General features: G+C 61.1%; 50 protein-coding genes, 3 tRNA genes, 3 rRNA genes and 1 pseudogene (1 of these 57 only partly in view). 14 read left to right on the forward strand and 43 right to left on the reverse strand.

Annotated elements, in window-relative coordinates; genetic code table 11:
* Nucleotides 1-17: 17 nt before the first annotated feature.
* The 6 genes from rrf to B0G77_RS21370 form a co-directional block, all read right to left on the reverse strand.
* Nucleotides 18-131, reverse strand: a 5S ribosomal RNA gene (gene rrf, locus B0G77_RS21345).
* Between the two features lie 214 nt (nt 132-345).
* A 23S ribosomal RNA gene (locus B0G77_RS21350) occupies nt 346-3331 on the reverse strand.
* 323 nt (nt 3332-3654) lie between these two features.
* A tRNA-Ala gene (locus B0G77_RS21355) sits at nt 3655-3730 on the reverse strand.
* Between the two features lie 68 nt (nt 3731-3798).
* A tRNA-Ile gene (locus tag B0G77_RS21360) sits at nt 3799-3875 on the reverse strand.
* A 65-nt stretch (nt 3876-3940) separates the two neighbouring features.
* Nucleotides 3941-5471 (reverse strand): 16S ribosomal RNA (locus B0G77_RS21365).
* Together the 16S, 23S and 5S rRNA genes with 2 tRNA genes alongside form the textbook arrangement of a ribosomal RNA operon.
* A 474-nt stretch (nt 5472-5945) precedes the next feature.
* Complete coding sequence (locus B0G77_RS21370; protein ID WP_133663889.1) at nt 5946-7067, reverse strand: AI-2E family transporter; 1122 nt, start codon at nt 7065-7067, stop codon at nt 5946-5948.
* 266 nt (nt 7068-7333) lie between these two features.
* On the opposite strand from B0G77_RS21370, the gene B0G77_RS21375 reads away from it, so the two are divergent.
* The 4 genes from B0G77_RS21375 (at nt 7334) to B0G77_RS21390 (ending at nt 11243) form a co-directional block, all read left to right on the forward strand.
* On the forward strand, nt 7334-8548 hold the full coding sequence (locus B0G77_RS21375) for a DUF2863 family protein (protein ID WP_133663890.1): 1215 nt from the start codon (nt 7334-7336) through the stop codon (nt 8546-8548).
* A 195-nt stretch (nt 8549-8743) separates the two neighbouring features.
* On the forward strand, nt 8744-9598 hold the full coding sequence (locus tag B0G77_RS21380; protein WP_133663891.1) for a response regulator transcription factor: 855 nt from the start codon (nt 8744-8746) through the stop codon (nt 9596-9598).
* An 88-nt stretch (nt 9599-9686) separates the two neighbouring features.
* Nucleotides 9687-10361 (forward strand): energy-coupling factor ABC transporter permease, encoded by a 675-nt coding sequence (locus B0G77_RS21385; protein WP_133663892.1) that lies wholly within the window; start codon nt 9687-9689, stop codon nt 10359-10361.
* A gap of 264 nt (nt 10362-10625) precedes the next feature.
* Entirely contained in the window at nt 10626-11243 is a 618-nt protein-coding gene (locus B0G77_RS21390) for a hypothetical protein (protein ID WP_133663893.1), read from the forward strand.
* Between the two features lie 119 nt (nt 11244-11362).
* Here the strand turns inward: B0G77_RS21390 and B0G77_RS21395 are convergent, their stop codons facing one another.
* Both B0G77_RS21395 and yaaA read right to left on the reverse strand, forming a co-directional pair.
* Nucleotides 11363-12529 carry a M14-type cytosolic carboxypeptidase gene (locus B0G77_RS21395; RefSeq protein ID WP_133663894.1) on the reverse strand — a complete coding sequence of 389 codons (1167 nt, stop codon included), beginning with the start codon at nt 12527-12529 and terminating at the stop codon, nt 11363-11365.
* 37 nt (nt 12530-12566) lie between these two features.
* Nucleotides 12567-13349, reverse strand: a complete 783-nt coding sequence (gene yaaA / locus B0G77_RS21400; RefSeq protein ID WP_133663895.1) for a peroxide stress protein YaaA — start codon at nt 13347-13349, stop codon at nt 12567-12569.
* 57 nt (nt 13350-13406) lie between these two features.
* On the opposite strand from yaaA, the gene B0G77_RS21405 reads away from it, so the two are divergent.
* Together B0G77_RS21405 and B0G77_RS21410 are read left to right on the forward strand one after the other, a co-directional pair.
* Complete coding sequence (locus tag B0G77_RS21405) at nt 13407-13907, forward strand: putative toxin-antitoxin system toxin component, PIN family (protein WP_133663896.1); 501 nt, start codon at nt 13407-13409, stop codon at nt 13905-13907.
* 102 nt (nt 13908-14009) lie between these two features.
* On the forward strand, nt 14010-15182 hold the full coding sequence (locus B0G77_RS21410; RefSeq protein WP_133663897.1) for a pyridoxal phosphate-dependent aminotransferase: 1173 nt from the start codon (nt 14010-14012) through the stop codon (nt 15180-15182).
* 109 nt (nt 15183-15291) lie between these two features.
* Here B0G77_RS21410 and B0G77_RS21415 read toward each other — a convergent pair whose 3' ends face one another.
* A complete protein-coding gene (locus tag B0G77_RS21415) occupies nt 15292-15945 on the reverse strand; it encodes a glutathione S-transferase (protein ID WP_133663898.1) in 654 nt (217 codons plus the stop codon).
* A 135-nt stretch (nt 15946-16080) separates the two neighbouring features.
* Between B0G77_RS21415 and B0G77_RS21420 the strand changes: the two genes are divergently transcribed.
* The 6 genes from B0G77_RS21420 (at nt 16081) to B0G77_RS21445 (ending at nt 22426) form a co-directional block, all read left to right on the forward strand.
* Nucleotides 16081-17637 carry a 3-hydroxyacyl-CoA dehydrogenase gene (locus tag B0G77_RS21420; protein ID WP_133663899.1) on the forward strand — a complete coding sequence of 519 codons (1557 nt, stop codon included), beginning with the start codon at nt 16081-16083 and terminating at the stop codon, nt 17635-17637.
* Nucleotides 17634-18422, forward strand: coding sequence for an enoyl-CoA hydratase (locus B0G77_RS21425; protein ID WP_133663900.1), 789 nt, complete (start codon nt 17634-17636; stop codon nt 18420-18422). Before B0G77_RS21420 ends, B0G77_RS21425 begins: the two co-directional genes overlap by 4 nt.
* Nucleotides 18419-19150: a histidine phosphatase family protein gene (locus B0G77_RS21430; protein ID WP_133663901.1), complete on the forward strand. Its 732-nt coding sequence runs from the start codon at nt 18419-18421 to the stop codon at nt 19148-19150. The genes B0G77_RS21425 and B0G77_RS21430 overlap by 4 nt, the downstream gene beginning before the upstream one ends.
* A 19-nt stretch (nt 19151-19169) precedes the next feature.
* Nucleotides 19170-20276: a phosphotransferase gene (locus tag B0G77_RS21435; protein WP_133663902.1), complete on the forward strand. Its 1107-nt coding sequence runs from the start codon at nt 19170-19172 to the stop codon at nt 20274-20276.
* A 63-nt stretch (nt 20277-20339) separates the two neighbouring features.
* Nucleotides 20340-21581, forward strand: a complete 1242-nt coding sequence (locus B0G77_RS21440; RefSeq protein ID WP_133663903.1) for an acyl-CoA dehydrogenase family protein — start codon at nt 20340-20342, stop codon at nt 21579-21581.
* Between the two features lie 143 nt (nt 21582-21724).
* Nucleotides 21725-22426, forward strand: a complete 702-nt coding sequence (locus B0G77_RS21445) for a glutathione binding-like protein (protein WP_133663904.1) — start codon at nt 21725-21727, stop codon at nt 22424-22426.
* A 62-nt stretch (nt 22427-22488) separates the two neighbouring features.
* On the opposite strand, the gene B0G77_RS21450 is transcribed toward B0G77_RS21445, so the two are convergent.
* From B0G77_RS21450 to B0G77_RS21585, 28 genes are all read right to left on the reverse strand, one after another.
* A complete protein-coding gene (locus B0G77_RS21450; RefSeq protein ID WP_133663905.1) occupies nt 22489-22953 on the reverse strand; it encodes a MaoC family dehydratase in 465 nt (154 codons plus the stop codon).
* Nucleotides 22950-23408, reverse strand: a complete 459-nt coding sequence (locus B0G77_RS21455) for a MaoC family dehydratase (protein WP_133663906.1) — start codon at nt 23406-23408, stop codon at nt 22950-22952. Before B0G77_RS21455 ends, B0G77_RS21450 begins: the two co-directional genes overlap by 4 nt.
* Nucleotides 23409-23441: 33 nt before the next feature.
* A complete protein-coding gene (locus B0G77_RS21460; RefSeq protein ID WP_133663907.1) occupies nt 23442-24569 on the reverse strand; it encodes an acyl-CoA dehydrogenase family protein in 1128 nt (375 codons plus the stop codon).
* A gap of 10 nt (nt 24570-24579) precedes the next feature.
* Nucleotides 24580-25776: an acyl-CoA dehydrogenase family protein gene (locus B0G77_RS21465; protein ID WP_133663908.1), complete on the reverse strand. Its 1197-nt coding sequence runs from the start codon at nt 25774-25776 to the stop codon at nt 24580-24582.
* Between the two features lie 56 nt (nt 25777-25832).
* Entirely contained in the window at nt 25833-26258 is a 426-nt protein-coding gene (locus B0G77_RS21470; protein ID WP_133663909.1) for a DUF1178 family protein, read from the reverse strand.
* A 239-nt stretch (nt 26259-26497) separates the two neighbouring features.
* The gene (locus tag B0G77_RS21475) at nt 26498-27091 is read right to left on the reverse strand and encodes an NUDIX hydrolase (RefSeq protein ID WP_133663910.1); all 594 of its coding nucleotides are present in this window, start codon (nt 27089-27091) and stop codon (nt 26498-26500) included.
* Nucleotides 27092-27134: 43 nt separating this feature from the next.
* Nucleotides 27135-27431, reverse strand: a complete 297-nt coding sequence (locus tag B0G77_RS21480; RefSeq protein WP_133663911.1) for a DUF2818 family protein — start codon at nt 27429-27431, stop codon at nt 27135-27137.
* Nucleotides 27431-28903 (reverse strand): NADH-quinone oxidoreductase subunit NuoN, encoded by a 1473-nt coding sequence (gene nuoN / locus B0G77_RS21485; protein WP_133663912.1) that lies wholly within the window; start codon nt 28901-28903, stop codon nt 27431-27433. The genes B0G77_RS21480 and nuoN overlap by 1 nt, the downstream gene beginning before the upstream one ends.
* A 25-nt stretch (nt 28904-28928) precedes the next feature.
* Nucleotides 28929-30419 carry an NADH-quinone oxidoreductase subunit M gene (locus tag B0G77_RS21490; RefSeq protein WP_133663913.1) on the reverse strand — a complete coding sequence of 497 codons (1491 nt, stop codon included), beginning with the start codon at nt 30417-30419 and terminating at the stop codon, nt 28929-28931.
* Between the two features lie 14 nt (nt 30420-30433).
* A complete protein-coding gene (gene nuoL / locus B0G77_RS21495) occupies nt 30434-32485 on the reverse strand; it encodes an NADH-quinone oxidoreductase subunit L (RefSeq protein ID WP_133663914.1) in 2052 nt (683 codons plus the stop codon).
* 17 nt (nt 32486-32502) lie between these two features.
* Nucleotides 32503-32808: an NADH-quinone oxidoreductase subunit NuoK gene (gene nuoK / locus B0G77_RS21500; RefSeq protein ID WP_006052894.1), complete on the reverse strand. Its 306-nt coding sequence runs from the start codon at nt 32806-32808 to the stop codon at nt 32503-32505.
* 20 nt (nt 32809-32828) lie between these two features.
* Nucleotides 32829-33515: an NADH-quinone oxidoreductase subunit J gene (locus tag B0G77_RS21505; protein ID WP_133663915.1), complete on the reverse strand. Its 687-nt coding sequence runs from the start codon at nt 33513-33515 to the stop codon at nt 32829-32831.
* 161 nt (nt 33516-33676) lie between these two features.
* Nucleotides 33677-34165: an NADH-quinone oxidoreductase subunit NuoI gene (nuoI, locus tag B0G77_RS21510; RefSeq protein ID WP_063495298.1), complete on the reverse strand. Its 489-nt coding sequence runs from the start codon at nt 34163-34165 to the stop codon at nt 33677-33679.
* Between the two features lie 15 nt (nt 34166-34180).
* Entirely contained in the window at nt 34181-35245 is a 1065-nt protein-coding gene (gene nuoH, locus B0G77_RS21515; RefSeq protein WP_133663916.1) for an NADH-quinone oxidoreductase subunit NuoH, read from the reverse strand.
* Nucleotides 35246-37579 (reverse strand): NADH-quinone oxidoreductase subunit NuoG, encoded by a 2334-nt coding sequence (gene nuoG, locus B0G77_RS21520; RefSeq protein ID WP_133663917.1) that lies wholly within the window; start codon nt 37577-37579, stop codon nt 35246-35248.
* 137 nt (nt 37580-37716) lie between these two features.
* Nucleotides 37717-39045, reverse strand: a complete 1329-nt coding sequence (nuoF, locus tag B0G77_RS21525) for an NADH-quinone oxidoreductase subunit NuoF (RefSeq protein WP_133663918.1) — start codon at nt 39043-39045, stop codon at nt 37717-37719.
* On the reverse strand, nt 39042-39527 hold the full coding sequence (nuoE, locus tag B0G77_RS21530; protein WP_133663919.1) for an NADH-quinone oxidoreductase subunit NuoE: 486 nt from the start codon (nt 39525-39527) through the stop codon (nt 39042-39044). Before nuoE ends, nuoF begins: the two co-directional genes overlap by 4 nt.
* Nucleotides 39528-39651: 124 nt before the next feature.
* Nucleotides 39652-40905, reverse strand: coding sequence for an NADH-quinone oxidoreductase subunit D (locus B0G77_RS21535; RefSeq protein ID WP_133663920.1), 1254 nt, complete (start codon nt 40903-40905; stop codon nt 39652-39654).
* Nucleotides 40906-40914: 9 nt separating this feature from the next.
* Entirely contained in the window at nt 40915-41517 is a 603-nt protein-coding gene (locus tag B0G77_RS21540; protein WP_133663921.1) for an NADH-quinone oxidoreductase subunit C, read from the reverse strand.
* 22 nt (nt 41518-41539) lie between these two features.
* Nucleotides 41540-42019, reverse strand: coding sequence for an NADH-quinone oxidoreductase subunit B (locus B0G77_RS21545; protein WP_006052903.1), 480 nt, complete (start codon nt 42017-42019; stop codon nt 41540-41542).
* Between the two features lie 62 nt (nt 42020-42081).
* The gene (locus tag B0G77_RS21550) at nt 42082-42441 is read right to left on the reverse strand and encodes an NADH-quinone oxidoreductase subunit A (RefSeq protein ID WP_090531360.1); all 360 of its coding nucleotides are present in this window, start codon (nt 42439-42441) and stop codon (nt 42082-42084) included.
* Between the two features lie 161 nt (nt 42442-42602).
* Nucleotides 42603-42687: transfer RNA gene (locus B0G77_RS21555), tRNA-Leu, on the reverse strand.
* A 115-nt stretch (nt 42688-42802) separates the two neighbouring features.
* On the reverse strand, nt 42803-43180 hold the full coding sequence (gene secG / locus B0G77_RS21560) for a preprotein translocase subunit SecG (RefSeq protein WP_133663922.1): 378 nt from the start codon (nt 43178-43180) through the stop codon (nt 42803-42805).
* Between the two features lie 94 nt (nt 43181-43274).
* Complete coding sequence (gene tpiA / locus B0G77_RS21565; RefSeq protein ID WP_208116477.1) at nt 43275-44105, reverse strand: triose-phosphate isomerase; 831 nt, start codon at nt 44103-44105, stop codon at nt 43275-43277.
* Between the two features lie 98 nt (nt 44106-44203).
* Nucleotides 44204-45238, reverse strand: a complete 1035-nt coding sequence (locus B0G77_RS21570) for an NAD(P)H-quinone oxidoreductase (RefSeq protein WP_133663924.1) — start codon at nt 45236-45238, stop codon at nt 44204-44206.
* 131 nt (nt 45239-45369) lie between these two features.
* A complete protein-coding gene (gene pnp / locus B0G77_RS21575; protein ID WP_133663925.1) occupies nt 45370-47520 on the reverse strand; it encodes a polyribonucleotide nucleotidyltransferase in 2151 nt (716 codons plus the stop codon).
* 307 nt (nt 47521-47827) lie between these two features.
* Nucleotides 47828-48100 carry a 30S ribosomal protein S15 gene (gene rpsO / locus B0G77_RS21580; RefSeq protein ID WP_133663926.1) on the reverse strand — a complete coding sequence of 91 codons (273 nt, stop codon included), beginning with the start codon at nt 48098-48100 and terminating at the stop codon, nt 47828-47830.
* 132 nt (nt 48101-48232) lie between these two features.
* Entirely contained in the window at nt 48233-49453 is a 1221-nt protein-coding gene (locus tag B0G77_RS21585) for a branched-chain amino acid ABC transporter substrate-binding protein (RefSeq protein WP_243751153.1), read from the reverse strand.
* A 209-nt stretch (nt 49454-49662) separates the two neighbouring features.
* Between B0G77_RS21585 and B0G77_RS21590 the strand changes: the two genes are divergently transcribed.
* Together B0G77_RS21590 and B0G77_RS21595 are read left to right on the forward strand one after the other, a co-directional pair.
* Nucleotides 49663-50223 (forward strand): hypothetical protein, encoded by a 561-nt coding sequence (locus tag B0G77_RS21590; protein ID WP_133663928.1) that lies wholly within the window; start codon nt 49663-49665, stop codon nt 50221-50223.
* Nucleotides 50224-50482: 259 nt separating this feature from the next.
* Nucleotides 50483-51140: pseudogene (locus tag B0G77_RS21595) on the forward strand (carbonic anhydrase).
* Nucleotides 51141-51375: 235 nt separating this feature from the next.
* Here the strand turns inward: B0G77_RS21595 and B0G77_RS21600 are convergent.
* From B0G77_RS21600 to B0G77_RS21625, 6 genes are all read right to left on the reverse strand, one after another.
* On the reverse strand, nt 51376-52920 hold the full coding sequence (locus tag B0G77_RS21600) for a 2-isopropylmalate synthase (RefSeq protein ID WP_133663929.1): 1545 nt from the start codon (nt 52918-52920) through the stop codon (nt 51376-51378).
* Between the two features lie 320 nt (nt 52921-53240).
* A complete protein-coding gene (gene pssA / locus B0G77_RS21605; RefSeq protein ID WP_133663930.1) occupies nt 53241-54107 on the reverse strand; it encodes a CDP-diacylglycerol--serine O-phosphatidyltransferase in 867 nt (288 codons plus the stop codon).
* Nucleotides 54108-54127: 20 nt separating this feature from the next.
* Nucleotides 54128-54766 carry a phosphatidylserine decarboxylase gene (locus B0G77_RS21610; RefSeq protein WP_133663931.1) on the reverse strand — a complete coding sequence of 213 codons (639 nt, stop codon included), beginning with the start codon at nt 54764-54766 and terminating at the stop codon, nt 54128-54130.
* A gap of 141 nt (nt 54767-54907) precedes the next feature.
* Complete coding sequence (gene ilvC / locus B0G77_RS21615) at nt 54908-55924, reverse strand: ketol-acid reductoisomerase (RefSeq protein WP_133663932.1); 1017 nt, start codon at nt 55922-55924, stop codon at nt 54908-54910.
* Between the two features lie 110 nt (nt 55925-56034).
* Entirely contained in the window at nt 56035-56526 is a 492-nt protein-coding gene (gene ilvN, locus B0G77_RS21620; RefSeq protein WP_074301882.1) for an acetolactate synthase small subunit, read from the reverse strand.
* A 110-nt stretch (nt 56527-56636) separates the two neighbouring features.
* Nucleotides 56637-57671, reverse strand: partial view of an acetolactate synthase 3 catalytic subunit gene (locus B0G77_RS21625; protein WP_133663933.1) — the 3' portion only. It continues 729 nt past the right edge of the window; only the last 1035 of its 1764 coding nucleotides appear in the window; its start codon lies beyond the right edge, outside the window; the stop codon is at nt 56637-56639.

The following is a 57671-nucleotide window of genomic DNA, read 5'->3' on the forward strand; positions in this document are numbered from 1 at the left end:
TCTGGTGCTGCAGGGGAGCCTGACGATTACCTACTTTCACACGGGCAATCCGCACTATCATCGGCGTGGAGTCGTTTCACGGTCCTGTTCGGGATGGGAAGGGGTGGTACCGACACGCTATGGTCATCAGGCATGACTTGTTGTCGCGCTGCGGGGGTTCTGGGCCCGGGGCAGCACAACCAATCGGGAAGAAGTAGTTGCCGATGATGGCTCATCAGCGGGATGCGGGCTGTGATGTGTCGGGCACAACACCGGTCTCAACCTGAGCGCGTTACCCCCTTCGGGGGTGGGATCACTGTAAGCGCTGAAGCGCTAACATTGATCGACACAAAACACACTGGTTATAGGATCAAGCCTTACGGGCAATTAGTATCAGTTAGCTTAACGCATTACTGCGCTTCCACACCTGACCTATCAACGTCCTGGTCTTGAACGACCCTTCAAGGGGCTCGAAGCCCCGGGGATATCTCATCTTAAGGCGAGTTTCCCGCTTAGATGCTTTCAGCGGTTATCTCTTCCGAACATAGCTACCCGGCGATGCCACTGGCGTGACAACCGGTACACCAGAGGTTCGTCCACTCCGGTCCTCTCGTACTAGGAGCAGCCCCCTTCAAATATCCAGCGCCCACGGCAGATAGGGACCAAACTGTCTCACGACGTTTTAAACCCAGCTCACGTACCTCTTTAAATGGCGAACAGCCATACCCTTGGGACCGGCTACAGCCCCAGGATGAGATGAGCCGACATCGAGGTGCCAAACACCGCCGTCGATATGAACTCTTGGGCGGTATCAGCCTGTTATCCCCAGAGTACCTTTTATCCGTTGAGCGATGGCCCTTCCATACAGAACCACCGGATCACTATGACCTGCTTTCGCACCTGCTCGACTTGTCGGTCTCGCAGTTAAGCACGCTTATGCCATTGCACTATCAGCACGATTTCCGACCGTACCTAGCGTACCTTCGTACTCCTCCGTTACACTTTGGGAGGAGACCGCCCCAGTCAAACTGCCTACCATGCACTGTCCCCGACCCGGATCACGGGCCAAGGTTAGAACCTCAAACAAGCCAGGGTGGTATTTCAAGGACGGCTCCACGCAAACTGGCGTTCACGCTTCATAGCCTCCCACCTATCCTACACAGACCGGTTCAAAGTCCAATGCAAAGCTGCAGTAAAGGTTCATGGGGTCTTTCCGTCTAGCCGCGGGGAGATTGCATCATCACAAACACTTCAACTTCGCTGAGTCTCGGGAGGAGACAGTGTGGCCATCGTTACGCCATTCGTGCAGGTCGGAACTTACCCGACAAGGAATTTCGCTACCTTAGGACCGTTATAGTTACGGCCGCCGTTTACCGGGACTTCAATCAAGAGCTTGCACCCCATCATTTAATCTTCCGGCACCGGGCAGGCGTCACACCCTATACGTCCACTTTCGTGTTTGCAGAGTGCTGTGTTTTTATTAAACAGTCGCAGCCACCAGTTTATTGCAACCCCTTCACCCTTCTGGCGCAGGCCAGTCAAGCTACCGGGGCGTACCTTATCCCGAAGTTACGGTACCAATTTGCCGAGTTCCTTCTCCCGAGTTCTCTCAAGCGCCTTAGAATACTCATCTCGCCCACCTGTGTCGGTTTGCGGTACGGTCATCGTGAAACTGAAGCTTAGAGGCTTTTCCTGGAACCCCTTCCAGTTGCTTCGCCGCCTAAGCGGCTCGTCCCATGCCCTTGAATTACGCGCCCGGATTTGCCAAAGCGCCTTCTCCAACACAGGAACCGGGACTTCCAACACCCGGACAACCTTCCGCGATCCGTCCCCCCATCGCATTTCACAATGGTGCAGAAATATTAATCTGCTTCCCATCAGCTACGCATTTCTGCCTCGCCTTAGGGGCCGACTCACCCTACGCCGATGAACGTTGCGTAGGAAACCTTGGGCTTACGGCGAGGGGGCCTTTCACCCCCTTTATCGCTACTCATGTCAGCATTCGCACTTCCGATACCTCCAGCACACTTTCCAGTGCACCTTCGCAGGCTTACGGAACGCTCTCCTACCATGCACATTGCTGTGCATCCGCAGCTTCGGTATATTGCTTAGCCCCGTTACATCTTCCGCGCAGGACGACTCGATCAGTGAGCTATTACGCTTTCTTTAAAGGGTGGCTGCTTCTAAGCCAACCTCCTGACTGTTTTAGCCTTCCCACTTCGTTTCCCACTTAGCAATATTTGGGGACCTTAGCTGGCGGTCTGGGTTGTTTCCCTCTTGACACCGGACGTTAGCACCCGATGTCTGTCTCCCGTGATTGCACTCTTCGGTATTCGGAGTTTGCTATGGCGAAGTAATCCGCAATGGACCCTTCAACCATGACAGTGCTCTACCCCCGAAGGTGATACACGAGGCACTACCTAAATAGTTTTCGGAGAGAACCAGCTATTTCCAGGTTTGTTTAGCCTTTCACCCCTATCCACAGCTCATCCCCTAACTTTTCAACGTTAGTGGGTTCGGACCTCCAGTACGTGTTACCGCACCTTCATCCTGGCCATGGATAGATCACCTGGTTTCGGGTCTACACCCAGCGACTGAACGCCCTGTTCGGACTCGCTTTCGCTACGCCTGCCCTAATCGGTTAAGCTTGCCACTGAATGTAAGTCGCTGACCCATTATACAAAAGGTACGCCGTCACCCCGCTTTAAGCGCTCTCGCGCTTAAATCCGCCCTAAGCGCGCAGCTGTCCTGTTTCAGACTCGATGTCTTTTGACGCACTCACTTCGTGAGCGCGCCCAAAGCGCTTAAAGCGGGGCTCCGACTGTTTGTATGCATGCGGTTTCAGGATCTGTTTCACTCCCCTCCCGGGGTTCTTTTCGCCTTTCCCTCACGGTACTGGTTCACTATCGGTCGATCACGAGTATTTAGCCTTGGAGGATGGTCCCCCCATCTTCAGACAGGATTTCACGTGTCCCGCCCTACTTCTCGTACACCCAGTTCTTCCTCGCTGTTTTCGCCTACAGGGCTATCACCTGCTATGGCCGCACTTTCCAGAGCGTTCGGCTAACAACAAAGATAAAGAGTACAGGCTGCTCCCATTTCGCTCGCCACTACTCTGGGAATCTCGGTTGATTTCTTTTCCTGCGGTTACTTAGATGTTTCAGTTCACCGCGTTCGCTTCACATGGCCTATGTATTCAGCCATGGATACCTCAAAAGAGGTGGGTTTCCCCATTCGGACATCTTCGGATCAAAGCTCGTTTGCCAGCTCCCCGAAGCTTTTCGCAGGCTACCGCGTCCTTCATCGCCTGTGATCGCCAAGGCATCCACCACATGCACTTGTTCGCTTGACCCTATAACGAGTGTGTCTTCCCGGGCCCCGACGGGGACCGTGTCCTCACACACATTACAGGTTGAGTATTCGTGTTGCGCCGTATTCCAAAGCAATCTTTCGATCACCTTTAAAATACATCGATACAATCACAACCCTGATTCACCTACTCGGACACCCATCTCGAGGCACCCTTTCGTGAATCTCTTTACTACTTCTTCCTGATTGTTAAAGAACGACAGCCGATAGCATGATCACCGATCACCTATCACTCTGACTGGCTCAATCGCCAATGCAAAACGCTCTGCACCGCATACCGCCGGCAGAACACTGCGCATTGAGGATTGGTGGAGGATGACGGGATCGAACCGACGACCCCCTGCTTGCAAAGCAGGTGCTCTCCCAGCTGAGCTAATCCCCCAGTCATGCACGCACACCGCTGTGCGCATCCGCTACCCCAGGGGTGCACCGATCAGCCACCGCAGACAATGGTGGGTCTGGATGGATTCGAACCATCGACCCCCGCCTTATCAAGACGGTGCTCTAACCGACTGAGCTACAGACCCCTGAGTCTGTCTTTTTCACAGCCGATAAGCGTGAGCGCTCAACGTTGAACACGTGTTGGCTCGAGAAAGGAGGTGATCCAGCCGCACCTTCCGATACGGCTACCTTGTTACGACTTCACCCCAGTCATGAATCCTACCGTGGTGACCGTCCTCCTTGCGGTTAGACTAGCCACTTCTGGTAAAACCCACTCCCATGGTGTGACGGGCGGTGTGTACAAGACCCGGGAACGTATTCACCGCGGCATGCTGATCCGCGATTACTAGCGATTCCAGCTTCACGCAGTCGAGTTGCAGACTGCGATCCGGACTACGATCGGTTTTCTGGGATTGGCTCCCCCTCACGGGTTGGCAGCCCTCTGTTCCGACCATTGTATGACGTGTGAAGCCCTACCCATAAGGGCCATGAGGACTTGACGTCATCCCCACCTTCCTCCGGTTTGTCACCGGCAGTCTCCCTAGAGTGCTCTTGCGTAGCAACTAGGGACAAGGGTTGCGCTCGTTGCGGGACTTAACCCAACATCTCACGACACGAGCTGACGACAGCCATGCAGCACCTGTGCGACGGTTCTCTTTCGAGCACCCCGGCCTTTCAGCCAGGCTCCGTCCATGTCAAGGGTAGGTAAGGTTTTTCGCGTTGCATCGAATTAATCCACATCATCCACCGCTTGTGCGGGTCCCCGTCAATTCCTTTGAGTTTTAATCTTGCGACCGTACTCCCCAGGCGGTCAACTTCACGCGTTAGCTACGTTACCAAGTCAATGAAGACCCGACAACTAGTTGACATCGTTTAGGGCGTGGACTACCAGGGTATCTAATCCTGTTTGCTCCCCACGCTTTCGTGCATGAGCGTCAGTATTGGCCCAGGGGGCTGCCTTCGCCATCGGTATTCCTCCACATCTCTACGCATTTCACTGCTACACGTGGAATTCTACCCCCCTCTGCCATACTCTAGCCCGCCAGTCACAAATGCAGTTCCCAGGTTAAGCCCGGGGATTTCACATCTGTCTTAACGAACCGCCTGCGCACGCTTTACGCCCAGTAATTCCGATTAACGCTCGCACCCTACGTATTACCGCGGCTGCTGGCACGTAGTTAGCCGGTGCTTATTCTTCCGGTACCGTCATCCCCCCGCCGTATTAGGGCTGAGGTTTTCTTTCCGGACAAAAGTGCTTTACAACCCGAAGGCCTTCTTCACACACGCGGCATTGCTGGATCAGGGTTGCCCCCATTGTCCAAAATTCCCCACTGCTGCCTCCCGTAGGAGTCTGGGCCGTGTCTCAGTCCCAGTGTGGCTGGTCGTCCTCTCAGACCAGCTACAGATCGTCGCCTTGGTAGGCCTTTACCCCACCAACCAGCTAATCTGCCATCGGCCGCCCCTTGAGCGCGAGGTCTTGCGATCCCCCGCTTTCCTCCTCAGAGCGTATGCGGTATTAATCCGGCTTTCGCCGGGCTATCCCCCACTCCAGGACACGTTCCGATGTATTACTCACCCGTTCGCCACTCGCCACCAGGGTTGCCCCCGTGCTGCCGTTCGACTTGCATGTGTAAGGCATGCCGCCAGCGTTCAATCTGAGCCAGGATCAAACTCTTCAGTTCAAACCTGTTACTGTTTTTCGGTTGTTTTACCAACCGGTCGCTCACTCAACGTACTGACGAATGATCCAGCCGTCTCGCGACGGCCAAACCTTCCTTTCATTACTGTGTGAGACTTGATACCTTCGCCTGTCCTGACCGGCCCCGAAGGACCCGCCAGCGCGTCGCCATCAAGCGCCCACACTTATCGGCTGTTAGTTTTTAAAGATCGATCCGCGTCGCGCGCCGCACCGGTCAGACCACCCTCCGGTACCGCCTCGCCCTGCGTCGCTGCATCAGCAGCAGAGAAACGAGATTATGAAGAACTTCCGCTATGTCGTCAACAGGTTTCTTTAACCACCCCAGCCCGCCAACCACCTCGCAAAGCCTTGCCAACCCTGGCTTCCCGCTTCCCCGCGCCTTCTTCCGAAAGCACGAAAGACCGGAATTCTAGCCAGCCTCCCGCACCCTTGCAAGCACTAGGCTGAATTATTTTTTTCAGGGTGCTTTTTCGACGCGCCGCGACTCCTCAGTCGATCCAGATTCCGGTTTCATTCCGGAAGCCAGTGCACTGGCCGCAGGCGAGCCGATCGTCCAGTCATGCAATACGGTATAGGCCACGGCTAGCAGCGTCGGCCCGATAAAAACACCAAGGAAGCCAAACGCGAACGCGCCGCCAAGGATGCCGAGCATGACGAGAATCAACGGCATGTCGCTACTCTTGCCGATGAGGATCGGCTTGATCACGTTATCCGACATGCCTACTGCCACCACACCCCACACCACAAGGAAGATTGCCCAGCCCGTCTCGCCCCCGTGATAAAGCCAGATCGCCGCGGGCAGCCAGACGATCACCGGGCCGCCCGGCACCACAGACAGAAAGAAAGTCGCGAGACCGAGCAGCGCCGGCGCCGGGACACCCGCGATCCAGCATCCGAAGCCGGCCAGAATGCCCTGCACGAGCGCCGTCCCGAGAATGCCATACACGACACCCTTTACCGTATTGCCAGCGAGCGCCAGCAGATAATCGGCACGCTCGCCGGCAATTCGTCGCATCCCGGCGGTCAGCCACGCCGCCGCGCCCTCGCCGCCGGTGTAGAAGAAAAACGCGAGGATAATACTGAGCGCAAGCAGTCCGACCCCGTGCGTCACTACAACGGCCGCTGCAAGGATCCACTTGCCGGCAGGCGCGGCCAGCGTCCGCACCTGCGCGAGCATTTCAGAATCGCTGCTGGTCACGCGCTCCCAGAACGACTCGATATTCGAACCGACGAGCGGTATCTGCGCCACCCATGCCGGCAAGTCCGGCAGGCCCGAATCGAAAAGCTTCTCCACCAGCGCCACGATGTCTTGCACGTGCGCACCGAACGCGAATCCGGCATAAACGAACGGTCCAAGCAATACGATCAGGATGATGAACACGATCAGGGTGGCCGCCCACTTGCGTCGGCCGCCCAGCGCCGCTGCCAGCTTCCGGTACAGCCCCCACGAGCTGTAGCTCAGAATCGCGCCCCACAACAATGCCGTCGTAAACGGCGCCAACACCAGCAGCGAACCACCCACGAGTATGAGCAGCGCGAACACAGCGGCAAGCCGCTCGATCAGTTGGTCCAGCTTCATTGTGAGCCCCCGGTTATGCCAGACTGCGGCCACAAAGGCGCACACACCCGGCCCGGGCGGCGCCCATCGCTGGAAGTATAGGAACCCTGGGTGCCGCGCATGAAACGACAGTTCGAGGCGACGCAGCAACAATGCCATCCGGGCAACTTCGAACACCCGGTCTTCCAGGGCGAGCAGCCTATGCCGTCCGGCTTGCCCCTTCAAAAGATATAAAGGCACAGAAAAGACTAGAATATACGGTTCTGTGCACCCAAAACTCTGGATTTATGCGCTCGCGAATCGCCAAACGTCTCCCTCCTGACGCCGACAAGCTTGTCGGTCTCTCGCTCGCGCTCTTCGCGTCGGGCAGCCGCACCGAAGATCGCTTCTGGGAAGCGAAACTCGACGCGCTGCTGGCGAAAATCGTCCGCAATGGCAACCAGACCACGCTGGATGCTGCTCTCGATCATCTGCAACAGAATCACCCGGACGCGTACGGCGCCCTCGCAGACATGGCCGAAACGCACAGCGAATCGTTCCAGATCGACTACAACGGCGTACTCCACGAGGCCCTGTTGATCGCTGCCCCGGTGCTCGCCTGGACCCGCTACGCGATTCCGTCCGGCCCGCTCAAGGGCGACGCGGCCGATGCACTCCGCGCCCACCTGCAGGCACATGTGCTGGCAGCGGACACGCGCGTCGCCATGGCGCCGTTCCTCTACAGCATCGACCAGTTGCCGCGCCACCACGTCGAAACGTGGCGGGTTGCACAGCAACTTGCGCAAACAGCAGTCGGCGGCCACAGCGCGAAGATCAACTTCGGCGAACTGCCGGAAACGTCGCCGATCCTGGCCGACCCGCGCTTTCTGCTCGCTGTCGTCGCGGCACCGGTCGGCGCCCCCGTCTTCCGCTGGCAGGAAGAGGAACACGGTAGCCGCATCGAACGCGGCCAGTGCCTCGAACAGTGGGCGACGCAGGGCGGCGCCAATCTGTCGGTGGTACTCCCGGGTTGCGAGTTCGAATGTCTGCTCCCCGACGCCTACTACTCCGCGTGCCGCGACGCCGATGAACGCGTGCGCCCGCATACCGTCCGGACGGCCGTGCGCTATCTGTTCGACACGATCGGCGCTGCGCCACAGGAATTGCGCGCTGTGGTCGCAGGATTCGGCGAAAGGCACATCGACGAATATCGCATCGGCTTTACGCGTCGCGGCAGCAATGAGGTGATCTATGGTGTCGTTTGGCCGCTCTACGGACGCGAAAACGGCGAACCCGGTATCGACGAGGAACCGCAGGAAACGTCCCCTGCCGACGGCCCGCTCGAAGAAATCGTCGCGCTGCTGAAGGAAACCGGCGTCACCGAAGTCCGCCGCCACGCGGGCCGCTTCGAACCCGAATATTGTGACGACTGCGGCGTACCGCTCTACGCGGATCCGCTTGGTGAAATCGTGCATGCCGAAATGCCGGAAGACGCAGAACCAGCGCAACCTCATTTTCACTGACAAACACGCCGCCAGATTCTGACAGCCCCGCCACCTGCGGGGCTTTTTTCTTAGTGCTCTCCCTATGCCTTTCGGACAGGCAGTCCTGCGCCCAGGAATTTGTCATCATTGGGCCGGTGACGCATCACGAGGCGTCCGGCACTGCCCGGCTCCTTCACATCGCGTCATCCCGACCGACTCATCAGGAGGCAAGGCATGCGATTCTCGGTTCTCAACTCGGAAGCCGAAAGGCGCGAAGGACTCAAGGCTCTGTTACGACAGATCGATCGCCAGGCGCGTTTCAGCGAAGCGCAGGACTGGCGTCAGGCAGACCGGACATTACGCCGGCTCAGACCCGATCTGCTCGTGATCGACTGGGAAGACTGGATGCGCATCAGCGACGCCCGCGCGTTGTTCGCGGCGCATCCCGCGTTACCCGTCGCGGTACTCACAGACGACGCATCGCCCGCCACGGTGCGCGGCCTGATCGACGAAGGCGTGCTCGGCGTGATTCCGCGTGGAACCAATCCTGACGTGATCGTCCGGGCGTTCGAAATGGCTCTGCTAGGCAGTCACTATGTGCCGGCGGGCGCGCTGGCGCTCGAGTCGCCGCCTGCGCCCGGCGTCCCCGCCCGCAGACCCAATACCGGCAATCAGAAGCCACCACGGCGGACAAGGCTCACAGGTGGGTTGTCGCCGCGGCAGGAGCAGATCATGCGCTGCGTGCATATGGGTAGCACCAACAAGATGATTGCCCGCACTCTCGGCATCAGCGAAGGCACGGTCAAAATTCATCTCGCCAGTATTTTCCAGCAGCTCGGCGCACCAAACCGCGCTGCTGCGGTTGCGATCTACAACGGCTGGCTCGCCTCCCAACTCGAAGTGTTGCGCTCTGGCGAAGAATGCACGCCGCGACCTGCACTCGGTCAGACTGGCGCTGTTCCACTACGCCTCCGCGCGAATCGCCGCTTCAAATATCCGTTGCCGGCAAACGACGCCGGCGGCGCCGTCGCTACCGCGGCGGAACCCACGACACCGTTCGGCGAACCACCTCCCTGGTCGGCGCAATGACCGTCCACAGCACTTGCCAGCGAATCTCGAGCACGGCTGGCACGGATTCCGCTCACACCTTTTTCTGTCCAACGAGTAATATGAGTACATGGGTTTCCTCTACACACCGCTTCCGCTCTGGGTCGCTGTCGGTGGCTGGATCGCCACTGCGATGCTGCTTGCGCTCGCGCTGTGGAAGAACCCTTTCAAACGTCTTCAGGATGCCACGCTGCAGCACGTCTGGCTCTCGCTTATCGTCGCGATGTCAGTGCTGTGGGCGAGTAATGCATGGCTCGAGGACGGCACCGTCATGCACCTGCTTGGCGCGACGCTTGTAGTGACGCTCTTCGACTGGGCGCTCGCGCTGATCGCAATGGCAGCGGTCACGGGCATGGCCGCCGTGATCTTCGATGCACCCTGGCAAGGTATCGCACTCACTTTCCTGATTTTTGGCGCATTGCCGGTGGCTGTATCGACGCTTCTGCAACGGGCGATCATCAAATGGTTGCCACACAATCTGTTCGTCTTCATTGTCGGCCAGGGTTTCCTGTCCCCGGCTATTGCGGTGACGGTAACAGCTTTGGCGGCGGTCGCCTCGCACGTTGCCCTGACGGGCGGATCGATGACAGTGGTGCCCGTGGCCTACGCCTTCAGCATCTTCCTTCTGGCCTCCGGCGAAGCGTGGTTTACCGGCATGTCGACGGCATTGATTGCCGTTTACCGGCCGGCCTGGGTGACCACATACGACGTGCGGCGCTATCGGCTCGGCGGCCCGCGAATCTGAGAATCCGCGACACCCGTCATTACGCTGTTTAGATGGCGTCGTGAAACCTGGGACTATCCCGCACAAGCTTTTTATCGATGCAGCGTGTGCCTGGCTCAACGCAATGCAGCGTGCTGCGCCAGCACAATTTGGAGAATCATTTCCGGCACGCCGCGTCTGTCGAGCTCGCCCACCAGGACGCCTCAGAAAATGTGTGTCAGGATTGAACTACTTCTCGTCATCGGGCATCTTACGTGCCTGATGTCTCACTAAACACTTTGATAGATGGATCGCACCAACGCACCCCGCCGATTGCTGCGGTTGGTCGGCCGGCTAGGGGCAATTGCCGCGAGTATCTCGCTCGTGTGCATTGCTCCGGCGTTCGCCGATCAACTCGAACAGCACAACGAACTCGCCAGTAAATTCATCACTGAAATGCACGCCGATCCGCTGGTTGCGGACTGCGCCGCGCATGCCAACTTCGTGGCGAGTACCTCAACCGCATTCGATCACGTCGAATTCCCTCCCAGCTCTTTCGACAGCGCACACGCTTCCATCACGCCATGGAACGATTCGTTTAACGAAGGCAAGCAGCGCGTCAAGGTCGACAACATTGTCACCGTCGAAGGTCTCGGCGTACCGCAGAGCGGCAATGGCTCGCCAATGGATCTGAAATTCCGCTGCGGCTATGTCGGTAGCCAGATGCTTGCCTTTAGCTGGAACGATCCGGTGCCGCCCGCAAAGGCGCATAGCGGCGCGTCGTCGAGCAAGAAGAAAGGCGCCAAGGGCAAGCATGGGGCGGGCGGCAAAGCGTCGAAAAAGTCGACCTCGTCAAAATCGAGCAGCAAGCCTTCGCGCAATACCAGTTCGTCGAAATCAGCCGCGCAGAAGAAGTCGCACTGACAGAGCCGTCTCTTGCGCCGCAGTGGGGAATACGCAATGACCCGCTGCAGTATGCAAACAAAAAGCGGGGAGTGCGCGTCTAGCGCACTCCCCGCTTTTCCGCATCCGGCTACGCGCTGCTACGCAAAGACTTCGACGTGTCGCAGGATCGCCTGGAGCATCGCCGCACCCAGCGATGCGCTTCGCTCGCCATTCCAGCCCACGCGCTCATCGGGTAGATTCGCGTTGTCCTTGAACGGCATCTCCAGCGTGAGCGAAAGACAACCGAACTCGTTCCCCACGTACTTCGACGCAAGCTTCAACGCGTCCTGCCGGTATTTGCCCGACTCGTAGCCGTACTTGTCCTGGAAATCCGGACTTGCCAGCCTGAAGGCCTCGATGAAGGCCTTCTGCTCCTGCGCCTGCCGTTCCGTGAAACCCGGCAACATCTCCGAGCCCGCGACAAACACATACGGCAACACTTCATCGCCGTGAATGTCGAAGAACAGATCGCAACCGATCGCGTGAATCGCATCGCGCACGAGCAGCACTTCGGGACTGCGCACCGCGTCCGGTTCCATCCACTCGCGGTTCAGATTCGCGCCCGCTGCATTGGTGCGCAGGTTGCCATGCACGCTGCCGTCGGGATTCATGTTCGGCACAATATGAAACACGGCATGCTCGTAGAGCTTGCGTGCAACCGGATCGCCCGCCCAGTCGCCCCAACCGGCGAGGCGCTTCACCAGCCCCTCGACAAACCACTCCGCCATCGTCTCGCCTGGATGCTGGCGCGCAATGATCCAGATTTTCTTCTTTGGGGTGGGCGTTCCGTCTTCGCCGATGTCGGGGGCGCCAAGCGTGAGCAGCGACATCGGCCGGCCTTCAACGGTGCGCCCCAGTTCCGTCAGCGTTGCCTGCGGCATCTGCTGGACCGCGCCGAGAAATTCCGAGTGGCGCTCTTCGCTGTAGGGCTCGAAGTACGCGTAGTAGATGCGGTCGAAGTCTGGAGTGTGATCGATCGTCAGCACGTGGCCATCGTAAGAAGTCGGCACGCGGAACCAGTTCACGCGGTCGTAGCTCGCCATCGCGTGATAGCCGTGCCAGCCCTCGGCGAAGGCGCACTCGTGGGCGTTCTCAAAGGTCATCACGCAGCGCTCGCCAGCCGCGCCTGACAGACGGAAGTAGAACCACTGCGCAAATTCGGCGTGGCTGTCGCGGCGCACGCGCAGGCGGATGTCGCTGGCCTCTGCGCAGGACAGGACTTCGATTGCGCCTGCATCGAAGTTACTGGTGATCGAAAGCGTCATGATGATATTCCCTGCCTGTGTGCCTCGCGTCGTCCGCTTATTCAGCGACGCGGCGGCGAAAAACGTAGGTGGAATCGTTCGAGGCGTCCGCATCGAACGCGTAGCCTTCGGCGTCGAAACCCTTCAGCGCTCCCGGCGCGTGGAGACGGTTTTCCACCGCGTAGCGTGCCATCAGGCCGCGCGCGCGCTTCGCGTGAAAGCTGATGATCTTGTAACGGCCGCCCTTCCAGTCCTCGAAGACCGGCGTGATCACCGGCGCGTCCAGCAGCTTCGGCTTGACGGACTTGAAGTACTCGTTCGACGCGCAGTTGACCAGTACCTGCGCCGCCTGTGCGTTCTTCTTCAACTGCGAATTCAGCGCGTGCGTGATGCGCTCACCCCAGAACGCGTAGAGATCCTTGCCGCGCGCGTTCTCGAAGCGCGTGCCCATCTCCAGGCGATACGGCTGCAGCAGATCGAGCGGGCGCAGCAGCCCGTACAGTCCCGACAGCACGCGGACATGATTCTGCGCGTAGTCGAGATCGGCGGCTGACAGCGACTTTGCATCGAATCCTTCGTATACGTCGCCGTTGAACGCAAGCACCGCCTGCTTGGCGTTGCTCGTATCGAACTTCGAAGACCAGTCTGCGTAACGCTGGAAGTTGAGCCGCGCAAGCGGATCGGAAATGTCCATCAGCGTAGATATCTCCTGCGGTGACAGGCGCCGCAAGCCGCCGATCAGTTCCGCCGCGTCATCGACAAAATCCGGGATCGTATGCTTTTTGACGTGCGGGGGTGTTTCGTAGTCGAGGGATTTGGCCGGCGACAGAACGATTATCATAGAGGCTCACAGGCACGCCGTGCCTGATGGTCAAAGACGAAAGCCCGATTGTAACGAATGCACGGTTCCAATGCCTCACGCGGAGCGCTCCGCGTTGTCCTCGATTCGAACGTATGGATCGATATCCTCGTGTTCGACGACCCTCACACACGTCCGATCCGCGCGGCCCTCGAACGCGGCGCGCTGACCGCGCTGATTGACGCTCGCTGTCTCGCCGAACTGACGTTCGTGCTCGACTATCCGCAGTTTGCGCAGCGCGCGCTCGACAAGGCCGCGGCACTCGCTACGGTGGCGCGCCTGTCGCAGACGGTCGCGCCACCCGCACCCGCCGAAGACGCGCGCCCCCTGCCGAAGTGCAAGGACCGCGACGATCAGAAGTTTCTCGAACTCGCTCACGCGGCCGGCGCCGACTGGCTCGTCTCGAAGGATCGGGCCGTGCTGAAACTGGCTCGACGCGTCGCGCGCGACTTCGGTTTTCAGATCGCGCAACCGGCTCCGTTCGTGGCTGCGTGCGCCCTGCCCATCGAGACGCCTGCCGAAGCCGCCGCGCACGCCTGATGCCAGCGTGATGCCCGACTGAAACCCGCTCCGCCGCCCGATTCTCTACAATCAAACTTTCGCCCTCAACCCAGACCTTCGCTTAACGCTCCGGACAGCGCCATGAATGCACCGCACGACACGCCGAGGACTCCGACCTTTCCGTCCCGCCTCCCGAACGTCGGCACGACGATCTTCACCGTGATGAGCGCGCTTGCCGCGCAGAAAAACGCCGTAAACCTCGGCCAGGGTTTTCCGGACTTCGATTGCGATCCGCGCATTGTCGACGCCGTGACTGACGCGATGCGCGACGGGCACAACCAGTATCCGCCGATGGCCGGCCTCCCGCCGCTGCGCGAGGCGATCTCGGACAAGATCGCGAGCCTCTACGGCCGCCGCTATGACGCCAACAGCGAGATCACGGTCACGGCTGGCGCAACACAGGCGCTGCTGACCGCGATCCTCTGCACGGTCCATCCCGGGGACGAGGTGATCGTGGTCGAGCCGACCTACGACAGCTATCTGCCGTCGATCGAACTCGCTGGCGGCAAGCCGGTGTTCGTCACGCTCGAGGCGCCCGACTACGCCATTCCGTTCGACAGGCTCGCAGCCGCGATCACGCCGAAAACACGTCTGTTGCTGATCAACACGCCGCACAACCCGACCGGCACGGTCTGGCGCGAAGACGACATGCGCAAGCTCGAAGAGATCGTGCGCGGCACCAACGTGCTGATCCTCTCCGACGAAGTCTACGAACACATGGTGTACGACGGCGCGCCGCACGAAAGCGTCGCGCGCTATCCGGAACTGGCCCGGCGCAGCTTCGTCGTGTCGAGCTTCGGCAAGACGTATCACGTCACGGGCTGGAAAGTCGGCTACGTCGCCGCGCCCGCAGCGCTCACCGAAGAATTCCGCAAGGTCCATCAGTTCAACGTGTTCACCGTGAACACCCCGATGCAGCTCGGCCTCGCCCAGTACATGCACGACCCGGCACCGTATCTCGAACTGCCCACGTTCTATCAGAAGAAACGTGACTTCTTCCGCGCCGGCCTCGCCGGTTCGCGCTTCAAGCTGCTGCCCTGCGAAGGCACCTATTTTCAGTGCGTCGACTATTCGGCGATCAGCGATCTGCCCGAGGCCGACTTCGCACAATGGCTGACCGGTGAAGTCGGCGTCGCGGCGATCCCTGTCTCGGCGTTCTATCACGAGTCACACGAATCGGGCGTGGTGCGCTTCTGCTTCGCGAAAAAGGAAAGCACGCTCGCCACCGCGCTCGAACGGCTGGCGCGTCTCTGAGATGGTGCGTGCGATGATGCGAACGAACCAGCGTTCTTCGTCATCGCGCCACAGCACCGCATGCGCGCGGCCGCGCGCGTGCAGCCGCACGCCAGCGTCGCCGTCGCGCTCAGCCCTTCTGGCGCCGTTGCGCCTCGACGCAGGCCTTGCGGTCAGCCGACACGCGCTGCGCGGCCGGGCGCTCGCCCACCGCCTTCACATACGCCTTCCAGTCGATGCCGGCATCGAGCAGAAAGTCGCGCCCGTAGATGATCTGCGTCGCCATGCCGACGAGCGGCACGCTCACGAATCCCGCCGCGTCCGCCACGCCGAAACGCTCCCCGCGCAGATATGGCCCGAACTTCGCGAGCCGCCTGAAACCGCTGATATGATGGGCAAGCAGTTTTTCGACGCGCCCTTTGGTCGCGTCGGTGATGGTGCCGCCAAAGAACGCCTGCTTGTAGAGATGACGGACGGTCAGTTCGAGATGGACATCGACGAAGAAGATCATCTCGCGTTCTTTCGCGGCTTCCCACGGGTCGGCGGAAAAGATCTGCCTGTCGGGATAGCGCGCCGCCAGATATTCGACGATCGCCTGCGACTCGCACAGATCGCCTTCTTCCGTCTGGAGAAACGGAACTTTGCCAAGCGGCGAATGCGCGAGCAGCGCTTCGTCCTGGCTCGGAATCACGAGCACTTCCTCAAAAGGGATGTCATGCTCGAGCAGCACGAATTTCACCTTGTTGTAGTAGTTGGACAGCGCGAAACCGCACAGTTTGATCATCAGGTGTCTCCATTCGGCCTGCTTGCGCCGTGTGAGGGGAACCGCACTTGAAGTGTCAGCGGCCGCTTTGACTAATCATCCCAGAAATTGCACGATCGTGCTATTCTAAAAACAACCATGGAGTCGAGTCTTACCATGACCTCTCGTCAATTCAGCATCGAAACTATCGGCATCGTCGGCACGGGCGCGATGGGACGCGGCATCGCACAGATCGCAGCCCTCTCCGGCCTGACTGTGCGTCTTTTCGACGCCAATCCGGAAGCGGTCGGCGCGGCACGCGACTATCTCGCCGACACGTTCGCAAAACTGACCGGCAAAGGCAAGCTCGACCAGGCCCGCGCTCATGCGGCGCTGGCATGCGTATCCGGCGCGGCGGCCGTCAGCGAGCTTGCCGGCTGCGATCTCGTGATCGAAGCGATCGTCGAAAAGCTCGACGTCAAACGCGCGCTCTTGCGCGAACTCGAAACGGTCGTGGGCAGCAACTGCGTGCTGGCGTCGAATACTTCGTCGCTGTCGATCACTGCGATTGCGGCGGGCTGCCAGGACCCCGCGCGGGTCGTGGGGTACCACTTCTTCAATCCCGTGCCGCTGATGAAAGTCGTCGAAGTGATTGACGGCCTGCGCAGCGATCCGGCAGCAGGCGATGCGCTGATGGCCCTCACGCGCCGCATGGGCCACACGCCAGTGCGCGCGAAGGACATGCCGGGCTTCATCGTCAATCACGCCGGACGCGGGATGAATACCGAAGGTCTGCGGGTTGCGGGTGAAGGTGTCGCGAGCTTTGTCGACATCGACCGCATCCTGCGCGAGCAGGCCGGCTTCCGGCTCGGGCCGTTCGAGCTGCTCGACCTCACTGCCCTCGACGTCTCGCATCCGGTGATGGAGTCGATCTACCACCAGTTCTACGAAGAGCCACGCTATACGCCGTCGCCGATTACCGGCACCAGGCTCGCAGGTGGGTTGATCGGTCGCAAGGTCGGTGAGGGGTTCTATCAGTACGTCGACGGCAAGCAGCAGGTTGCGGCCGAAGCGAGCGCCCCGACGGACTTGCCAAAGCGCGTCTGGGTCAGCAGGCGCTATCCGGAAGCGCGCGAAGCGGTGCTGGAAATCGTCGCGAAAAGCGGCGTCGCGCTCGATGACGACGCAACGCCAGCGGCCGATTCGCTGATCGTCGTCACGCCGTTCGGACACGATGCCTCGACAGCCGCCGTCGATGAAGGCCTCGACGCGAGCCGCGTGGTCGCCTTCGATGCACTGTTCCCGCTCGTGGGCGCGCAACGTCGCACGCTGATGACGACGCCAGCCACGACGCGCGCCGCGCGCGACGCCGGTCACGCACTGTTCGCGTCCGACGGCGTACCCGTTACCGTGATCCGCGACTCGACTGGCTTCGTCGCGCAACGTGTAGTCGCGACCATCGTCAACATCGGTTGCGACATCGCGCAGAAGAGAATCGCGTCGCCACGCGATATCGATCTCGCCGTGACGCTCGGTCTCGGCTATCCCCGCGGGCCGCTGGCGCTTGGCGATGCGCTCGGCGCGAAGACGATCCTCGCGATCCTGCGCAACATCTCGAGCGTGCTCCAGGAGCCGCGCTATCGCCCCTCGCCGTGGCTCGCGCGGCGTGCGCAGCTCGGCCTTTCGCTAACGCAGCCTGACGTTGCCGACATCGACGCAAAGGATTCCCAATGAGCGCAGAACTCCTCGCCTCCCGACCCGCTGAAAGCGAATCGACGCTCGTCCTCACGCTGTCGAATCCCGGCGCGCGCAACGCGCTGCATCCGGACATGTACGCCGCCGGCATTGAAGCGCTCGACACTGCCGAGCGCGACGCGTCGATCCGCGCGATCGTGCTCACCGGCGCCGACCAGTTCTTCTGCGCAGGCGGCAACCTCAACCGCCTGCTCGAAAACCGTGCGAAAGAACCCGCCGTGCAGGCGCAAAGCATCGACCTGCTCGGCGAGTGGATCGCCGCGCTGCGGGCGTCGACGAAACCGGTGATCGCAGCAGTGGAAGGCGCGGCGGCCGGCGCGGGTTTTTCGCTGGCGCTCGCATGCGACCTGATCGTCGCCGCCGACGAAGCGAAGTTCGTCATGTCATACGCGCGCATCGGACTGACGCCGGATGGCGGTGGCTCGTGGTTCCTCGCGCGCGCCTTGCCGCGCCAGCTGGCGGCCGAAGTGCTGTTCGAGGGCAAGCCGATCGTCGCGACGCGTCTCCATGAACTTGGCGTCGTGAACCGGCTCGCGAAAGCGGGCGCTGCGCGCGATGCAGCAATCGCCTGGGCCGACGACCTCGGCAAGATCTCGCCGAATGCGCTGGCGCGGATCAAGGGGCTCGTCGACGCGGCTGGTGCGCAACCGCTCGCGGATCATCTGGTGGCCGAGCGCGACAGTTTCGTCGCCTCGCTGCATCACGGCGACGCGCTGGAGGGCATCACAGCATTCCTCGAAAAGCGTTCCCCGGTGTACAGATGAGCGAACCGCAGAACGCCACATTCCAGTTGCCGGAACGCCGACGCATCTATTTGATGCGCCACGGCGACGTAACCTATTTCGACGCATCGGGCCGCGCAATCGATCCGGAAACCGTGCCGCTGAACGCCGCCGGTCGCGAGCAGGCGAGCGCCGCCGGTCGTGTGTTTGCCGGACAGCAGGTCCGCTTCGATCGGGTGATCGCGAGCGGCCTGCCACGCACCGTCGAGACGGCGCAACGCGTGCTCGCTGAAACCGGGCAGCAGGTCGAACTGGAGATCGAGCCCGCGTGGCAGGAAATTCGTGGCGGCAAGCTTGGCAGCATTCCCGCCGAAGACCTCGAAGCGGCCTTCCTCAGCGCGTTCGACGGCATCGTGCCCGAAGAGACACGCTTCCTCGGCGGCGAGACGATCGGCGAACTGTTCGACCGTGTGCTGCCGGCGCTCGCCGCGCTGCGTGAAGACAGTGCCTGGGATACCGCGCTACTCGTGCTGCACGGCGGCGTCAACCGCGCGCTCCTGTCGCACGCGATCACGGCCGGCGGCCGCACCTTCTTCGGTCACCTCGCTCAGGCCACGGGCTGCATCAACGTGCTCGACGTCGGCGCCGCGCCGCGCGACTGGGTGCTGCGTGCCATCAACTATTCCCCGCCGTCGCCACTCCATCGCGACGTGCGAAACACGACGATGGAACTGCTCTACGCACAATTCATTCGATACAGGCGTAGCTGAACCCGATCTGGAGGAGACAATGGTGCAAGCCAGCCCCACAGGAGATTCGGAGGACAAGCCGGACTATTCGGCATTCGAAGGCACGCGGCCCGTGGCCGGGCGGCTGCGCTTCGACATGGATGCGCTCGGCGCATGGCTTACCGGGCGTGTCGAAGGCTTTGCCGGGCCGCTTGCTGTCGAGCAGTTTGCTGGCGGCCAGTCCAATCCCACGTTCAAACTGGTGACGCCATCGCATTCGTATGTGATGCGCTCCAAGCCCGCGCCCGCGGCGAAGCTGCTGCCGTCCGCGCACGCGATCGAGCGTGAGTATCGCGTGATGCACGCGCTCGCTGACACCGACGTGCCGGTCGCGAAGATGCTCGCGCTGTGCGAGGACGAAAGCGTCGTCGGGCGCGCGTTCTACGTGATGGAGTTCGTCGAGGGACGCGTGCTGTGGGATCAGTCGCTACCCGGCATATCGCCCGACGAGCGTACTGCCATCTACGACGAGATGAACCGCGTGATCGCTGCGTTGCATAGCGTCGATCCTGTCGCGGTGGGCCTCAGCGACTATGGCAAGCCGGGCAATTACTTCGCTCGCCAGATCGGTCGCTGGAGCAAACAGTACCAGGCGTCCGAGACCGAATCGATCGATGCGATGAACCGTCTCATCGAATGGCTGCCACAGCACATGCCGGCCGAAACCACGGAGCGCACGTCGATCGTCCATGGCGACTACCGGCTCGACAACCTGATCTTTCATCCGCAAGAACCACGTGTGCTCGCCGTGCTCGACTGGGAGCTGTCGACGCTGGGCGATCCGCTCGCCGATTTCGCGTATCACTGCATGGCGTGGCACGTCGATCCATCGCAGTTTCGCGGCATCGCCGGGCTCGACTGGGCCACACTCGGCATTCCGGATGAAGCCCACTACGTCGAACGCTATTGCGCGCGCACCGGCTTCGAGATTCAGGGCGACTGGAATTTCTATCTGGCGTACAACATGTTCCGCATTGCGGCGATTTTGCAGGGAATCATGAAGCGCGTCGTCGATGGCACCGCCGCGAGCGCGCAGGCCATCGACGCAGGCCGCCGCGCGAAGCCGATGGCGGAGCTCGCCTGGCGCTACGCGCAGAAGGTGCTTTAGAAGGTGCGTTAGCCGTCCGTCACCATCGCATACGCTTGCTCATCGTCATTCGCGAGGCCATACATGAATTTCGACTACACCCTGAAGGTTCAGGCACTACGTGAAAAACTGCTCGCCTTTTTCGACGAACACATCTATCCGAACGAACGCGCTTTCGCTGTCGAGATCGCGCGGAATCGCCAGAACGGCGATGCGTGGGTCCCGACGGAACTGATCGAAAGCCTGAAGCACAAGGCGCGCGATGCAGGGCTGTGGAATCTCTTTCTGCCTGATTCCGAACGCGGCGCGGGGCTGACGAATCTCGAGTACGCGCCGCTGTGCGAAATCATGGGACGCGTGCCCTGGGCGCCGGAAGTCTTCAACTGCAACGCGCCCGATACCGGCAACATGGAAACCATCGAGCGCTACGGCAGCGAAGAGAACAAGCGCGAATGGCTCGAACCGCTGCTGCAGGGGCAGATCCGTTCCGCGTTCCTGATGACCGAGCCGGAAGTGGCGTCGTCGGATGCGACGAACATCCAGACCCGCATCGTCCGCGACGGCGACGATTACATCATCAACGGTCACAAGTGGTGGTCCTCGGGTGCGGGCGATCCGCGCTGCCAGGTGTACATCGTGATGGGCAAGACCGATCCCGACGCGCCGCGCCATCAACAGCAATCGATGATTCTCGTGCCCGCCGACGCGAGCGGCATCACCGTGCAGCGGCCACTCAACGTCTTTGGCTATGACGATGCCCCGCACGGCCACATGGAAATCACCTTGAAGAACGTGCGCGTGCCGGCAACGAACATGTTGCTGGGCGAAGGCCGGGGCTTCGAGATCGCCCAGGGCCGGTTGGGCCCGGGACGGATTCACCATTGCATGCGGCTCATCGGCCTTGCCGAACGCGCACTCGAATTGATGGCGAGACGCTCGCTGCAGCGCGTCGCCTTCGGTAAGCCGGTCGCGGCGCAAGGCGTGACGCTGGAGCGCATCGCGGAAGCGCGCTGCATGATCGAACAGGCGCGGCTGCTCACGCTGAAGACGGCGTACATGATGGACACCGTCGGCAACAAGGGCGCGCGCGGTGAAATCGCGATGATCAAGGTCGTCGCGCCCAACATGGCGTGTCAGGTCATCGACTGGGCGATGCAGGCGCACGGCGCGGCCGGCGTGAGCGACGACTTTCCGCTTGCGTACGCGTATGCGTCGGCGCGTTCGCTGCGCTTCGCCGACGGTCCCGATGAAGTGCATCGCAATGCCATCGCAAAGCTCGAACTCACGCGTTACGCGGATACCAGTGCGGCAGGGGCACGCTCGTAACTTGCGGTTGATGCACTGACGCCGCGGCACGGCCCCGTCCCCTGCCCTGCCCTGCCTGCACTAACGTCCGATCTATGCTCTAATTTTCGTCTGCTTCGGCGCCGCATCATGCGGCGCCGCTCTCAAGGAACGAAGGAGCCACGATGATCGACGTCTACAGCTGGGCGACCCCGAACGGCCACAAGGTTCACATCATGCTCGAAGAAACGGGCCTTCCCTACACCGTGCATGGCGTGGACATCGGCGCAGGCGACCAGTTCACCGCCGGGTTCCTCGCGATCAGCCCGAATAACAAGATCCCGGCGATCGTCGACAGTGAAGGGCCGAAGACCGTCGACGGCAAGGCCTTTTCGCTGTTCGAGTCCGGCGCGATCCTGATCTATCTGGCCGAGAAAACCGGCAGATTCCTGCCGGCCGACCCTGCCGCGCGTTATGCGACGCTGCAATGGCTGATGTTCCAGATGGGTAGCATCGGGCCGATGCTGGGGCAGACACACCATTTCCGCGTCTACGCACCGGAGCCGATCGAATACGCGATCAATCGCTACACGAACGAAGCGCGGCGTCTGTACGGCGTGATGGATACGCAGCTAGGCAAGACTGCTTATCTGGCGGGCAACGATTACACGATCGCAGACATCGCGTCGTTCCCGTGGACGCGCTCATGGAAAAACCAGGGTATCGAACTCGACGATTTTCCGAATGTGAAGCGCTGGCATGAAGAGATCGCGACGCGTCCAGCCGTCCTGCGCGGCGTGGAGGTGCTCGCGGACGCCCGTCAGCCGCTGATGGACGACAAGGCAAAAGAAGTGCTGTTCGGCGCGACGCAGTACGCGAAGCACTAAGCGCACGGCACGGCGTCAAGCCGGGTTGCTGACAACCAGGCTCGTGCCGTGCTTCGTCGCGACTAGAAGTAATGCCGCGTGATGAACTCCGCAACGCAGGCCGGCCGCTCACTGCCCTGCTGCTCAAGCGTCACATTCCACACGACCTGCACCCCACCTTCGTCGACGTCCGTGACACTCATCACCGCGAAACCGGCGCGCACCTTCGAACCGACTCGTACCGGCGACGTAAAACGCACCCGATTGAGGCCGTAGTTGACGCCCATCCGCTGCCGGAGCGCAACGGTCCTCTCGAGCAACGCGGGAATCAGCGACAGAGTCAGAAAGCCGTGTGCGATCGGCCCGCCGAACGGCGATTCACGCTCCGCGCGCCCGGGGTCGACATGAATCCACTGATGATCGCCGGTCGCGTCAGCGAAGCGGTCGACGCTCGTCTGATCGATCTCCACCCAGTCGCTGACGCGCGGCGCAGCGCCGACGAGCGAGCGCAGCGCGTGCACATCGACTGACTCGAGTTCGGGCGTCATTCGGCCTTCCCAGGATGGCGCAGTCCGAAAAGCCCTTTCGAGCGGACGGTGATCACCGTCTCGCCGTGTTGGTTTTTACCCTCCCATTGCGTCGAGACAATCCCGCGATCCGGCTTGCTCGACGACACGCGCTTGTCGAGGACCGTATTCGTCATCCGGATGGTGTCGCCGACGCGAACCGGCTTCAGCCAGCGGATGTCGTCAATGCCGGGCGATCCCATCGACGTCGAGCCTGCAAACGTGTTGCGTACCAGGAGCCCCATCATCACCGAACAGGTATGCCAGCCGCTCGCGATCAACGTGCCGTAGGGCGAAGCGGCCGCACCCGCTTCGTTGACGTGAAACGGCTGCGGGTCGAACTGCTCGGCAAATGCGACGATCTCGTCACGCGTAAACGTATGCTCGCCAATCTCGAAGGTCTTGCCAACCTCCATGTCTTCGAAACTCAATCCCATACTGACACCTCGCTCATGCTGGTCAACGTCTGGTCAAACTTCGGCTGCTGCAAAAGCGGGCAGCGCGGCAAACCGTTCAAGATGGTGATCGACATCGCCGAGCGTCGTCTCGATGATCGCGAGGCGCTTGAACAGGTGCGCCGCGGCGACTTCATTGGTAACGCCCATTCCGCCATGCAATTGCACCGCCTGCTGGCCGACGAAGCGGGCCGCCTGTCCCACGCGCACCTTCGCCGCCGACACCGCGCGACGCCGCTCGTCGGCATCGTCGCTCGAATAGCGGACGGCGGCGAGGTAGGCAAGCGAGCGCGCCTGCTCCGCGTGAATCAGCATCTCGACCATCCTGTGCTGCAAGGCCTGGAAACGCGCGATCGGCACACCGAATTGCTGACGCGTCTTCGTATATTCGACGGTTGCGTGATTCAGTGCATCCAGCGCACCGACGGCTTCGGCGCACAGCAGTACCGTACCGTAGTCGGCGAGCCGCTCGAGCGTGGCTGCTCCAGCGGGCGCGCCCGAGAGACGTCGTGCTGGCGTTGCATCGAACGACAGGGTCGCGGCACGCTGGCCGTCGATCGTACGGTAGTCGGTGACCTGTGCGTTCTGCGCATTCCGCTCGACGACGAACAGGGCGATCTCGCCGTCCAGACGCGCGGGCACGATCCGGAAATCAGCCTGTGCGCCGTGCTGGACAACCGATTTTTTACCCGTCAGCGCGTAGCCGTCGCCCTGCCGCGTCGCGGTCGTTTCGACGGCAAACAGATCGTAGCGCGCGGCCGGCTCATGAAAGGCCACCGCCAGCTTGATCTCGCCCGCTGCGGCGCGTTCGAGCAGTTGCGCGTCATCGCCCTGGGCGGTTCCGGCGAGGCGCAAAGCCTCGATCCCGACGGCCGTCGCCCAGTACGGCTCGACGACGAGCGCCCGCCCCAGTTCCTGCATGACCACGAGCATATCGACGGTGCCGCCGTTGAAGCCACCCTGCGCTTCCGGCACCGGCAGCGCAGTCAGGCCAAGCTCGGTGAAGGCCGTCCAATGCGCGTCTGCCACGCCGGTATCCGATTTCACGATCGCCTGGCGTGCCTCGAAGCCGTAGTTCCTGTCCAGATAGCGGCGCAATGCATCGGCGAATTGCTGTTGTTCGTCGTTGAAGGTGAAGTCCATGCGACGCTCCTCAAAGGCCCAGAATCATCTGCGCGATGATGTTCTTTTGAATCTCGTTCGAGCCGCCGTAAATCGACGTCTTGCGGAAGTTGAAGTAGTACGCGGCGAGCGGCGCGGCGTCGTCGTCACCGGCGATGCTGTGCTCGCGCTCACCTTCGAGGAACGGCACGTCGAACGGCGCGGCAAGCGGCCCGGCCGCTTCGAACATCAGTTCGGTCAATGCCTGCTGCACTTCGGTGCCCTTGATCTTCAGCATTGACGCTTCCGGTCCGGGGCCCCGTCCACCGGCCTCGCTGCTGACGACACGCTGCACCGTGACTTCCAGCGCCATCAGTTCGATTTCGAGATTCGCAACCTTCGCCGCGAAAACTGGATCCTTCAGCAGCGGCTTGCCGTTCTTCCGCTGGTTCAACGCAAGGCGCTTCAGGAACACGAGTTCACGTTTCGACTGACCGACCCGCGCGATGCCCGTGCGTTCATGGCCAAGCAGATACTTCGCATACGTCCAGCCGCGATTCTCGTCACCGACGAGATTGTCGAGCGGCACCTTCACATCCTCGAAGAAGACTTCGTTGACTTCGTGGTCTTCGTCCAGCGTGATGATGGGACGTACCGTGATGCCCGGCGTCTTCATGTCGATCAGCAGGAACGAGATGCCCTCCTGCTTCTTCGCGCCGCTATCGGTGCGCACGAGGCAGAACATCATGTCGGCGTGCTGGCCGAGCGTGGTCCACGTTTTCTGACCGTTCACGACGTAGTGATCGCCGACGCGCTCTGCACGTGTTCGCAGCGACGCGAGATCCGACCCCGAGCCGGGCTCCGAATAGCCCTGGCACCACCAGTCGGTGCCGTCGAGAATGCGCGGCAGATAGTGGCGCTTTTGCGCCTCATTGCCATATTTCATTAGCACTGGCGCGACCATCGACACGCCGAACGGCAGCACGGTCGGCGCACCGAGGCGCGCGCACTCCTCGTCCCAGATGTGCCGTTGTGTCGCGTCCCAACCTGGGCCGCCGTATTCGGTCGGCCACGCGGTCGCCGACCAGCCGCGCGTGCCGAGCAGCTTGTGCCAGCGCGCGAAGTCGTCGCGATTCAAACGTTTGTGATTGAGGACCTTGTCGCTCAGCTCACGAGGCAGATTGGCCTCGAGCCAGGCGCGGATGTCGGCGCGAAACGCGTCGTCGGCGGGGGAATAATCCAGATTCATGCGCTTTCGTCTCCTGGCCGCGCTCGATACCGCCGACGCCAGGAGCCACCGCGCCGTTACTGCAGCGGCTCTTTCAGTGCGACCGGGACCGGCAGCGGCATCACGTCGATGCCTTCTTCGACCAAGGCTCTCGCATCTTCGGGTGTCGTAACACCGCGAATGCTGCGTGCAGGCGCTTCGTTATAGTGAATGCGCCGTGCTTCCTCGGCGAAGCGGTCGCCCACGTTCTCGGTTTTTTCCAGTACCTCGCGCAACGCACGCATGACGTGCGCCTGCAGTTCGGCCGCACCCCCGGGGGCTTGCGCGTTCGTCGCACCGGACAGATTCAGCCGGGGCGCAGACGGCAAACGGCTCACTTCGGTCGCACCGCACATCGGACATTCGACGAGTTTGCGGGGCAACTGCGATTCGAAGTCATCAGCGGAAGCGAACCAGCCTTCGAACCGATGGCCATGCGGACACTGTAAATCGAGGACCTTCATCTGGAATCAGGGCTTGCGTACTAGTTTAGCGCAAAATGGAAATTTGTGAACGGTCGTTCGCAAAAAGTCTGACTTTCGTCGGCGACATACGGACGTCACGTTTGAACGCGTGGGGCGATTCTAGCGCTTTGCGGCAAAGCTCGCCGAAGCATCGCGAAAGCCCCTTGAAAACGGGAACGGCGACCTCGTGGGCCGCCGTTCTGTCTGAACCGTGACGAATGCGCTCGACGTCCCGGGATTCAAAGCGGTTCCGGCTCGGCCATCGGCCACGCGCCGGACAATATCTTCTCGAGCCAGAAGGTACCGATGATCGTCTTTACGTCGGTGATCTTGCCGGTGCGCACCCATTCGGACACCTCCGGCACGCTGGCAGTAAACAGTTCGAGAAACTCGCCGTCATCGAGCTTCCGTTCGCCTGCCGTCAGGCCGCGGGCAAGATAGATGTCGATGAATTCAGTCGAATACGAAATGATCGGGTGGATACGCGTGATGTACACATATTCACGCGCGGTATAGCCCGTTTCTTCCGCGAGTTCGCGTTTCGCGCAGGCGAGCGCACCTTCGTCCGGATCGAGCTTGCCAGCGGGGTACTCGTACATCACCTTGCCGATCGGATAGCGAAACTGACTTTCCAGCAACACGCGGCCGTCGTCGAAGAGCGGGATCACCATCACCGCGCCTGGATGCTGTACGTATTCGCGCGTGGCGTGCTTGCCGTCGGGCAATTCGACGGTATCGCACTTGAGCGTCAGAAACGGGCCTTCATGCAGCGTCCTGCTTTCAACGCACTTCTCGGTGAGCGCGGCGTCGTGGTTCGGAAGTTGTTCAGCCATGTGCGGACCTCAGAAATGCAGGGGTGCGCGACGGCTTGCGCCGTCAGCGACGTTTGACGAGATACTGCCAGGTGAAGCCTGGGAAGGCGAACACGACGAACAAACTAAACGTGATCGCGTAGAACTGCCAGCCCTGGTCGAAGCGGTTACCGGCGCGTGCTTCGAGCATAAAGCCGAGCGCACCGACCACGAAATACAGCACCATGAGCTCGGCGAGCCGCAGCCACACGCTTTTCTTCGCCGCCTTCATGGGCACAACGGCGAAGAACCGCTGATTCAGGAACGGCACGTTGGCGCCGGCGAGCGCCAACAACACGATAAACCAGCCTGCTGCCGACATCAGAGCGGCAGCGTGTGCTGCATTGCCTGCAGACAGACCGTCATCAGCGGACCCGGAACCACGCCGAGCACCAGCACGGCGACACCGTTCAGCGCGAGCAGCGCGCGTTTGGAGACATCGCCCGCGATCGGCGAGGTGTCTTGCGGTGCGTCGAAGTACATCAGCTTGACGATACGCAGGTAGTAGAACGCGCCGAACAGCGACGTCACCACGGCCAGCACGGTCAGCCAGGTGAGGCCAGCGTTCATCGTTGCTTCCAGCACAGCGAGTTTCGCGTAAAAGCCGACCGTCGGCGGGATGCCGGCGAGCGAGAACATCATCACCATCATCACGAACGCGAACACTGGGCTGCGCTGGTTGAGGCCCTTGAAGTCGTCGATCGTTTCAGCTTCGAAGTCGCGGCGTGCGAGCAGCATCACGACCCCGAACGTACCCAGCGTCGTCACGAGATAGACGATGCTGTAGAACATTGCCGAGCCGTACGCGCTGGCCGCCCCGCCCGCCTTGCCGTCAACCACACCCGCCAGCAGGCCGAGCAGCACGAAGCCCATGTTCGAGATCGCCGAGTACGCGAGCATCCGCTTGATGTTGCGCTGAACGATACCGGTGATATTGCCGACGATCATCGACAGCGCAGCGAGGATCACGAGCATTTCCTGCCAGTCGACAGCGAGCGGCAGCAGACCCATCACCAGGAAGCGCAGACCCCACGCGAATGCGGCAACTTTCGGGCCACCGCCCGTGAGCAACGTCATCGCAGTCGGTGCGCCCTGATAGACGTCCGGCACCCACATGTGGAACGGCACCGCGCCCATCTTGAACGCCACGCCCGCCACGATGAAGATCACGCCGAACAGCAGCACGACATCGTTGATACGGCCCGAAGCCACTGCCTTGAGCACTTCGCCGAGTTCAAGCGAACCGGTCGCGCCGTACAGCATCGAGATGCCGTACAACAGGAAACCGGAAGCGAGCGCGCCCAGCACGTAGTACTTCATCGCTGCTTCGTTCGACTGCGCGGCGTCGCGGCGCAGCGCAATCACCGCATACAGGGACAGCGACATCAGTTCCAGACCCAGATACAGCGTCAGGAAGTTGTTGCCGGAGATCATCACGAGCTGGCCCAGCAGCGAGAACATCCCGAGCAGGAAGAAGTCGCCGCGAAACAGGTCGCGATCCTCGATGTACTTGCGCGAATAGACGATCGTCACCGCGTAACCCAGCGACACGACCGCCTTCATCGCGTTGGCGAACGGATCCACCACGAACATGCGCGAGAAGAAGTAATGCGGCGTCGGATCGAACGCGTTCACGGCGAACCAGACGCCAGCGATCAGAGACGAAAAGACCGCGATGTAATACGTCGTGCGACGGCCAGCCTGGCCGACGAACGTGTCGTTGAGCCACGCGACGACCACTGCGGCCATCAGCAGCGTGTCGGGCAACAGAGCATTGATAGGGGCGTTTTGCATGATCTTGAGATTCCTCCGCTCTGTATTACTGTGACAACGGCAGCTTGGACTGCGCGACGTGGGAGAGGAGGTTTTCCACGGATACGTGCATCACATCGGTGAAAGGCTTCGGGAACAGCCCCATGTACAGCGTCAGGCCCGCCAGCACAGCCAGCATCACAAATTCGCGACGGTTGACGTCGAGCAGACCCTTCACGTGATCGTTCGCGACCGCGCCGAAGTACACGCGCTTGTACATCCACAGCGTGTAGGCCGCGCCGAGGATCAGCGTGAACGCCGCGCCGAACGCAATCCAGAAGTTGTACTGCACCGCTGCCAGAATCACCATGAACTCGCCGACGAAACCGGACGTACCCGGCAGGCCGCAGTTCGCCATCGCAAACAGCATCACGAGCGCGGCGAACTTCGGCATCGTGTTGACGACGCCACCGTAGTCAGCAATCTCCCGCGAGTGCATACGGTCGTAGAGCACACCGATGCAAAGGAACATCGCGCCCGATACGAAACCGTGCGAGATCATCTGGATGATCGCGCCTTCAGCGCCAAGCTGGTTGAAGATGAAGAAGCCGAGCGTCACAAAGCCCATGTGCGCGATCGACGAATACGCGACCAGCTTCTTCATGTCCGCCTGCACCATCGCCACGAGACCGATGTAGATCACCGCGATCAGCGACAGCGTGATGACGACCGGTGCGAGGAAGTGGCTCGCGTCCGGCGTGACCGGCAGCGAGAAACGCAGGAAACCGTACGCACCGAGCTTCAGCATGATCGCGGCCAGCACGACCGAACCGCCCGTCGGTGCTTCCACGTGCGCATCAGGCAACCAGGTGTGAACCGGCCACATCGGCACCTTCACGGCGAACGCAAGGAAGAACGCGATAAACAGCAACACCTGCGGCGTCATGGCGATCTGGGCGGTTTGCCACGCGGCGAGGTCGAACGTGCCCGTCTCTGTGTACAGGTACAGCAGCGCGACCAGCATCAGGAGCGATCCCATCAGCGTGTACAGGAAGAACTTGAACGCCGCATACACGCGGTTCGCCCCACCCCACACGCCGATGATGATGTACATCGGAATCAGCGTTGCTTCGAAGAACACATAGAACAGCATGCCGTCGGCGGCGCTGAACACGCCGACCATGATGCCCGACAGGATCAGGAACGAAGCCATATACTGCGACACGTGCTTCGTGATCACTTCCCAACCGGCGATTACGACGATCACCGTAATCAACGCGGTCAGCACGACGAACCACATCGAGATGCCGTCGATACCCAGGTGGTAGGTGATGTTGAAGCGCTCGATCCAGTTCGCCTGCTCGACGAACTGCAAGTCTGCGGTGCTGGAATCGAACTGCGTGATCAGCGGAATCGTAACGATGAAGCTGAGTACCGAGCCGACCAGCGCGATCCAGCGCGCCGGCGCGGGGTTCTTGTCGGAGCCGATGGCAAGGACCAGGAGGCCGAACAGGATCGGCAGCCAGATCGCGATACTGAGAATCGGATAAGCGTGCATTAGTGTCCCTCGCCTTATTTGCCGCCGAGCGTTACAAACAGGGTCAGGAGCCCCAACATGCCGATAATCATGGCGAACGCGTAGTGATAGATGTAACCGGATTGGAGGAAACGGATCACACTGGCAAACCAGCCGATAAAGCGCGCGCTGCCGTTGACGATGCCGTCGATGACCACAACATCGCCTTCCTTCCAGAGGCCACGGCCGATTGCCACGGCGCCCTTCGCGAACACGACTTCGTTGATCTTGTCCATGTAGTACTTGTTGTCGAGCAGCGTGTAGATCGGCGAGAACGTGCGACGCACAACCGCCGGCAGTTCAGGACGCTTCAGGTACATGAACCACGCCACGACAACCCCCGCGAGCGCCAGCCAAACCGGTAGACCCGACACCGAGTGCAGACCCATCGAGACCCACCCGTGGAACTCATCGGCCATCTCGTGCACCGCCGGATGGTTTTCGGCGATGAAGATCACCTTGTCGAACGCCACGCCGTGCTGGAAGAAGTCGCCGAACAGCAGCGGGCCAACCGCGATCGCACCGATGATCACCGACGGAATCGCCAGCAGGACTAGCGGCACCCACACCACCCACGGCGTTTCGTGCGGTTCGTGCGCATGGCCGTGGTCGTCATGACCGTGATCGTGCCCGCCATGCGCAGAAGCTTCCGCACCGTGATTGCCGTTCCCGACCGGTGGGTTGCGGAAACGCTCTTCGCCGTGGAACACCATGAAGTACATTCGGAACGAGTACAGCGCAGTGATGAATACGCTCCCCACCACCGCGAAGTACGCGAAACCCGATCCCGGCAGATGCGAAAGCTTCACCGCATCGATGATCGAGTCTTTCGAATAGAAGCCGGAGAAGAACGGCGTACCGATCAGCGCCAGCGAACCGATCAGCGACGTGATCCACGTAATCGGCATGTACTTGCGCAGGCCACCCATGTTGCGCATGTCCTGATCGTGGTGCATGCCGATGATCACCGAACCCGCGCCGAGGAACAGCAGCGCCTTGAAGAACGCGTGCGTCATCAGGTGGAACATGGCGACCGGATAAGCCGACACGCCGAGCGCAACCGTCATATAGCCGAGCTGCGACAGCGTCGAATAGGCAACCACGCGCTTGATGTCGTTCTGGACGATCCCGAGGAAGCCCATGAACAGCGCCGTGATCGCCCCGATCACCGTCACGAACGACAACGCCGTATCTGACAGTTCGAACAGCGGCGACATGCGCGTGACCATGAAGATACCGGCCGTCACCATGGTTGCCGCGTGAATCAGTGCAGAGATCGGCGTCGGGCCTTCCATCGAGTCCGGCAGCCACACGTGCAGCGGGAACTGGGCCGACTTGCCCATTGCGCCAATGAAGAGGCAGATACAGGCAACGGTCAGTAGACCCCAGCTCGTGCCCGGGAAATTCAGCGCCGCGAGTTCGTGGCTCTTCGCGAACACGTCGGCGTAGTTCATCGAACCCGCGTACGCGAGCAGAAGACCGATGCCGAGCAGGAAGCCGAAGTCGCCCACGCGGTTCACGATGAACGCCTTCATGTTGGCGTAGATCGCGCTTTCACGGGTGAAGTAGAAGCCGATCAGAAGGTACGACACCAGACCCACCGCTTCCCAGCCGAAGAACAGCTGCAGGAAGTTGTTGCTCATCACGAGCATCAGCATCGAGAACGTGAAGAGCGCGATATACGAGAAGAAGCGCTGGTAGCCCTCGTCGTCGGCCATATAGCCGATCGTGTAGATGTGCACCATCAGCGACACGAACGTCACCACGGCCATCATCAGCGCCGTCAGCGAGTCGACGAGGAAGCCGACTTCGAACTTCAGATTGCCGACGGTCAGCCATTCGTAGACCGTCCCGTTAAAGCTCGCGCCGTTCATGACGTCGAAAAACACGATGACCGACAGGATGAACGAGATCGCGACCCCGAGGATCGTGACCGAGTGAGCCCCGGCGCGCCCTACCGCTTTCCCGAACAGCCCCGCAATCAGCGAGCCAGCCAGCGGTGCAAGCGGGACCGCCAGCAACAGGTTTTCATTGAGTGTCGTTGACATAACAGCTTTGCCTGAAATTAACCTTTGAGCTGATCGAGATCCTCGACATTGATCGTGTCGAGGCTACGGAACAGGGTCACCAGAATGGCGAGGCCGATCGCTGCTTCCGCCGCGGCGACGGTCAGCACGAAGAACACGAAGATCTGGCCGTGCACATCGCCCAGGTAATGCGAGAAAGCGACGAAATTCGTATTCACCGCCAGCAACATCAGTTCGATGGCCATCAGGATGATGATGACGTTGCGACGGTTCAGGAAAATGCCGACGATACTGATCGCGAACAGGATCGCGCCGAGCACGAGGTAATGGGCAAGGGTCAACATGTTTTTATCTCCTTGTGCGCTCAGCCTTGTTTGGCCGGCGCCGAATCGGCTGCCGCAGCGGCGGCAGCCTCGGCCGCTTCGGTTGCAGCGGTCTTCTCGGATGGCATCTTGACGACACGCACGCGATCCGAGGCGCGCACCTTCACCTGGTCGCTCACGCGCTGGCGCTTGCTGTCCTTCTGATGACGCGTAGTCAGTGCAATCGCGGCGATGATCGCGACCAGCAGCACGAGGCCCGCGACTTCGAACGCGAAGATGTAGTCGGTGTAGATGACCTTGCCGATCAGGCGGGTGTTCGACCAGCCGGCGGTTGCTGCCGTTGCGCCTGCCACGGTCGTGTCTCGTACTGGCTGCACCGTCGCGCCGTAGCCATGCCAGAGGATCAACGCGGTTTCGATCACGATGATCGCGCCTACGATGGTCGCCATGGGCACGAAGCGTTTGAAGTCGCGCCGCAGCACGTCGAGATTGATGTCCAGCATCATCACGACGAACAGGAACAGCACCATGACGGCGCCGACGTAGACCAGCACGAGCAGGATCGCGAGGAATTCAGCCTCGAGCAGCATCCAGATGGCCGCCGCATTGAAGAACGCGAGCACCAGGAACAGCGCGGACGCCACCGGGTTGCGCGAGGTGATCACCTTCAGTCCTGACACTGTCAGGAGCAGCGCGAAGATGTAGAACAGTACGGTCGTGAATTCCATGATTACCGGTTCATCGTTAGGCCATCGTCAGGCATGGTTCTTTGGTACGTGCATCTGGCACAAGCACACAGGTGCACGATGCCAAAGCGGTAAGGCTTCAGCTCCCGGCCCCGACTGCGGGCCGTTGCAGCGTCGAACTACAGTGTCGAACTACGGGCGTTTCAACGATACGGTGCATCCGCTGCCTTGTTGGCAGCAATCTCAGCTTCGTAGCGATCGCCCACTGCCAGCAGCATGTCCTTCGTGAAATACAGGTCGCCGCGCTTTTCGCCGTGATATTCGAGGATGTGCGTCTCGACGATCGAATCGACGGGGCAGCTTTCTTCGCAGAAACCACAGAAGATGCACTTGGTCAGGTCGATGTCGTAGCGCGTCGTGCGGCGCGTGTTGTCCGCGCGTGTTTCCGATTCGATCGTGATCGCGAGTGCCGGGCACACCGCTTCGCACAGCTTGCAGGCGATGCAGCGCTCTTCGCCGTTCTCGTAGCGGCGCAGCGCGTGCAGGCCGCGGAAACGCGGCGAAATCGGCGTCTTTTCTTCAGGGAACTGTACAGTGATCTTGCGCTGGAACGCATAACGTCCGGTCAGCGCGAGGCCCTTCAGCAGTTCCGTCAGGAAGAAGGTCTTGAAGAAGTTTTGGATTGCGGTCATGGGTTCATCCGCCCTTTATTTCCAGATGTTCAACGGCGACATGATCCAGAAGCCGACCACCACCAGCCATACCACGCAGACCGGAATGAATACCTTCCAGCCCAGACGCATGATCTGGTCATAGCGATAGCGCGGGAACGTCGCACGCGCCCAGATGAACACCGACAACAGGAAGAAAACCTTCGCTACCAGCCAGACGATGCCCGGCACGAACGACAGGAAACCGAACGGTGCGCTCCAGCCGCCGAGGAAAAACGTTGCTGCAAGCGCCGAGATCACGATCATGTTGATGTACTCGGCGAGGAAGAACAGCGCGAACGCCATACCCGAGTAATCGATCATGTGGCCGGCGACGATTTCCGACTCCCCTTCCACCACGTCGAACGGGTGGCGGTTCGTTTCAGCGATGCCGGAGATGAAGTAGACGGCGAACATCGGCAACAGCGGCAGCCAGTTCCACGACAGGAAGGTCAGGCCATAGCTGGCGAAAATGCCGCGCTCCTGCGAAGTGACGATATCCGACAGGTTCAGGCTGCCGGCGGTCATCAGCACGACGACGAGTGCGAAACCCATCGAGATTTCGTACGACACCATCTGTGCCGCCGCGCGCATCGCGCCAAGAAACGCGTACTTCGAGTTCGACGCCCAGCCGGCGAGAATCACGCCGTACACGCCAACCGACGAAATCGCGATCGCATACAGCAGACCGGCGTTGATGTCGCCGAGCACCGCGCCCGCCTGGAACGGGATCACCGCCCAGACCGCGAAGGCCGGCACCACCACCATGACCGGTGCGATCAGGTAGATCCAGCGGCTGGCCTGCGTCGGCTGAATCACTTCTTTGAGCAGCAGCTTCAGCACGTCGGCGATCGGCTGCAGTAAACCCGCGGGGCCGACGCGGTTCGGGCCGAGACGCACGTGCATCCAGCCGATCAGCTTCCGTTCCCAAAGGATCAGGTAAGCCACGCACAGCAGGATCACGACGGCCACTACCAGGATGCGGATCAGTGCCCACACCGTGGGCCATGCCACACCGAGGATCTGGGTGCCGCCCGAGTTGATCGTATCGAACAAGCTCATTTACGCCTTCTCCACCACCAGTTCACCGAACAGGCTGCCGAGCGCTGCACCGGCAGGCGTGGCTGCCGATACGCGGACGACCGTCTCCGCAAGATTCGCATCGCGCACGGCCGGCAGCTGCACCGACAGTTCGCCCTGGCGCACGCGGATCGCGTCGCCTTCCTTCAGACCCAGCTTGTCGAACAGCGCAGCCGGCAAACCGGCCGAGTTCGCTGCACGCGCCGCTGCCGTCAGATGCAGCGACTCAGCGCGGCGCACCAGCGGATCGGCGTGGTAGATGGGTACATCGGCGATGCGTTCGAACTTGCCGTCCTCTGCCTTCGCTACCGCACCGCGCGCGATGGCCACACCCGTTTTGTTCGACAGACGCGAGGTGAGGTCGCCGTCGCCGAGTGCCGCCGCGCGCACTTCTTCAGCCGTGTCGAACTCGAAACCGGGCACGCCGAGGAGGCTGCCCAGCACGCGCAACACCTTCCACGCCGGACGGGTTTCGCCGAGCGGACGCACGACGCCGTTAAACGTCTGCACCGTACCTTCGGCATTCACGAACGTACCGGCCGTTTCCGTAAACGGAGCGATCGGCAGCAAGACGTCGGCGTAGTCGGTGCCCGTCACGAACGACGACATCACGACCACCATTTCCGCCTGCTTCAGCGCGGCCAGCGCCTGCGCCGGGTTCGCCGTGTCGAATTCCGGCTCGAGGTTGACGAGGACATAGCCCTTGCGCGGTTGCTCGAACACTTCGCGCGCATTCAGGCCGCCCTCTCCCGGCAATGCGCCGACGAGATGCGCGCCCACCGTGTTCGCCGCTTCGGTCAGGAAACCGAGCGTCGCGCCGGTCGCGTCAGCGATCCACTGCGCCGCTGCGTGAATCTGGGCAAACGCTGGATGCTGGACAGCCCCGTTGCCAAGCAGGACGAGGCGGCCTGCACCGGCTGCGAGCGATGCAGCAACCTGCCTGTGAGTATCCGATGCCGCCGTGCCTGCGAAAGCTTCCGGCAGTGCCACGCCACGCGCTTCCGAAACCGCGGCAGCGATGCCCGCCAGTTCGTCGAGCCATGCCGACGGCGCCGCGACTACGCGTTGAGCCTGCGGAATCAATGCATCGTCGTTCGTCGCCTGCAGCAGGGTTAGCTTCGCGCCGCCCTTTGCAGCCTGACGCAGACGCGCGGCCAGCAGCGGATGATCGCGACGCAGCGTCGAGCCGATCACGAACGCCGCATCGACATTCGACAGTTCGGCGATCTTCGTCCCGAGCCACGGCGTGCCATTGGCCGGCCCCTGGAAATCCGACTGACGCAAACGGAAGTCGACGTTCGGCGAGCCGACCGCCTGCGCGAGTTTCTTCAGCAGGAACAGTTCTTCGACCGTGCTATGGGGGCTTGCTAGCGCCGCCAGCGCGTTCGCGCCGTGGTCGCCCTTGATGCCTTTCAGACCCTTGACGACATATTCAAGCGCCGTCTGCCAGTCGGTTTCAACCCACTTGCCGCCTTGCTTTAGCATCGGCTGCGTGAGGCGCTCCGCGCTGTTCAGAGCTTCATACGAGAAGCGGTCCTTGTCCGAAATCCAGCATTCGTTGATCGCTTCATTCTCGAACGGCAGCGCGCGCATCACGCGATTGTTCTTTACCTGCACCACGAGGTTTGCGCCGACGGAATCGTGCGGGCTCACCGACTTGCGGCGCGACAGCTCCCACGTACGGGCGCTATAGCGGAACGGCTTGCTGGTGAGCGCGCCAACCGGGCACAGATCGATCATGTTGCCGGACAGTTCGGAGTCGACCGTCTTGCCGACGAACGACGTGATTTCCGAATGCTCGCCACGGCCTAGCATGCCGAGTTCCATCACGCCGGCGACTTCCTGGCCGAAACGGACGCAGCGCGTGCAGTGAATGCAGCGCGTCATTTCTTCCATCGAGATCAGCGGGCCGACGTTCTTGTGAAACACAACGCGCTTTTCTTCGCTGTAGCGCGACGACGACTTGCCGTAGCCGACAGCGAGATCCTGCAACTGGCATTCGCCGCCCTGGTCGCAGATCGGACAATCGAGCGGGTGATTGATCAGCAGGAACTCCATCACGGCTTGCTGTCCCTTTACCGCCTTTTCGGACTTCGTGCGCACGATCATGCCCGCCGACACCGGCGTCGCACACGCTGGCACGGCCTTCGGCATCTTCTCGACGTCGACAAGACACATCCGGCAGTTGGCCGCAATGGACAGCTTCTTGTGATAGCAGAAGTGAGGAATGTAAGTATCGACCTTATGCGCAGCCTGGATCACCATGCTGCCTTCGGGCACCTCAACTGTCTTGCCGTCTATTTCAAGTTCAACCATGATGGTCAATCTTCCTTAACCTGTTACCGCTCAATCGTTCGCCCGTTCATCGGCCTACCCGTCAACGGATCGACGAGTCGAAGCGATGAATCCCCGCGGTTGGTGCCTAAGTGCGCCTTCTGAAAAGCGCCTTGTGTTCAGGCCGCCACTGTTTCCGATGCCGTTGCCGCACCCGCATGACCGCCAACGAGGCAGTGCTTGTGTGCAACGTGATACTCGAACTCGTCCCAGTAGTGCTTGAGCATGCCGCGCACCGGCATCGCTGCTGCATCGCCGAGCGCGCAGATCGTGCGGCCCATGATGTTTTCAGCGACCGAGTTCAACAGGTCCAGGTCTTCCTGGCGGCCCTGACCGTGCTCGATACGATGCACCACGCGATACAGCCAGCCCGTGCCTTCGCGGCAAGGCGTGCACTGACCGCATGATTCTTCGTAGTAGAAGTACGACAAACGCAGCAGTGAGCGCACCATGCAGCGCGTCTCGTCCATCACGATCACCGCGCCCGAGCCGAGCATCGAACCGGCCTTCGCGATCGAATCGTAGTCGAGATCGGTCTGCATCATAATGTCGCCCGGAATGACCGGCGCCGACGAGCCACCCGGAATCACGGCCTTGATCTTCTTGCCGCCGCGCATCCCGCCGGCGAGATCCATCAGCGTCGCAAACGGCGTGCCGAGCGGAACTTCATAGTTGCCCGGACGTTCGATGTCGCCGGAGATCGAGAAGATTTTCGTGCCGCCATTGTTCGGCTTGCCCATCTCGAGGTAGTTCTGCGGGCCGACTGCGAGCAGGAACGGCACGGCTGCGAACGTCTCCGTGTTGTTGATCGTCGTCGGCTTGCCGAATGCGCCGAAGCTCGCGGGGAACGGCGGCTTGAAACGCGGCTGGCCTTTCTTGCCTTCGAGCGATTCGAGCAACGCGGTTTCTTCGCCGCAGATGTAGGCGCCGTAACCGTGGTGCGCGTGCAGTTGGAACGAAAAACCCGAGCCCATGATGTTCTCACCAAGGAACCCGGCACGACGCGCTTCATCCAACGCTTCTTCGAAGCGTTTGTAGACTTCCCAGATTTCGCCGTGGATATAGTTGTAGCCGACCGCGATACCCATCGCATACGCGCCGATCGCCATGCCTTCGATCAACGAATGCGGATTCCAGCGCAGGATGTCGCGGTCCTTGAACGTGCCCGGCTCGCCTTCATCCGAATTGCAGACGAGGTATTTCTGCCCCGGGAACTGACGCGGCATGAAGCTCCACTTCAGACCGGTCGGAAAGCCTGCACCGCCGCGGCCACGCAGACCCGACGCTTTCACGTCGGCGATCACCTGCTCGGGCGGAATCTTTTCTTCCAGAATACGGCGCAGCTGGGCGTAACCGCCGCGCGCCACATAGTCTTCGAGATGCCAGTTGTCGCCGTTCAGGCCGGCGAGAATCAGCGGTTTGATGTGACGATCGTGTAAAGACGTCATTTCGAAAGTTCCTCGAGCAGCTGGTCGATCTTCTCGCGGCTCATGAAGCTGCACATGCGGTGGTTGTTCACGAGCAACACCGGCGCATCGCCACACGAACCCATGCACTCACCTTCTTTCAGGGTGAACTTGCCGTCGTGCGTCGTTTCGTTGAAGTCGATGCCGAGTTTCTGTTTCAGGTATTCGGCGGCGCTATCCGAACCGCCGTCCGGGCCGAGCTGGCACGGCAGGTTGGTGCAGAGCGTGATCTTGTACTTGCCGACCGGCGACGTGTTGTACATCGTGTAGAAGGTCGCAACCTCCTGCACGGCAACCGCCGGCATGCCGAGATAGTCCGCGACGAACTGCATGACTTCGGGCGACAGCCAGCCGTGCTCTTCCTGAGCGGTGGCCAACGCCGACATCACGGCGGACTGCTTTTGATCGGCGGGATACTTCGCGATCGCACGATCGATTTCTTTCAGGCCTTCAGCTGAGATCATTTTCAGACACGACTCTTTCAATTCCTACCGAACGAAACCCTGCCGCTCACACCATACTGCGACAGACCCGGCGTTCCCTTGCTTGACGCGCGACAGACTGCGCGCGCCGCTCCGAATATCGTCTTTAGCGATCCACTTCGCCGAACACGATGTCCTGCGTACCGATGATCGTCACGGCGTCGGCGATCATGTGACCGCGCGCCATCTCATCGAGCGCGGACAGGTGTGCGTAGCCCGGCGCGCGGATCTTCAGGCGATACGGCTTGTTCGCACCATCCGAAATCAGGTAGATGCCGAACTCGCCCTTCGGATGCTCGACCGCGGCATATGCCTCGCCTTCCGGCACGTGAAAGCCCTCGGTGAAGAGCTTGAAGTGGTGAATCAAGTCTTCCATGTTCGACTTCATGCCGACACGCGATGGCGGCGCCACCTTGTGATTGTCGATCATCACGGGGCCCTGATTCTTGCGGAGCCAGTCAATACACTGTTTCACGATGCGCGTGGACTGACGCATTTCTTCGACGCGCACCAGATAACGGTCGTAGCAGTCGCCATTCACGCCAACCGGAATGTCGAAATCGAGCTTGTCATACACTTCGTACGGCTGCTTCTTGCGCAGATCCCACTCGATGCCCGAACCGCGCAGCATCGCGCCCGTGAGACCCATCTGCAGGGCGCGCTCCGGGCTAACGACACCGATACCCACCAGGCGCTGCTTCCAGATCCGGTTGTCAGTAAGCAGCGTCTCGTACTCGTCGACGCAGTGCGGGAAACGGTTGAAGAAGTCTTCGATGAAGTCGAGCAGCGAACCTTGACGGTTCTCGTTCATCTTCGACAGCGCCTTCGCATTGCGAATCTTCGACGCCTTGTATTGCGGCATTGCGTCAGGCAGATCGCGGTAGACACCACCCGGACGGTAGTACGCAGCGTGCATCCGTGCACCGGACACCGCTTCATACACGTCCATCAGGTCTTCGCGCTCGCGGAACGCATACAGAAACACCGCCATCGCGCCGACGTCGAGCGCGTGCGCGCCGATCCACATCAGGTGGTTCAGCACGCGCGTGATTTCGTCGAACATCACGCGGATGTACTGCGCGCGCACCGGCACATCGATGCCGAGCAGCTTTTCGATCGCCATCACGTAGCCGTGCTCGTTCACCATCATCGACACGTAATCGAGACGGTCCATGTACGGCACGGATTGAATGAAGGTCTTGGTTTCGGCGAGCTTTTCGGTCGCGCGATGCAGGAGGCCGATGTGCGGGTCGGCGCGCTGGATCACTTCGCCGTCGAGTTCGAGCACGAGGCGCAGCACACCGTGCGCTGCCGGGTGCTGCGGGCCGAAGTTCAGCGTGTAGTTCTTGATCTCTGCCATGGCGTTCTCTTAGTGTTTCAGGCCGCCATAGCGATCCTCGCGGATCACACGCGGCGTGATTTCCCGCGGCTCGATCGTCACGGGCTGGTAGACGACGCGCTTCTCTTCCGGGTCGTAACGCATTTCGACGTAGCCGGAAACCGGGAAATCCTTGCGGAACGGGTGGCCGATAAAGCCATAGTCGGTCAGGATGCGGCGCAGGTCAGGATGGCCTTCGAAGACGATGCCGTAGAGGTCGAACGCTTCACGCTCGTACCAGTTCGCCGAACTCCAGATCTCGACTACTGATGCAATGAGCGGCACTTCGTCGTCCGGTGCGAACACGCGTACACGCAGACGCCAGTTATTGGCGATGGACAACAGATGCAGCACCGCGGCGAAACGCGGGCCTTCATAGGCGCCGTTGCCGTACGTCTGATAATCGACGCCGCAAAGGTCCATCAACTGCTCGAAGCCGAGCGAGCGATCGTCGCGCAAACGCGTGGCTACTTCGAGGTAATCGCTCGCCTTCACGACGATCGTCAGTTCACCGATTGCTTCGGTGACGCTCAGCAGGCGGCCGCCAAATGCCGCCTCGAGGTTCGCTTTCAGGGTCTCGAGTTTGCTTGCCATATTGTGGGAGTAGGCGTGAGCCTTATTGACGGGCGATGGTGTTGGTGCGACGGATCTTTGCCTGGAGCTGGATCACGCCGTAGACCAGCGCTTCAGCCGTGGGCGGACAACCCGGCACATAGACATCGACAGGCACGATCCGATCGCAGCCGCGCACCACTGAATACGAGTAGTGGTAATAGCCGCCGCCGTTCGCGCACGAGCCCATCGAGATCACCCAGCGCGGCTCGGCCATCTGGTCGTAGACCTTACGCAAGGCAGGCGCCATCTTGTTGCAGAGCGTGCCAGCGACGATCATCACGTCCGACTGACGCGGACTCGGACGAAACACCACGCCGAAACGGTCGAGGTCATAACGGGCAGCACCCGCATGCATCATCTCGACCGCGCAGCACGCGAGACCGAACGTCATCGGCCACAGCGAGCCGGTGCGCGTCCAGTTGATCAACTTGTCAGCCGTAGTGGTGACAAACCCTTCCTTCAAGACCCCTTCGATACTCATTTGCTTTCCACTCCAGACGGGGCGACTAGCCGAGCCACCCACGCAAACCGGCGATTAATCTGTCATTCCCAATCGAGGCCGCCCTTCTTCCAGATATAGGCAAAGCCAAGCAGGAATTCGAGCAGGAAAATCATCATCGCCATGAAGCCAGGCCAACCGATATCGCGCAGGGCTACACCCCACGGGAACAGGAACGCCGTTTCAAGGTCGAAAATAATGAAGAGAATGGCCACCAGGTAGTAGCGCACATCGAACTTCATGCGCGCATCTTCGAATGCTTCGAAGCCGCACTCGTACGGTGCGTTCTTTTCGGTGTCAGGCCGGTTGGGGCCGAGGATCTTGCCAATACTGACCAGTGCTACGCCTAAACCGGTGCCCACGATGAGGAACAACAAGACGGGGAAATAGGCTGCGAGGTTCAAGACTATCCTCTATCGGTTGGTTCTGAGTGCCATCAGGAGCGAAGCACTCCTGACCAGAAAATCACTTCGGCCTGCTTGACGTTGCAAGCCCATGGCAAGCAGCGCCTTAGAAGCGAAAATGCCAGCCGAAGCGAAGCAAGCGGCTGGCATTTATATATCATTGGTGCCGACGGCGAGACTCGAACTCGCACAGCTTTCGCCACTACCCCCTCAAGATAGCGTGTCTACCAATTTCACCACGTCGGCACTGCATACAATCCGGGAAATCAACTGCTAAAACCCGCGAATCGCTTCAAGACTTGAATTGTAACTGGTTTAAACAGATTGTTCAACGCACAAAAAACGTTTTTGCGTGAAAATTTTATTTCGGCACTTCCTGGCTCGGAGCCGATGCCGGTGACGCTGCAACAGGTGCCGAAACACCCGCAGGAGCCGACGCAGCAGAAGCCACGACCGGAGCAGTCACAGCTGCGCCCAGTACACCAACCGATGGCTTGGAACGATACGCGCCGAGGTAAGTCAGGGTCAACGTCGTGACAAAAAACACGGCGGCGAGAACAGCCGTTGTCCGCGACAGAAAGTTCGCCGAACCTGTCGCACCGAAGAGGCTGCCCGAGGCTCCGCTCCCGAACGCAGCACCCATGTCGGCGCCCTTTCCGTGCTGCAGCAACACGAGGCCGATAACCCCAAGCGCCGACAACAACTGGACGACGATAATCAACGTTTTCAAATACAGCATCACACTCACCTGAGTCTTTATTTAACCGCGCAACACAATGTGTGGTGCACGTAGTGGGTCATCCTCGCCCGGGCGCCCTGCTCGCCGCGACGGCTTACGTCGCGCTCGTCGCCACGGCTTGCGCCGCGTTGCAGATTGCCAGGAAATCCGTGTCCTTCAACGATGCGCCGCCGATCAGGCCGCCATCGATATCCGCCTGACGAAACAATTCTTCCGCGTTATCAGGCTTCACGCTGCCACCGTACAGCACAGGCACGTCGGCGACCGCCGCACCTTTCGCCGCCAGACGCCCACGCAAAAACGCGTGGACCTGCTGCGCCTGGTCTGACGTTGCACTCTTGCCTGTGCCGATTGCCCAGACAGGTTCGTATGCAACGACGATCCGGACAGCCTCTTCCTGAGAGAGCCTCGCAAGCACCGCATCAAGCTGCGCGCCGACCACCTGCTCGGTCGTGCCTGCCTCGCGCTCCTCGAGTGTTTCGCCGACACAGACAATGGGCGTAATACCTGCATCGAGGGCCCGTTGTGTCTTGATCGCTACCACTTCTGAGCCTTCGCGATGGTAGGCGCGGCGCTCCGAATGCCCAACGATTGCGAGTGTTGCTCCGAACTCGACCGCCATCGCTGCCGCCACTTCGCCGGTGTATGCGCCATGCGTATGCGCCGACACATCCTGGACACCCCATGCGACGCGGCCGCCTTCGAGCAGCGACTGCGCCTGCGCGAGATAAGGGCAGGGCACGCACACGCCAACCCGCACGCCTTCCGGCAGCTCGCCGGCACCCTGCGCCACGGCCTGCAGCAGGGCCGCGTTTTCGGCGAGGCGCCCATGCATCTTCCAGTTACCAACTACCAGTTTTGCTCGTTGTTTCGACATTGTCTCGTCTTGTCGTGAAGCGGCAGCGAATCGGGGGTTCGCACCCAGATTCCCAGAGCCAGTCCGGCCGCCTTGCGAAAATCACGCAGCGCGCGCAAAACACGCAATTTTACTGTGCGCGGACGGATCGGGTCAAACCACCCGTGTCAAGCGCCTGCAGCGGCAACCTGCGCGCTGCCCCAATCCAGCACGATCTTGCCGACATGCGTACTGCTTTCCATCAGCGCATGCCCTTCGGCCGCCTGCGCCGCGGGAAACACGCGGTACACGACCGGCTTGACGCGCCCGTCTTCGAGGTGCGGCCACACGCGCTCCTTGAGCTGCGCAGCAATCTTCGCCTTGAACTCAACGGGACGCGGACGCAGTGTCGACCCCGTCACCGTCAAGCGGCGGCGCAGAACGTCGTTCAGGTTCAGCTCTGCCTTCGCGCCGCCCAAAAGGGCGATCAGCACGAGACGGCCGCCATCGGCGAGCGCCTTCAGTTCGCGCGGCACATAACTGCCCGCCACCATGTCCAGAATCACGTCCACGCCACGGTCATTAGTCAGCGACTTCACCACTTCGACGAAATCTTCCGTCCTGTAGTTGATCGCGCGCTCCGCGCCCAGCTCTTCACACGCACGACACTTGTCATCCGAGCCCGCCGTCGCAAACACGCGAAAACCCAGCGCATGCGCGATCTGGATCGCCGTCACGCCGATGCCGCTCGAGCCGCCCTGCACGAGCAGGGTTTCGTTCGCGCCGCCCTCGCCCGCGCCGAGCCGCGCACGATCGAACACATTGCTCCATACGGTGAAGAATGTCTCCGGCAGCGACGCCGCCTCGACATCCGATAGCCCCTTCGGCACCGGCAGACATTGCGCAAGGGGAGCCGCGACGTATTCCGCGTAACCGCCACCTGCGAGCAATGCGCACACGCGATCGCCGAGCATCAGACCAAACGGATTGTGCTTTTCGTCGATCGAGCCGCCCACAATTTCGCCCGCCACTTCCAGCCCCGGCAGATCCGACGCGCCCGGCGGCGGTGCATACGCACCCTTGCGCTGAAGTACGTCAGGACGATTGATGCCCGACGCCGCGACCTTGATCAGCACTTCACCGGCTTTCGGTTCAGGCATCGGCCGTTCGGCGAGTTTCAGAACATCCGGCGCACCAAATTCGGAAATCTCAATCGCTCTCATCTGCGTCACCTCCAAGGTATGGATTGCGCTGCGAACAGCGCGCCGGGAGCGGGCTGTGCGCAATGCAATCCATCCTCCATGAAAAACGGCCGGCGCGCATCCACGCCGCCGGCCGTCAGACCACTACTGCCTTACTGCTGCGGCGTCGGCTCGCCTTGCGGCGCGCCGGCGGGCGCTTCGTTCAGCAACGCCTTGGCCGACAAACGCACACGCCCCTTTTCGTCCGTCTGGATGACCTTCACCTTCACGTGCTGGCCGTCCTTCAGATAGTCGTTGATGTCCTTGATACGCTCGTTGGCGATCTCGGAAATGTGCAGCAGACCATCCTTGCCCGGCAGGATGTTGACGATCGCGCCGAAGTCCAGCAGCTTGAGGACGGTGCCGTCGTACACCTGACCAACTTCGACTTCCATCGTGATGTTTTCGATGCGCTTCTTCGCTTCGGCCATCCCTTCGCTGCTCGTGCTCGCGATGGTGACGACGCCGTCATCCGAAATGTCAATCGTCGTGCCGGTTTCTTCGGTCAGCGCCCGGATCACAGAGCCACCTTTGCCGATCACGTCGCGGATCTTTTCCGGATTGATCTTGATGGTGATCATACGCGGCGCGAATTCCGACAGCTCAGTGTTCGCACCCGAAACAGCGGCGGTCATCTTGCCGAGGATGTGCATGCGGCCTTCCTTTGCCTGCGCGAGCGCGACCTGCATGATTTCCTTCGTGATGCCCTGGATCTTGATGTCCATCTGCAGCGCGGTTACACCTTGCTCTGTACCCGCCACCTTGAAGTCCATGTCACCGAGGTGGTCTTCGTCGCCGAGGATGTCGGTCAGCACCGCGAACTTGTTGCCTTCGAGGATCAGGCCCATTGCGATGCCGGCGACGTGCGCCTTCATCGGGACGCCAGCGTCCATCAGCGCGAGACAGCCGCCGCACACCGATGCCATCGACGACGAACCATTCGACTCGGTGATTTCCGAAACGACGCGGATCGAGTAGCCGAATTCTTCGGCACTCGGCAGGCACGCGGCCAGCGCGCGCTTCGCGAGACGACCGTGACCGATTTCGCGGCGCTTCGGCGAACCGACGCGGCCCGTTTCGCCGGTCGCGAACGGAGGCATGTTGTAGTGGAGCATGAAGCGTTCGCGGTATTCGCCTTCGAGCGCGTCGATGATCTGCTCGTCGCCCTTCGTGCCGAGCGTCGCCACCACGAGCGCCTGCGTTTCTCCGCGCGTGAAGAGCGCCGAACCGTGCGTACGCGGCAGCACGCCCGTACGGATTTCGATCGGACGCACGGTACGCGTGTCACGGCCATCGATACGCGGCTCGCCGTTCAGGATCTGGCTGCGGACGATCTTTGCTTCGATATCGAACAGCACGTTACCGACGGTCGCCTTGTCGGCTGCAACGAAGCCCGCAGCGGCCGCGTCCTCTTCCAGCTTCGCCGACGTGGCTGCGTAGATTTCCTTCAGCTTCGTCGAACGAGCCTGCTTGTCGCGGGTCTGGTAGGCAGCGAGCAGTTGCGGCTCGGCGATTTCCGTGACGCGCGAGATCAGCGCTTCGTTCTTCGGGGCCGGCTGCCAGTCCCATTCCGGCTTGCCGCCGTCACGAACGAGTTCGTGGATCGCGTCGATCGCGACCTGCATCTGCTCGTGGCCATAGACCACGGCGCCGAGCATCACGTCTTCCGGCAGTTGGTCCGCTTCCGACTCGACCATCAGTACAGCACGTTCCGTACCGGCGACGATCAGGTCCAGACGCGAATCCTTCAGCTGTGAACGCGTCGGGTTCAGCACGTATTCGTTGTTGATGTATGCCACACGTGCAGCACCGACCGGGCCGTTGAACGGCAAACCGGAGATGGCGAGCGCCGCGGACGCACCGATCAGCGCGGGGATGTCGGCAGGGACTTCCGGGTTGATCGACATCACGTGGACGACGACCTGGACTTCGTTGTAAAAGCCTTCAGGGAACAGCGGGCGCAGCGGACGGTCGATCAGGCGCGAAATCAGCGTTTCGCCTTCCGACGGACGGCCTTCACGACGGAAGAAGCCACCTGGGATCTTGCCTGCGGAGTAGGTTTTTTCGAGGTAATCGACGGTCAGCGGGAAGAAATCCTGACCCGGCTTCGCCGTCTTCGCACCAACAACGGTAGCCAGCACAACGGTATCTTCAACGTCGACGAGCACCGCGCCGCTTGCCTGACGGGCGATTTCGCCCGTTTCGAGGCGAACGTTATGTTGTCCCCATTTGAATTCTTTGACGATCTTGTTGAACATAGTCACTCCTTTTCTCTTCGTTATGCCGCGCGGACGAGAAGCGGCGCGGCAACGCCAGGACCGGTGCCACACGGGAAGAGGAGTGTTATGCCATTCCAGAGAACCACGCGAAGCGCGCGCGAACCGCTGGAATGACACAAAGCTCTGCCCTGCGGCCCGGCCTTGTTTCGGTCACCCGCCGCATGATCTTCCATGCGCGCGGCGAATGACGCTCCGGTGCGCGCCACGTGAAGCGCACCGTTCAAAAACAAAATGCCTGTATCAGTTGACTGACACAGGCATTTTGCTGAGAGACGACTAACTGCGCGCCCGATTACTTGCGCAGACCCAGCTTCTCGATCAGTGCGCGGTAACGATCTGCGTCCTTGCCCTTCAGGTAGTCGAGCAGCTTGCGACGGCGGCTCACCATGCGCAGCAGACCGCGGCGGCTGTGATGATCCTTCGTGTGGGCCTTGAAGTGAACGGTCAGTTCGTTAATGCGGGTCGTAAGCAGCGCGACCTGCACTTCAGGGGAGCCGGTGTCGTTAGCAGCGCGTGCGAATTGCGCAACGACGTCGGACTTCCTGGTTGTTTCAACTGCGGACATGTTGATTTCCTTTAGTACTAAACAGGCGGTCACGGAAGAAAGGCCGTGCCGTGGGATTACAACGAGGGGCGTATTGTAGCACAGCGCGAACGGGCCGCGAACCTCCCTTGAATGGACCCGTTACTGAAGCAATCAAGGGCGTTTCATGCGGCAGACCGTCGGCGTCACGGTACCCTCCGGCGGCAGCGCCAGCACGGTGCGGAACCCGTAGCCCGAACCCTCGTTATCGAAGCGCACGCCCGGCGTGCCGGCCTTGTCCATCTGCATGACGTAAAGGGGCTGTATCAGCTGGTGATCGTCGGCGCGCATCCGCGAGGGATGGAAGCCGTTGTCGAACTTCATGCCCTCGAGCGCCTTTGCGACAACGGCTGGCTGCGCGCTCTCCGCGCGATTCATCGCTGCTGCGAGCATCTCCACCATCAATTCCATGCGCAGAACGGGGTAATCGTCGGCGGCGGACGGGAAACGGGCGCGAAACGCCTTGTACCACGCATCCGACGCCGCGCCACCAGCGTTCGGATGCCAGTCGGCCACGGCGAGTACCCGGCCGACGCCTGCGTCGCCGAGCGCAGCCGGCGCACCGAGGCTATTGCCGTAGAACGTGTAGAACTTCGTGTCGAGCGCCTGCTCGCGTGCAGCCTTCACCAGCAGCGTCAGATCGTTGCCCCAGTTGCCGGTCACGACCGCATCCGCCCCGCTCGCGCGGATCTTTGCGATGTACGGCGCGAAATCCTTCACACGGCCGACCGGATGAAATTCGTCGCCGACCACCGCGATGTCCGGCCGCTTCGAAGCCAGCGCCGAGCGCGCCAGGGTGCTGATGTCATGCCCGAAGCTGTAATCCTGGTTCAGCAGATAGACCTTTTTCACCGATCTGTCGCGTTGGATGACCTCGGCGAGTGCGTCCATACGCATGCCGGCGTGCGCATCGAAGCGAAAATGCCAGAAGCTGCAATTCTCGTTGGTCAGTGCAGGATCGTCTGCGGAGTAATTCAGGAACAGTTCGCGGTTATCGGGCTCGCGCGCGTTCTGTTTTTCGATGGCCGCGAGCAGTGCCGCGGCGACCGCCGAACTGTTGCCCTGGAGGATGTAGCCGATGTGCCGGTCCGCCGCTGCGCGTAGCTGAATCAAGGCCTCCTCGGCGCTACCTTTGCTATCTAGCACGACGAGTTCCAGCGGATGCGCGCCATCCCCAAGCTTCACGCCGCCCGCCGCGTTGACCCGCTCGACGCCGACCCGCAGATTGCGCTCCACTGCCGCGCCCGCGTTGGCGAACGGCCCTGACATACCTTCGATCAGCGCAAGCTGCACTGGTTCGCCGCCCGCGTACGCTGCCGTGACTGGCGCGGCCATCGACGCCGCCGCCAGCACGGCCACCGCCGCCCGTACCCACAACCCTGCCATCGCAGCTCCGGTTGAATCGCTCGAAGCGCGGATCATAGGACGCCCGGGCGTTGCGGAGCAAGCCCAAAGGAGGGAGCAAAGGACGCCGGGCGGCTCCTGCGCGCAAATCTTTTGCCCCGCCGCATGTCAAAATAGCTAGCAAGCCGTTGGAGGAATTCATGCTTAACCGCCTCTCATCCGGGCTCGCCGCGATTACTGCGACCGCCCGGCCGCGCGCAGGCCTGCGCGGCGCCGCGCTCGCCTGCCTGGGCGCGCTGGTGCTGGCCGGCTGCGCCCAGCCGTGGCAGCGATTTCAACCGGGCGAGGACCAGTCCACGATCATCAGCCACCTCGGCGCGCCACGCGAAACCTATGATCTGCCGAATGGCGGCAAGCGCCTGATGTGGCCAACCCAGCCGATGGGTGAAACGACCACGGCCGCCGACATCGACGCCTCCGGCAAGATTGTGAACGTCCGCCAGGTGTTGCAGCCAAACGAGTTCTATCGAGCGGAGATCGGCAAGTGGACACGCGAGGATGTGCTGGTCAACTTCGGCAGGCCGGTGGAAACATCGTACTTTCCGCTGATGAAGCGCGAGGTCTGGACCTACCGGTATCAGGAAGATAACGTCTGGTATCTGATGTACAGCTTTTACTTCGACAATCAGGGGATCCTGCGGTTGACACAAAAGACGCCCGACCCGCTGCACGATCCGGACCGCCGCAGCAATTTCTTCTAGACGACGCCGTGTCGCGCCCGACCGCCGCCTCTTCAGGCGGCGTTTTTCTGTGCGGTTCGCCTACCGGGGAGCGTTGCTTCGTGGACGGGCGAACAATTTCTCGACATGAACCCTTCAGCCGGAATTGGCCGGTCGGCCAGGTGCGCACAGCTTCGTCGTCGACTAAAGTTTGAGGGCAGAGTGCAACGACGCAGCAACCTCCCTGCATTGTTCGATCGCCATTTTTGCCGTTGCCCAACCACCTTCGGAGCCCCTGCCGATGCCCCTTCCCAAAAATATGCTGCTCGCCAATGCCGCGTGGGCGACGGAAACCAACGCGCGCGATCCGCGCTTCTTCGAAAAGCTTGCGCAAGGTCAGAGCCCGCAGGTGCTGTGGATTGGCTGCTCGGACAGCCGAGTCCCCGCCGAAACAATCACGCTTTGCGAACCGGGCGATCTCTTCGTCCACCGCAACATCGCGAACCTGTTCCCACCCGACGACGACAACTGCGCGAGCGTGCTCGAATATGCAGTGCGCGTTTTGAAGGTAGGCCATGTGATCGTCTGCGGCCACTATGGCTGCGGCGGTGTACGCGCAGCGCTGCTGCCGGCGGCGGGCAGACCTGCCGCACGTCAATCGCCGGATAGCGCCGCTGTGTGCACTGGCCAGCACGCATCAGGCAGACCTCGACCGCCACGAGTCGGAGCACGCCCGCGTCAATCGCCTTGCGGAACTGAACGTGCTCGAACAGGTGAGGCGCTTGCGCGACACGTCGATCGTGCGCGACAGCAGCCCGGCGCCGCTCGTGCATGGCTGGATCTTTTCACTCGACGACGGGCGCATCAAGGTACTGGCGTCCGGCTATCCCGGCGAAGAGCCCGCTACGTCCGACAACACCTCGGTAGCGCAGCCAGAAACGCTTCGCGGCACAGCCTGAGTAGCAAAGATTCAATTGCCCAATACCGCGCGATATCAGCAACCGCGAGTACCACCCGGGCCGTGCCCCCGCCGGAAAAGGGGGGAGCGGCGCGGGAACCAGATTTCCCGGCGCCCGAACGGATCGCATCGGCAAACGCGACACACGCTTCAAATGCACAAAACCCCGTGCTCTTGTGAAGCACGGGGTTTCGGTCTGGATCACTCAGGGGCGGGATCAGCGCCCTGCATTGATATCAGGAACGCTGCGGGTTCAGCTTGTCCGCGTTCGAAAAGAGCTTGTTGAGCGCGGAAATATAGGCCTTCGCGGAAGCCGCGACGATATCAGGATCGGTGCCGACGCCGTTCACGATACGGCCGCTCTTCGACAGGCGCACCGTTACTTCGCCCTGCGCCTGCGTGCCGGTCGTGATCGCGTTCACCGAGTACAGCAGCAGTTCCGAACCGCTACCTACTTCGGTTTCGATCGCGTTCAGCGTGGCATCGACCGGGCCGTTACCGCGTGCTTCTCCGGTCACTTCCTTGCCGTCGACCGAAAACACGACCTTCGCGTGCGGCTGCTCGCCAGTTTCCGAGTGCTGTGACAGCGACACGAACTTGTAATGCTCCCTCTCCTGCGCTTCCGCCGACTCCTCGGTGACGATCGCGATGATGTCCTCGTCGAAGATTTCGGCCTTGCGGTCGGCCAGTTCCTTGAAGCGCGCGAACGCGGTGTTCAGTTCGCCTTCGCTGTCGAGTGCGATGCCGAGTTCCTGCAGACGCTGCTTGAACGCATTGCGGCCAGACAGCTTGCCGAGCACGATCTTGTTCGCGCTCCAGCCCACATCTTCGGCGCGCATGATTTCGTAGGTGTCGCGCGCCTTCAGCACGCCGTCCTGGTGGATGCCTGACGCGTGCGCAAACGCATTCGCGCCGACCACGGCCTTGTTTGGCTGCACGACGAAACCGGTGATCTGCGACACGAGCTTCGAGGCAGGCACGATCTGCGTCGTGTCGATGCCGAGATCGAGGCCGAAGTAGTCCTTGCGGGTCTTCACAGCCATCACGATTTCTTCGAGCGACGTATTGCCCGCGCGCTCACCGAGACCGTTGATCGTGCACTCGACCTGACGCGCGCCACCGATCTTAACGCCCGCCAGGGAGTTCGCCACCGCCATGCCGAGGTCGTTGTGGCAGTGCACGGAGAACACGGCCTTGTGCGAATTCGGAATGCGCTCACGCAGCGTCTTGACCAGCTGGCCGTACAGTTCCGGCACGCCATAGCCGACCGTATCGGCGATGTTGATCGTGGTCGCACCTTCGGCGATCACTGCTTCCAGCACGCGGCACAGAAAGTCCATGTCGGAGCGGCTGCCGTCCTCCGGGGAGAACTCGACGTCGTCAGTGAACTTGCGCGCGAAGCGCACGGCGAGCTTTGCCTGCTCGAACACCTGATCGGGCGTCATGCGCAGCTTCTTTTCCATATGCAGCGGCGACGTCGCGATGAATGTATGGATACGGAAGCGCTCAGCGGGCTTCAACGCGTCGGCGGCACGCTGGATATCCTTGTCGTTCGCACGGGCGAGCGAGCAGATGGTGCTCCCCTTGATCATCGACGCGATCGTATGAATCGAATCGAAGTCGCCGTTCGAACTGGCGGCGAAGCCGGCCTCGATCACGTCCACCTTCATCCGTTCGAGCTGCTTCGCGATACGGATTTTTTCTTCCTTCGTCATCGACGCACCGGGCGATTGTTCGCCGTCGCGCAAGGTCGTGTCGAAAATGATCAGCTTGTCTGCCATGTCAGGTCTCCGGGGGACTCAGTCAAATTGGGGATGATGGAGATGCGAAAACGGAATTCGGGTGTTTGCGCCACCGCTGGCGACGCTCAACAACAGACGAGGCAGACGGGAGGCGAAAACGATCAGCGCGGCAGGCGCGCTAGCACTAGTGCACGTAGGGGTGCACCGGCTTGAAGAGACAGGAGGGGGAACTTGAAAATAACCATGTCAGCGACTATAGCGGCATTCCGGAAAACGTGCAATTAGCGGCAATCCGGTGGCGCAGACGAAAACGGCAACCGGAGGGCCGCCGTTTTCGCTTACGCAGGGCGCGCGATGCGTCAGTGGTCACGCTGCGACGAGCGGGCTGGATTGCCCCTGCCCCGCATTGCCTGATAGCCCCAGAACACGTAGCCCGACAGGCCATACAGCACAAACAGGCCAAACAGCATCAACGGCGGGTCGGACGACACCAGCACAAACGCGACCACCACCAGCAGAATGGCCGCGAACGGCACGCGATGCCGCACGTCGAGCGCCTTACCGCTGTAAAACGGCGCGTTCGAGACCATCGTCACGCCCGCATAGATCGTCAGCACGAACGCGACCCACGGCAGCCAGACGAGTTTGAGCGGCACGCGATTGTCGGTGGCGAGCCACACGAAACCGGCGATCAGCGCGGCCGCCGCCGGGCTCGGCATGCCCTGGAAAAAGCGCTTGTCGACGACACCGATGTTCGTATTGAAGCGCGCGAGCCGCAGCGCCGCGCCCGAGCAGTAGACGAACGCCGCGAGCCAGCCCCAGCGCCCAAGGTCCTTCAGAATCCACTCGTACATGACGAGCGCCGGCGCGACGCCGAACGACACCATGTCTGACAGGCTGTCGAACTGCTCGCCGAACGCGCTCTGCGTATGGGTCATTCGCGCAACGCGGCCGTCCATGCCGTCTAGCACCATCGCCACGAAGATCGCGATCGCCGCCACTTCGAAGCGCACGTTCATCGCCTGCACGACGGCGAAGAAACCGCAGAAGAGCGCTGCGGTGGTGAAGGCATTCGGCAGCAGGTAAATGCCGCGCTTTCTTAGAAACTGCTGACGCGCGGCACGGCGGCTGTCGACCACCGCCGGCTCCTGCACCGGCTTGTTGCGGCGGAACGGCCGCGGCTGCGGGCCGGCGCTACGGGGTCGACGCGGTTTGAATGCGGCCATCGAAACCTCCTTGTGCCGCTTTATAGTTCAGCAAGAATGGTCGACGAGGCCGATACTTTCTCGCCGATCGACACGCGCGGACGGCTGCCCACCGGCAGATACACGTCGACACGTGAACCGAAGCGAATGAAGCCATAGCGCTGGCCGCGCGTAAGCGGCTCGCCGGCGCGAACATAGCAGAGAATCCGTCGCGCGATCAGACCGGCGATCTGCACCGACGTCACTGTCTGGCCACCGGCCATTTCGATCACGACCGCGTTGCGCTCGTTTTCGAGCGACGCTTTATCAACCGCCGCGTTCAGGTAGGCGCCCGGAAAATACTCGACCTTCGAAATCGCACCATCCACCGGCGAGCGTTGCGAGTGGACGTTGAACACATTCATGAACACGCTGATCTTCAGCGCTTCCCGGTTGGCATACGGATCATGAGCCGTCTCGACGGCAACGATGCGGCCATCGGCAGGACACAGTACGGCATTCGCCTGCGTCGGGATCGGCCGCGCCGGATCGCGGAAGAACTGCAAGATGAAGACAAGCAGCAGCCAGAAAGGCCACGCAAAGCCGAACCCCGCGATGGCATGGATCAACAACGCAACGACGGCCGCGATCGCGATAAATGGCCAGCCTTCGCGCGCGATGATCGGATGAGGGTAATTCATGGATGGCTTCTGTATTTTTGTAAAACCGTAGGATAGCAAAAGCCGCCCAGGGTTCAGCACACCTGGACGGCTTTTGGGAATATCCGGTAAGCCGACTCGCTATCGCCGCGAGTCCAGGAACCGGACAGAAGCAACGCTGGCTTAGTTCTTCGACTGGTCGACCAGCTTGTTCTTCGCGATCCACGGCATCATCGCGCGCAGCTTCGAACCGACCTGTTCGATCTGGTGTTCAGCCGTGATGCGGCGACGCGATTGCAGCGTCGGCGCGCCAGCGCGGTTTTCGACGATGAAGCTCTTTGCGTACTCGCCGGTCTGGATGTCCTTCAAAACTTCCTTCATCACCTTCTTCGTTTCGTCGGTGACGATGCGCGGGCCCGTCACGTACTCGCCGTACTCGGCGTTGTTCGAGATCGAGTAGTTCATGTTCGCAATGCCGCCTTCGTAGATCAGGTCGACGATCAGCTTCAGTTCGTGCAGGCACTCGAAGTACGCCATTTCCGGCGCGTAGCCCGCTTCAACCAGCGTCTCGAAGCCAGCCTTGATCAGCTCGACCGTACCGCCGCACAGCACGGCCTGTTCGCCGAACAGGTCGGTTTCGGTTTCTTCGCGGAAGTTCGTTTCGATGATGCCGGCACGGCCGCCACCGTTTGCCGCTGCGTACGACAGCGCGATGTCGCGTGCTGCGCCCGACTTGTCCTGGGCAACCGCGATCAGGTGCGGCACGCCGCCGCCGTTCTGGTACGTGTTGCGCACCGTGTGGCCCGGCGCCTTCGGTGCGATCATGATCACGTCGAGGTCGGCGCGCGGAATGACCTGGCCGTAGTGCACGTTGAAGCCGTGCGCGAATGCAAGCGCTGCGCCATCCTTGGCATTGGCGTGCACCTCGTTCTTGTAGACTTCGGCGATCTGTTCGTCCGGCAGCAGCATCATGACGACGTCTGCACCCTTGACGGCTTCGGCCACTTCCTTGACCTTCAGGCCGGCGTTCTCGGCCTTGCTCCACGATGCGCCACCCTTGCGCAGACCCACCGTCACGTTCACGCCGCTTTCCTTCAGGTTCAGCGCGTGTGCATGGCCCTGCGAGCCGTAGCCGATGATGGTGACCTGCTTGCCTTTGATGAGGGAGAGGTCGGCGTCCTTGTCGTAGAAAACTTTCATGTTCGTTCCTTGGCGAAATTCAGGGAGATTCAGGTACTACTTATTGTGTGCTGCATGCCGGGCTTGCTCAGTGCGCACCCGGCTTCGACCGATACTGGGGCAAACGCGGCTTACACCTTCAGAATGCGTTCGCCGCGACCGATCCCCGAGCTGCCCGTGCGGACCGTTTCGAGAATCGCGGTAGCGTCGAGCCCTTCGATGAAAGCGTCGAGCTTGTCGCTCGCGCCTGTCAGTTCGATCGTGTAGGTCTTTTCGGTGACGTCGATGATGCGGCCGCGGAAAATATCCGACATCCGCTTCATCTCCTCACGTTCCTTGCCGACCGCCCTCACCTTGATCAACATCAGCTCGCGCTCGATGTGGGCGCCCTCGGTAAGGTCGACCACTTTCACCACCTCGATCAGGCGGTTCAGATGCTTCGTGATCTGTTCGATCACGTCGTCCGAGCCAATGGAAACGATGGTCATGCGCGACAGCGAATGGTCTTCGGTCGGGGCCACCGTCAAGGTTTCAATGTTGTAGCCGCGTGCGGAAAAAAGACCGACCACGCGCGACAACGCGCCCGGTTCGTTTTCCAGCAGGACGGAAATAATATGTCTCATGTTTCGCTTCTTCCAGATGTGTTTCGATGTATGCGAACCGGTTCGCCCGGCTTCACCCGTTGGCGCCTTTCGTGAAGGCGCGCGCAGCGTTGCCGGCGCACAAACCGTCGTTATAGATCTTCCGAGCCGAGGAGCATCTCCGTGATGCCCTTGCCAGCCTGAACCATCGGCCAGACGTTTTCGGTCGGATCGGTCTGGAAATCGAGAAACACCGTGCGATCCTTCAGGCGCAGCGCTTCCTTGAGCGCCGGCTCGACATCCGCTGTCTTTTCGATGCGCATGCCGACGTGCCCGTACGCTTCAGCGAGCTTCACGAAATCCGGCAGCGCATCCATGTACGAATGCGAATAGCGCTTGCTGTATTCGATCTGCTGCCACTGCCGCACCATGCCCAGATAGCGGTTGTTGAGCGAAATGATCTTGATTGGCGTGTCGTACTGCTTGCAGGTCGACAGTTCCTGAATGCACATCTGGATCGAGCCTTCGCCCGTGATGCAGAGCACGTCGTCGTCCGGGTGCGCCATCTTCACGCCCATCGCCGCCGGCAGGCCGAAACCCATCGTGCCGAGACCACCAGAATTGATCCAGCGACGCGGCTTGTTGAAGCGATAGAACTGCGCAGCCCACATCTGGTGCTGGCCGACGTCGGAACACACGAAGGCATTGCCGTCGGTCAGCTCCCACGCCTTCTCGACCACATACTGCGGCTTGATGATGTCGCTCTTGCGATCGAACTTGAGGCAGTCTTTTGAGCGCCACGCCTCGATGTCCTTCCACCAGTCGGCGAGCGCCGCGGTGTCCGGGCCATGTTCGGCGGTCTGCAACTGTTCGATCAGTTCCTTCAGCACTTCCTTCACGTCGCCGACGATCGGAATGTCGACCTTCACGCGCTTGGAAATGGACGACGGATCGATGTCGATGTGGATGATCTTGCGCGGTTGCGAGGCGAAGTGCGTTGGGTCGCCGATCACACGGTCGTCGAAGCGCGCGCCGATCGCGATCAGCACATCGCAGTGCTGCATCGCCATGTTGGCTTCGTACGTGCCGTGCATGCCAAGCATGCCGAGGAATTTTTTGTCGCTTGCGCGGTAGCCGCCCAGCCCCATCAGCGTGTTGGTGACGGGATAGCCGAGCAGATCGGCAAA

Source organism: Paraburkholderia sp. BL10I2N1 (genome assembly GCF_004361815.1).
Classification (GTDB): domain Bacteria; phylum Pseudomonadota; class Gammaproteobacteria; order Burkholderiales; family Burkholderiaceae; genus Paraburkholderia.

Coding starts and splice junctions, on each gene's coding strand:
- B0G77_RS21425 (WP_133663900.1), top strand. CDS start 17,634: ATGAGCGCAGAACTCCTCGCCTCCCGACCCGCTGAAAGCGAATCGACG.
- nuoF (WP_133663918.1), bottom strand. CDS start 39,045: ATGACGTCTTTACACGATCGTCACATCAAACCGCTGATTCTCGCCGGC.
- B0G77_RS21540 (WP_133663921.1), bottom strand. CDS start 41,517: ATGGCAAGCAAACTCGAGACCCTGAAAGCGAACCTCGAGGCGGCATTT.
- secG (WP_133663922.1), bottom strand. CDS start 43,180: ATGCTGTATTTGAAAACGTTGATTATCGTCGTCCAGTTGTTGTCGGCG.
- B0G77_RS21390 (WP_133663893.1), top strand. CDS start 10,626: ATGGATCGCACCAACGCACCCCGCCGATTGCTGCGGTTGGTCGGCCGG.
- nuoN (WP_133663912.1), bottom strand. CDS start 28,903: ATGCAAAACGCCCCTATCAATGCTCTGTTGCCCGACACGCTGCTGATG.
- B0G77_RS21385 (WP_133663892.1), top strand. CDS start 9,687: ATGGGTTTCCTCTACACACCGCTTCCGCTCTGGGTCGCTGTCGGTGGC.
- B0G77_RS21475 (WP_133663910.1), bottom strand. CDS start 27,091: ATGGCTGAACAACTTCCGAACCACGACGCCGCGCTCACCGAGAAGTGC.
- B0G77_RS21535 (WP_133663920.1), bottom strand. CDS start 40,905: ATGGCAGAGATCAAGAACTACACGCTGAACTTCGGCCCGCAGCACCCG.
- B0G77_RS21590 (WP_133663928.1), top strand. CDS start 49,663: ATGCTTAACCGCCTCTCATCCGGGCTCGCCGCGATTACTGCGACCGCC.
- B0G77_RS21410 (WP_133663897.1), top strand. CDS start 14,010: ATGAATGCACCGCACGACACGCCGAGGACTCCGACCTTTCCGTCCCGC.
- nuoI (WP_063495298.1), bottom strand. CDS start 34,165: ATGACCGCAATCCAAAACTTCTTCAAGACCTTCTTCCTGACGGAACTG.
- B0G77_RS21470 (WP_133663909.1), bottom strand. CDS start 26,258: ATGAAGGTCCTCGATTTACAGTGTCCGCATGGCCATCGGTTCGAAGGC.
- B0G77_RS21445 (WP_133663904.1), top strand. CDS start 21,725: ATGATCGACGTCTACAGCTGGGCGACCCCGAACGGCCACAAGGTTCAC.
- B0G77_RS21405 (WP_133663896.1), top strand. CDS start 13,407: ATGCACGGTTCCAATGCCTCACGCGGAGCGCTCCGCGTTGTCCTCGAT.
- B0G77_RS21375 (WP_133663890.1), top strand. CDS start 7,334: ATGCGCTCGCGAATCGCCAAACGTCTCCCTCCTGACGCCGACAAGCTT.
- nuoE (WP_133663919.1), bottom strand. CDS start 39,527: ATGATCTCAGCTGAAGGCCTGAAAGAAATCGATCGTGCGATCGCGAAG.
- B0G77_RS21440 (WP_133663903.1), top strand. CDS start 20,340: ATGAATTTCGACTACACCCTGAAGGTTCAGGCACTACGTGAAAAACTG.
- ilvC (WP_133663932.1), bottom strand. CDS start 55,924: ATGAAAGTTTTCTACGACAAGGACGCCGACCTCTCCCTCATCAAAGGC.
- B0G77_RS21480 (WP_133663911.1), bottom strand. CDS start 27,431: ATGTCGGCAGCAGGCTGGTTTATCGTGTTGTTGGCGCTCGCCGGCGCC.
- B0G77_RS21415 (WP_133663898.1), bottom strand. CDS start 15,945: ATGATCAAACTGTGCGGTTTCGCGCTGTCCAACTACTACAACAAGGTG.
- B0G77_RS21600 (WP_133663929.1), bottom strand. CDS start 52,920: ATGGCAGACAAGCTGATCATTTTCGACACGACCTTGCGCGACGGCGAA.
- B0G77_RS21450 (WP_133663905.1), bottom strand. CDS start 22,953: ATGACGCCCGAACTCGAGTCAGTCGATGTGCACGCGCTGCGCTCGCTC.
- B0G77_RS21545 (WP_006052903.1), bottom strand. CDS start 42,019: ATGAGTATCGAAGGGGTCTTGAAGGAAGGGTTTGTCACCACTACGGCT.
- B0G77_RS21380 (WP_133663891.1), top strand. CDS start 8,744: ATGCGATTCTCGGTTCTCAACTCGGAAGCCGAAAGGCGCGAAGGACTC.
- B0G77_RS21610 (WP_133663931.1), bottom strand. CDS start 54,766: ATGAATTACCCTCATCCGATCATCGCGCGCGAAGGCTGGCCATTTATC.
- yaaA (WP_133663895.1), bottom strand. CDS start 13,349: ATGATAATCGTTCTGTCGCCGGCCAAATCCCTCGACTACGAAACACCC.
- rpsO (WP_133663926.1), bottom strand. CDS start 48,100: ATGTCCGCAGTTGAAACAACCAGGAAGTCCGACGTCGTTGCGCAATTC.
- B0G77_RS21490 (WP_133663913.1), bottom strand. CDS start 30,419: ATGCACGCTTATCCGATTCTCAGTATCGCGATCTGGCTGCCGATCCTG.
- B0G77_RS21370 (WP_133663889.1), bottom strand. CDS start 7,067: ATGAAGCTGGACCAACTGATCGAGCGGCTTGCCGCTGTGTTCGCGCTG.
- B0G77_RS21435 (WP_133663902.1), top strand. CDS start 19,170: ATGGTGCAAGCCAGCCCCACAGGAGATTCGGAGGACAAGCCGGACTAT.
- B0G77_RS21505 (WP_133663915.1), bottom strand. CDS start 33,515: ATGGAATTCACGACCGTACTGTTCTACATCTTCGCGCTGCTCCTGACA.
- B0G77_RS21460 (WP_133663907.1), bottom strand. CDS start 24,569: ATGGACTTCACCTTCAACGACGAACAACAGCAATTCGCCGATGCATTG.
- nuoL (WP_133663914.1), bottom strand. CDS start 32,485: ATGTCAACGACACTCAATGAAAACCTGTTGCTGGCGGTCCCGCTTGCA.
- B0G77_RS21455 (WP_133663906.1), bottom strand. CDS start 23,408: ATGGGATTGAGTTTCGAAGACATGGAGGTTGGCAAGACCTTCGAGATT.
- ilvN (WP_074301882.1), bottom strand. CDS start 56,526: ATGAGACATATTATTTCCGTCCTGCTGGAAAACGAACCGGGCGCGTTG.
- pssA (WP_133663930.1), bottom strand. CDS start 54,107: ATGGCCGCATTCAAACCGCGTCGACCCCGTAGCGCCGGCCCGCAGCCG.
- B0G77_RS21430 (WP_133663901.1), top strand. CDS start 18,419: ATGAGCGAACCGCAGAACGCCACATTCCAGTTGCCGGAACGCCGACGC.
- nuoG (WP_133663917.1), bottom strand. CDS start 37,579: ATGGTTGAACTTGAAATAGACGGCAAGACAGTTGAGGTGCCCGAAGGC.
- nuoH (WP_133663916.1), bottom strand. CDS start 35,245: ATGAGCTTGTTCGATACGATCAACTCGGGCGGCACCCAGATCCTCGGT.
- nuoK (WP_006052894.1), bottom strand. CDS start 32,808: ATGTTGACCCTTGCCCATTACCTCGTGCTCGGCGCGATCCTGTTCGCG.
- B0G77_RS21420 (WP_133663899.1), top strand. CDS start 16,081: ATGACCTCTCGTCAATTCAGCATCGAAACTATCGGCATCGTCGGCACG.
- B0G77_RS21570 (WP_133663924.1), bottom strand. CDS start 45,238: ATGAGAGCGATTGAGATTTCCGAATTTGGTGCGCCGGATGTTCTGAAA.
- B0G77_RS21585 (WP_243751153.1), bottom strand. CDS start 49,453: ATGGCCGCGCCAGTCACGGCAGCGTACGCGGGCGGCGAACCAGTGCAG.
- B0G77_RS21395 (WP_133663894.1), bottom strand. CDS start 12,529: ATGACGCTTTCGATCACCAGTAACTTCGATGCAGGCGCAATCGAAGTC.
- B0G77_RS21465 (WP_133663908.1), bottom strand. CDS start 25,776: ATGAATCTGGATTATTCCCCCGCCGACGACGCGTTTCGCGCCGACATC.